Origin of the sequence: Novosphingobium barchaimii LL02 (assembly GCF_001046635.1) — a bacterium.
Classification (GTDB): domain Bacteria; phylum Pseudomonadota; class Alphaproteobacteria; order Sphingomonadales; family Sphingomonadaceae; genus Novosphingobium; species Novosphingobium barchaimii.
This window is the reverse complement of sequence record NZ_KQ130458.1, coordinates 56,160-112,910: the sequence shown is the minus strand read 5'-3', so window position 1 is coordinate 112,910 and position 56,751 is coordinate 56,160. Positions and strand designations below refer to the sequence as shown.

Sequence of the window (56,751 nt, the reverse complement as noted above, 5' to 3'; positions counted from 1 at the left end):
GCGCTTGCCGGACTATCTGCGGCGATCGGCTTTTCCATCACCGTTTTCGCGAAGGTGGCGCTGGCCATCATCATCGCGCTCGGACCGATCTTCATCGCCCTTTCGCTCTTCGAGACCACTCAAAGGCTATTCCACGGCTGGCTCGGGCAGGCCTTCAACTTCATTGTGCTGATGGCAGTGATCATCGCGATCACGGCCTTGATCACTGACCTTGGTGCTACCGCGATTACCGCATCCGAAGGTGTTGGAGACGCCGCCTTGGGTGCGGTGCTGTTCGCCGTTTATATTTTCTTGGGAACGATTTTCTTCTTTCAGGCCCCCTCTATCGCGACCGGCATTGCCGGGGGCGCGTCCGCCGGCATCGGCGCTTTCGCCGGCTCTGCGTGGGGGTCCATGGCGGCACCGTTCCAGCAACGCCGCATCGCTCGCAACAGTCGCAATCTCGAACGGGCCGCTCAGCGCGGCGGTGCGGTGAGCCGCGCATGAGGAAGGAACACCCAATGACGAGGCCATCCACGACAATCCGTGCGCTCCGACGATCGGCCGTCGTCATCGCCCTTCTCCCAGCGCTCGCCCAAGGTGCCTCCGGGCCGAAGAAGCTGCCCGTCTGCAATGGCAAGCACCTGCGCGACGTGAACATCTACGGGAGCGTTCTGCCGGGCTCGCCGATCCCCGCCGTGGTGGCGCCCCCTGCCCCACCACCCGTGCCGCAGATCAAGCAACCCGCTGATCGCGGCACACCGCCCCCGCCCGTTCCCCTGTCCGAGAAGACATCGGCGCGAGCGGCTCCCAGCACCTATGGAAGTTGCTGATCATGCGGAAGCAGACCAAAGGCGTGCCGACCAAGGACGCCGAACTCTATTTCGGCCATGCCCGATCCTGGGATCAGGACCGTCAGCGCAAATCGTTACGGTCCGAACGCATCGCTTGGGTCGTGGCCGGCCTGGGCCTGCTTGCCGCGACCGCGGAGGGCTTCGCACTCGCGGGCCTTGCCCCGTTGAAAACGGTCATGCCGTACATCATTCGGGTCAACCAAACGACGGGCGCGGTCGACGTGCAAACCACCGTCACCCAGAAGCCGATGCGCTACGACGAGGCAGTCACGAAATTTTTCCTCGCGCAATATGTTCGAACCCGGGAGAGCTGGTTGCCGGCGGCGGCCGAAGAGAATTTCCGGGCTGTCACTATCCTGTCCGAACCAGGCGAGCAGCAACGCTGGGGCCGGTTTTTCAGCTCGAACAACGCCGCGAGTCCACAGGTCGTGTGGGGCAAGGGTGCGGTCGTCCAGGCCCGCGTGCGGAATATTGCGTTCATCAACGATCGTGTCGCCAACGTCCGCTTCACGCGAACAGTGCAGACCGACACCGATACGCAAAGCAGCGACTGGATCGCGACGGTCACCTTCCGGTACACGAACGCGCCGATGGCGGAGGGCGACCGCTATCGCAACCCATTGGGGTTCCAGGTCGAGAATTACCGCGCGGACCCCGAGGTGGTTCGATGAACCGCCTCCTTCCGCTAGCGAGCCTTCTCGCCATTATCGCGACACCAGCGATCGCGGAGGACACTCCGCGCGGTGGGCCGGCGGATCCACGCGTGAAGTTCGTCGAATATCAGGAGACCCAGGTCTACCGGATCGTCGGCACATTCCGGACGGCGACCCAGGTGGTGCTCGGCGCCGACGAGACGATCGAACATGTCGCGCTCGGCGACACCGTCTCCTGGGAAGTGGCGGTTGCCGGTCACATTCTGTTCCTGAAGCCCCGTGAGCGGGCGGGACCGACCAACCTCATCGTCACGACCAATCGCGGGGGTGAGCTGCGCAACTATGCCTTCGAACTGACAGCACGCCGGGGACCGATCGGCAGCGGTAGCCGCGATACATTCTTCCAGGTTCGGTTTCGCTACCCGCGCGATGATGCTGATCGTGCCGCCCGCATGCGCGCGACGCAAGAAGCACAGCGCGTCGCCGCATTGCAGGCGAGCGCCGTTCGGGGAGCCCTTGACCACGGCGTCATCGATGGACCACGCAATCTGAACTACAAGGTCCAGGGTGCGAGCGATCTTCAGCCGTCGGAGATCTCCGACAACGGCCAGTTCACGGTCCTGCGCTTTCCCGGCAACCACGAAATCCCGGCGATTTATCTCGTTCGCCCGGACGGTTCGGAGACTTTGGTCCCATTCGATGTCCGGGACGAGTTCGTCGTCGTCCACGCCGTGGCGGCTCAACTGCGCCTGCGCCGGAACCGGGAGGTGCTGTGCATCTATAATCTCGCGCCGACACCCTACGGCGTCGATCACGGCACCAACACAGCGTCGCCGCATGTCGAACGCACCATACAAGACCCGAAGGAGTGAGCGCGATGGACGAGACTGCGGCCGAGGCCCCTCGTCGCCCGCAGGGCGATCCAACACCTGAACGAGACGAAATCATCCGCGAGCGCGGCATCGATCCGATCGGTGGGATGACACCGGCAAAGCGGAATACCGCACTGATTTTCGCGGGAACGGCGATGGTCCTCGGCATCTTGTGGGTCAACTCGGGGCCAAGCGCTAATAATGCCGGCAGCCTGATGGGCAAACCGGAGTCGATGGCCAAACGTCCCGATCTGGCAGCGCGCGAGACCATCGCGTATGATGCCGTCGCGGCGAAACCCAAGCCGCTCGGCGCGATCACCGCCGATCCCAACGCGCCGGTCATCAATCCTCCACCTGGCGCGCAGGGCGTTGGCCCTGACGGACAGATCGTTCCTGCCATGCAACCGGGTGCAGCGCCGGCGGGCGCACCGCAGAATACGCGCCAGAACCTGGCCGATCAGGCACGGCGATCGACATTGATCGCCTATGGAGGGCGCGATGCGCTACAGCCGTCGCCGGGTGGAAGTGGCCCAGGTGGCACTTCCACCAGTCCGGACGGCGCCGCCGACGGTACAAGCGATACGACCGCTCGAGGCGCACCCAACGCGCTCGACGCGCTTCGACAGAGTTCGGCTGTCGGCGAGGCACGGGCCTCGATGCTGCCCAACCGCAACTATCTCGTCACTGCCGGCACGCTGATACCTTGCATCCTCCAGACAGCGATGAATTCGGCGCAGCCAGGCTACACCTCGTGCCTGATACCGCGCGATGTCTATTCGGAGAATGGCCGCGTCGTGCTGATGGAGAAGGGCACCAAAGTCCTCGGCGAATATCATGGCGGCATCCAGCAAGGGCAGAACCGCCTGTTCGTGTTGTGGACGCGCGCCGTCACGCCGCAGGGCGTGCGCATCGACCTGGCTTCGCCGGGGTCGGACGCCCTTGGCCGCGCCGGCATCGCCGGGTCCGTGGACACCTTCTTCTGGGCGCGCTTCGGCAGCGCGTTGCTGCTCTCGCTTGTCGATGACGCCGCCTATATCGCGGGGCAATCCGTCTCCGGTGGCAGCAATAACTTCAATAACACGACCCGGACCCCAAGCGAGGGGGCGAGCATCGCGCTCCAGAACAGCATCAACATCCGACCGGTGCTGAAGAAGAACCAGGGTGAGGAGGTCGGGATCTTCGTGGCCAAGGACTTCAACTTCGCCGACGTCTACAATCTCGAGTTGCGGCGCTGAGGATGAGCGATACCGCCGTCCTGCGCCATTATCTCGCGCCGATCCTGCCGCTGCTGGAACCGGTCGAGGTCACCGAACTGGTGATCAACAAGCCCGGCGAAGTCGGTATCGAGGATCATCGCGGTTGGCATTGGCATAGCGTCGCCGAACTCGACAGCGACTGGCTGGCGACGCTGGCCGTCGCGGCCGCAAGTTTTACGCGACAGGACGTCAATGCCGAGACCCCGATTTGCTCGACTATTTTGCCGGGCGGGGAGCGCTGCCAGATCGTCATTCCGTCGGTGACGCCGACTGGCGCACCATCCTTCACGGTGCGTAAGCCCTCGCGCGTCAATCTCGCGATCGATCAACTCGCCCAGACAGGTTTGTTCACCGCGACACGCTCGGCCGCCCGCGGCCTCGGCGAGGTCGATGCCCAATTGGTCGCGCAGCGCGACGCCGGCGACTGGCCGGCTTTCTTCAGGACCGCCGTCGCGGCCCGCAAGAACATCCTGGTGAGCGGCGCGACCGGCTCCGGCAAAACCACCTTCGCCAAGGCGCTGATCCAGCTGATCCCGCCCGACGAGCGGCTGCTCACGATCGAGGATACGCGCGAGCTCGTCGTCGAGCATCGCAATGTCGTGCATATGGTCTATTCGAGCGAGCGACAGGGCCTGGCGAAGGTCGGCCCCAAGCAGCTGCTCGAAAGTGCGCTGCGCATGCGGCCCGATCGCATCCTCCTGCAGGAGCTGCGCGACGGGACGGCCTTTTTCTATCTGCGCAATGTGAACTCGGGCCATCCTGGTTCGATTACGACCGTCCATGCCGGCTCGGCCATGGGTGCGTTCGAGCAGCTTACCCTGCTGGTGAAGGAGTCCGAGGGCGGACGCGATCTGGCCCGCGACGATATCCGTGGGCTGTTGCACATGCTCGTCGACGTCGTCGTCCAGACCCGCAAGCGCGCCGGAAAATTCGAAGTCGAGGAGGTGTATTTTGACCCGCCTGTCGGACGCGCGACCGCTCACTAAGGTCGCGATCGTCGCGGGGATGCTCGCGGCAACCTTTTTGGCATGTGCCTTGTGCGCGGTGCTGGTCGCACTGGTCGGCCTCAACCAGATCGGCCCGCACATGCAGATCTCGGCGATACCCGCATGGCTCTGGTATTACCGCGGCGATCCGCTTCTGCATCTGTGGCTGGAGCGCGGTGCGTTGGTTGCCGGCGCCATCGCTTTCGTCATCCTGCTTATCATCCTGAAGCGGGGGCGCACGCTCCATGGCGAGGCGCGGTTCGCGCGTGAAAGCGAGATCCGGCGCGAACATCTGCGCAGCAACAGTGGGATCATCGTCGGGCAGAAAGGCGGCCGTTATCTCGTTTTCGGCGGCACCGAACATGTCTTGCTCGAGGCACCGACGCGCGCCGGCAAGGGCGTCGGCGTGGTGATCCCCAATCTCCTGAGTTGGCCAGACTCGGTGGTGGTGCTCGACGTGAAGCGCGAGAACTGGGACATCACCGCTGGTTTTCGCGCACGGCATGGCCAAGCCGTCTATCTGTTCGATCCGCTCGATCCCGAAGGGCGAAGCGCCCGCTACAATCCCTTGAGCTTCATCGACCGGCTCGACGACACCGATGTGATCAATGAACTCCAGAAGATCGGCGGCATGTTGTTTCCGGCCCCGGAAAAGGCCGATCCGTTCTGGGCGGAAGCGGCGCGCGCCGCCTTTGTCGGCGTCGGCGCCCTTGTCGCGGCCAATCCCGCCCTCCCCTTCACGATCGGCGAAATCTATCGGCGACTGACGACGGGCGATCCGAAAATCGAACTGCCGAAGGTCGTCGAAGAGGCCCAGCGCCGCGGCCAACGGCTGAGCCAGGCCTGTGTCTCGGCGCTAAGCGACTTCACCTCCGCGTCCGACAACACCTTTTCAGGCATCAAGCAGACGATCACCTCGAAGCTCAATCTCTGGCTCAATCCCTATGTGGATGCCGCGACGTCGGAGACCGATTTCGATCTGCGCCAGATCCGCCGCGAGCGGATATCGATCTATCTTGGCGTGTCGCCCGACAATATAGACCGGATCGCGCCCGTCTATAACCTCTTCCTCCAGCAGCTGATCGACCTGAATACGCGGGAACTGCCTGAAAATGGTGGCCGCGTGCCGGTGCTCATTTTGCTCGATGAGTTCGCCCGCCTCGGCAAGGCACCGGTCATCGCGTCGGCTTTTTCCTATGTTGCAGGCTACGGGCTTCGCCTGTTGCCAGTCATCCAGAGCCGATCCCAGCCGCGCGGTATCTATGGCGTGGACGTCACAGACGAGATCATCGCCAACTGCGGTCTCGAGATCGTATTCACACCCAAGGAGCTGAAGGTCGCCAACGAACTGTCCGAGCGGCTCGGCTTTTTCACGATGAACGTCAAATCGAAAAGCCGGACAATTCATGGCCTGCTCGCCAACCGCAGCATATCGGAATCAGACCAGCGCCGCGCGCTGATGATGCCTCAGGAACTGATGCAGATGCCCAAAGGCGACCTTCTGTTGATGCGCGGCGGCATTCCCCCCGTCAGGGGCCGCAAGATCGAGTGTTTCCGCTCGAAGCGCTTCACGAGCCGGATCAGTGACCCGCCCAAGGTCGCGTCCCGTCCGATCGCGATCAATGCCGTATCGTCCGCCGCCAAATTGGCCGGCGAGGCGATCAGCAGTGATCCGTTAGCGCTGGCCCTGAGCGCGAAGCGGGCTGTTCTGTTGAACGACCGTCCAGCGATTGCGGTAGCGGAGCAGGCACAACCCAGCTCGCGCGCGTTGACCGATGACGAACTGTCAGGCTTTGCCGAAATCACGGATGACATGTTGGTGCTCGGCAACATGGTGGATCTACCACCGCCCGGCGACGAACAGGCCGCTATTGCATTTGTCACGGCGATGACGGCCCGGGCCGTTCTCGAGCCGGTGGGTGCCGGCGCCCAATCTCCAGCATTTGTGACCGAGAGGCATGACCATGGCAGAGAATGATCGCAAGCAATCGGGCGCGGCGCGGACGATTACCAACAGCGTTGGCATCGATGACGCCGAACGGCGCAAGGCGCAGGCGCCTGGGCCGGCTGCGCCTGAAAAGTCCTCGCCTAGGGGACTGAAAGACGGTCCCACTGAAGCGCCTGATCATGCTAGCGCTGTTGGTACGCCGCAAAACGCGCCCAAGGTGCATTCCCTCGAGGCGGGCGATGTGCCCGACAGCGTGCGGAAGCGCTATTATGCGGACAAGGCGAAATGGTCGGGCGAACCCGCCTTTTTCACGACGGCACAAGCGAAGGATCCGGCATTTCGCGATCAGGGCCGGCGTCTGGTCACGGCGACGGAGAGCCAGGAGGTCGTCAAGGATCTGGTGGCGATTGCCCAACACCGCAATTGGGATCGGATTCACGTCACGGGATCGGAAGAATTTCGGCGATCGATCTGGATCGAGGCCAGTCAGAAGGGGCTGGAGGTACGTGGCTACAAGCCCAATGATCGCGATCTCCAGGAGCTCGACCGGCTCCGCGGAGAGACGAGCCGTAATACGATTGCGCCCATGGCAGCAGTCCGTGATCTCGATGCTGTCCGCGGGTCATCCGGAATGAGTCGGCGGAGCGATGGCAATGGTTTGGAACGGTCGGATGCCCGGCGCGGCGATCGTGGCACCACGCCGAATGATCGTGCGGCCGATAGTCAGATGCGCGTGATGGAAGCGGTGATCCGACGGACGTTGTTCGACAACCCCGAGGCGGTTGCGCGTGTGATGACCGTCGCCCGCACGCAGCTCGATGCGCATATCGCGGCGGGACGGAACATCCGCCCGGCAATGGTCAAGGACGCCTCCCCGATCGTCAGGCAGGATGTCGTCCGCGGCCGTGACCCAGCCACGCCCCCCATCCCTCGTCCAGGGCGCGAGCCCAAGCCCCAAGAACGCAGCCGGTCTCGGTGACCGAGAAGCGATCGGCTACTGCTCTAAGAACCGCCACGTTTGTTCGCGTGGGCCGAGAATTTATCATGATTGATAAACCGCGAGCGGCCTAACCCCAAGCCTGCCGGATGTATACTGTTTGCGCGCAGCGTCCTGCAAGGCACAACAATCTTGCCAGAGAATATAATTGTCGTTATATCGAATGCGCCATACATCGCACTTAGAGGCTCAAATTGCGCGAAGGATATAATCTCAAGACGCTTGGACCTCGTGCCGCCCAGCTGATCGTCGAATTGAACGAGCGCCGTCGGCCGATCTTTTCGCTCGCGGACGTCACCGAGATCACAGGTCTGAGCCCGTCATCGGCACGCAGCCTCGTCGCAAACACGGAAGCGCGCGGCATCGTCACGCGTCTCAAGCCTGGCCTCTACAATCTGGTGCCATTCGAGCGGGGCCGTGACACCGAGCATGTGAGCGATCCTTACCTCATTGCAAGAACACTGGTTGGCGATGCGGACTACTTCATCTCCCACGGCAGCGCCCTCGAGCTGCACCGCATGGTCACCCAACCGCAGTTGGCCATCATCGTCTCCTGCACCAAACGGCTGCGCCCGCAGCACATCCACGGATATGAGTTCCGCTTCGTCGACGTCAAACCGCAGAATTTCTTCGGTCTGACCGAGATCTGGATCACATCCGAGGAGCAGGTCAGGGTCAGCGATCCCGAGCGTACCATCATCGATGGTCTCTACCATCCGCAATATGTCGGTGGTGTCACGGAGGTCGCCAAGGGCCTCTGGATGAGGCGCGATACACTGCGGGTCGAACTGATGATCGAATACGCGCTTCGCCTCGGCGTTGGCGCGGTGATCCGCCGCCTGGGCTATCTTCTGGAATTTTACGGACTGGCCGACGCAGCCGCATTGGAGCGGCTGCGCGCGCGGCTGACGCCGACCTATCAGCGTCTTGATGCCCTGTTTCCCAATGAGGGCAGGATGCTGGCCCGATGGCGCATCCGACTCAACGTCGAGCCCGATGAACTCGATATAATCCGGAGCCGTTGATGATTCCCCAGCGCGATCTCTCCCGTATGCGCGTTTTGCGCGAAGCCGACCTGCCGGAGTTGAGTGCGCCGTTCATCGCCCGACGATGGGCGTAAATTAATAGATTTGCTTGCCGATTCTGCCAAAGGTTATGGTGGTCAAGTTCGGGGGATGAGTTGGACGACACGCAACGCTTTGCCTATGGGCTCAAGTTCGAGAACGCCTTTCTGCGCGAGCGCGGCAAGGCGTTCGAGACCCTGTTCGCCCGTATCATGGCGCATGCCTTTCCAGGCGATTTCCAACCCGTCCGTCCTTACGGTCCGAAAGGCGACCTGAAATGCGATGGCTTCCGGGCCAGCGATGGCACCGTGTTCCAATGCTATGCGCCCGATGCAATGAAACTCGAACCCATCCTTGCCAAGGTCGATGAAGATTTCGCAGGCGCGCTCGTCCATTGGACGACAAAAATGCTGCGGTGGGAGTTTGTCCATAACGACAGTCGCGGCCTCCCGGCCGAGGCCGTCAAGAAACTTGCCGCGCTCAACGCCGCGAATCCGAACGTCGCCTTAGCCGTTTGCGGCGAAGCGGAATTGCGGCTGATCGCCATGTCGCTCGCGCTCCACCAGCTCGAAGATCTCTTTGGCGCCGTTCCATCGGGCCGTGTGCTGGAGAAGCTCGATTTCGAGGCGTTGCGGCCGGTGCTGCTGGCAATTCAACGGCAGGAACCGGACGCGGAACCATCGCTGGTGGCGCCATCGGCCGCAAAGCTCGAACGCAATGCCCTCTCCCAGGACGCAGCCGGGCTGCTGCGGCAGGGCCGCCGCCGGGAGCAGTTGGTCGAAGCCTTTTTTGCCGGCTGGCCTGATCCCGACCTCGGCGAAGAGATCGCACAAGCGTTCCGGGTGCGCTATCAGGCCCTGAAGGCGGTCGGGCTATCACCGGACGATATCTTCGGCGAGCTTCAGGCTTTCGCGGGGGGTATGACGGGAGAACCAGCGCGCCAGGGCGCGGTGCTGGCTGTGCTTTCCTACTTTTTTGAACGTTGTGACATCTTTGAGGACGCGATTCGAATCGACGCGATATGATTCTACCGACCAAACATATCCGGCCCGATCGGGCGCTCCTGGCGGTTGGTGCCGACGTGCTCGGCTGCCTGCGCGAGCCGATGACCGTCTCCCGTCTCTGGGATGAGATACGCATTTCTCGCAGCGATCGGGCGGTGTCGGCACCGATCAATTATGACTGGTTCGTGCTGGCGCTCGACCTGCTGTTTATCGTGAAGGCCGTGCAGTTCGATCGTGGTCTGGTCCAGAAGACCGTTTCATGATCCACGGCCTTTCCAGCGACCTTCCGAGCTTCAAGAGCTTGGCCTTCCGGCCCGGTCTGAACATCCTGCTCGCTGACAAGAGCGATGGGGCGACCGATCGGCAGTCCCGCAACGGCGCCGGCAAAACCAGCCTTGTCGAGCTGATCCACTTCCTGTTCGGCGCCAATGCCGACAAGGACAGCATTTTCCGCTCCGATGAACTGGCAGGCTTCAGTTTCGAGGCCCGTGTCGATATCGGACCGACGCTCGTCGATGTCACGCGATCCGGCACCAAGCCATCCCGCATCCGATTGCAGGGCGACACATCCGATTGGCCGATCGCCCCGTCTCTCGAAGCCAAGACCGGCGATCTGATCATCAGCAACGAAAATTGGCGCGCTGCATTGGGCGCGCTGCTTTTCCGCCTGAACCCGGATGTGGACGACGAAGCAAACGGCCGCTTTCGGCCGAGCTTTCGATCTCTATTCTCCTATTTCGTGCGGCGGCAGAATAGCGGCGGGTTCGTGTCGCCCACACAGCAATCCTCGATGCAGCAGGCTTGGGATCAGCAGGTAGCGATCAGTTATCTCCTGGGCCTCGACGCGAGCGTGCCGCAACAGTTTCAGGAGGTCCGCACACGAGAGCGCGCGATGGCGGAGTTGCGCAAGGCGGCGAAGGACGGCAGTCTCGGCCGTTATTTCGGCACGGCGGCTGATCTCCGGACCCGCATGACGATCGCCGAAGCCCGTGCCAGAAGGATGCGCGAGCAACTCGACACCTTCAATGTCGTTCCAGAATATTCGGGGATGGAGCAGGAGGCTTCGCAGATCACGCGCGAGATTTCGACACTCAGCGACGACAATACCGCTGATCGGGAACTGATCCTGCAGTTGCGCGCGGCGATCGACAGCGAGCTTCCGCCGGCGACGACCAGCCTGGACCGCCTCTATCGCGAAGCCGGTGTCGTACTGCCGGGCTCGGTCGGTCGCCGCTTCGAGGAAGTGGAAGAGTTTCACCAGGCTATCGTGCAAAATCGGCGATCGCATCTGACGTCCGAGGTCCAGGCCGCGGAAGATCGTATCCGCACGCGCGATCGTGCACGCGAAACCCTCGATGGCCGGCGTCGGCAGCTGATGGGCATCCTCCAATCCGGCGGCGCGTTGGAACATTACGCAGCGCTCCAGCAGGAAGCCGGCCGCGCGGAGGCGGACGCCGAGGGACTGAGACAACGCCTCACGACGGCGGAGCAGATCGAAAGCACGAAAGCCGAACTCGACATTGAGCGCGCCCGGCTCCTGAAGACGCTTCAGGACGATCATCACGAACGTCAGAGTATCATCGAGGAAGCGATCCTCGTGTTCGAGGATCTGTCCAACGCGCTTTACGAAAAAGCCGGGAGCCTGACGGTCAGCGCCACGCCCAACGGTCCCCAGGTCGATATTCGTATCGATGCCCAGCGCAGCAAGGGCATCACCAACATGCAGATATTCTGCTTCGATCTCATGCTGGCCGAACTGACCGCCCGCCGGGGCATGGGGCCGGGTTTCCTGGTTCACGACAGTCATCTGTTTGACGGGGTCGACGAACGGCAGGTGGCCAAAGCGTTGCAGCTCGGCGCCGATCATGCTGCCGCGGTCGGATTCCAATACATCGTCACGATGAATTCGGATGCTTTGCCGAAAGACGGCTTTCGTGACGGCTTTGATGTTAGTGCCTATGTGCTCGACACCAAGCTGACCGACGCAACCGAAACCGGCGGGCTATTCGGACTGCGCTTTAACTGAAATACGCCCCTACCCCAACTTATCCACATCTTTAGCGCTCGCGATCAGGGGGCTCGCGTTTAACTTTGTCCGACTCAGCCGACGGCAAAGCATCCGATTTACGGCTGCGGCTGTCCGCTGCCGCCGAACTCCGATCGGCGATCATGATCTCCCGCGCCCGCTGCAACCGCCGAGACACCGCCGCTGGCATATCGGCCACGAACCCTGCGATATCCTCGGCCAACGCGCGGTCCTCGTCCTTTCCGGTTGCCGCCAGCGCTGCCGCGGCCTCTGCATAAGCCCCCCGGATCTGCTTCTGGCGGCCGAGCGCAAGCACATCCTCCACCCGCCGCTCTGGGTTCTGTGACCGTGCGAACGCCTGCGCGCGCTCTTCGATCAGCCGGTTGAGATCCAAATCCCTCCCCTGCCCCGCTGCCCGTGCCTCCAGATGGTGGGCCGGCGAGCGCACCCGCTTCTGGACATGGCCGCGCGCGCGGCGCGGCGTCGCTTCGGCGGTGATACCGCGCTGGCGCAATTCATGGGCGAAGCTTTCGCGCCAATGATGAAGGTCGGCCTTGCGCGGATTGAACCGCGCCCCGTCCGCACCCTGGGTCGCGACGGTCAGATGGACATGGGGGTTAGCGGTGTCGGTGTGGAGCGCCACCATATAGCTGAACTGCCCTTCGAACTCGACGCGCGCGAACGCCTGGACGGCATCATGGATGGTCGCGGCATCGGTCGTACCGCCGGGCATAGACAACACCATCGACATCGAGGTCGGTCGCTCCTTGCCATATGGGTTCATCGCCTGATCGAGCATGTCCCAATCGGCCGCGATCGCCTTCAGGCGCTTTTCGTCGGTGATGATCTCGCCTTCGCTGCTGCGAACCTCGAGCTTCCCGTGGCGCGATATATAGCCAAAATGTTCGGCGAGGTGCCTGGCCCCACGCTGCTTGCCCGAGATCTTGACCATGACCTCGGGCGCCTTGCGCACGATGCGCTCAAGCTTGGCGCGCGCCTCGGCCGGCGACAACATCGGCGCAGCGGCGCTCCCGCCTATCCCCTTGCCACCACCCGAACGGATCCGCAGCGTCCCTCCGCGCAGGCTACGCTTGCCCCCGGCCGGCGGTCGCCAGGCTTCCATCAGACTGGGGAGCGGCAGGACGCCGTCATCGTCCTCAGTCATCGGGCGTATCCCAATAGCTCAGATCACCTTTCAGCGCGCGGCCAAGCGCGCGCAGCTGGTCGGCCACCTCGTCACGGAAGGAGGCGACCCGCGCGGCCTCGCGCGCCAGGTCGAGCCGCGAATCCACCATGGTTGCGGCATGAAGGGCATGGACCGCCTGGTTGAGATTGATGCCGATCCGGTTGAGCTCGCGCCAGGACTGCGCGATCTCTACCCGGTCGGCGCGCGGCGGAAGCGGATGTGCATGAAGCCGCCGACGCAACAGCATCACGAGCCATTCGGTCCGTTTTAGCCCGCGCGCATCGGCGGCCGCATCGAGCCTCTCAATATCCTCGCGCATGAGCCGAAGTTGGAGCCGGTCAGTCGTGCGGGTCCGAGGCGAAGCCGTCTCGCTCGACCTGTCCCCGGCGTTCTCAAGCGCATCGTCGATCAGCTTGCGCAGGAGCGCTGAGCGACCGCCGGCGGCAGTCGCCCTGGCATCGAAGCGCGCCGCGAGATCATCGGGCAGACGGAGGCCAAAAAACGCCACACCCCATTGCTATTGTTTAACAATGACGGCGCCAAGCCTATCCGGCCCTCACCTAAAACCACTCGTCTTATAGTCTGCTCAAGCAGACTCCGCCCGCCCTCTAGCCAGGGATCTCACCCGACCTGACATCTGCAAAAGAGCACAATATTTCCGAGTGATTCAATAAGCACGATCCGAGAAAATGAAGACAGCCGCGCCCCTGAAGAAGGGGGCGCGGCTGTCAAAATTGTCTGAAAAGCCCGATAGTTTCTACGCGGAGTGAGGGTTGAATGTGTGAGCGCCCCGCCCGGACGATGGCTTACCCCATAACGATGCCGGCAACGGGCGCTTCGATCTCCTCGCCGTCGTCGAACACCACCCGGACCAGCTCGGGCAGGATCAAACGTCCGGTCCGCCCGTCCAGGGTCACACGAACCGCATCAAGAGGCTGGGGCTCCAAAGACTTCTCCGTGCCGAACATCGATCGCAGGCCAGCACCAGCACGAACCGGCCTGCTTGGCGCAGCGCGCTCGGAGCCCTGCCCATTCGACAGGGCAGGCACGTCAAGCAACCCGGTATCAGGCAGAGCCTCGGATGCCTTGAGCCCCGCGATAAACCGGCCGCCCTCGGCCAGGGTCACGCTCTCATCGCCGAGCCGCTCGACATAGGCGCGCACCGCGTCGCCATGCGTGCGGGCAGCCCGGTGGAGGTCGTAGAGCAAGCGGATCGGCATCTGATCGATCGCTGCCCGCAGCCAGGGCGCCATGTCGGCACAAGCGGCATAGAGCGATACGAACTGCTTCGACCGGCCAAGCGCGCGGGCGATCTCCGCCTGGGTTACGCCGGCGGCCAGCATCCGTTCGATCCCGGTTGCCAGATCATGCGGGGTGAGGCCCGCGCGCTGATCATTCTCGACGATCTGATCGGCGAGCGTGTCGGCCCGGTTCACCACCGCCATCACGATGGCAGGAATAGTCTCGCGCCCGGCAAGGCGCGATGCCCGAAAGCGCCGCTCGCCGACGCGGATGACATGAAGTCCTTCGCCATTTTTCGGGGCGACGATGATCGGCTGCAGGACGCCGCGCGCGGCGATCGACGCGGCAAGATCCTTGAGCTCCGTCTCGTCGAACACGCGCCGAGGGTTTTCGGGGTCGGCGATGATCCAGTCGAGCGGCAGATCCTCGACGCGCCGCGCGCTGTCGTGGAGACCGACAAGCAGTCCGAACTCTTCGGCGCGCTGATCGAACTTGCCCATCACGCCGCACTCAGGCGACGGTCATCCATCCGGCGGACGATTTCGGCCAGGATCGGTCGGATTTCGTCAGCGGCCGCTTTCGCGCCGCTGCCGGTTTCGCGCCAGACCGGATGATGCTGTTCGGCCGAATGCTTGTAAGTCGGTCGCGCCTTGATGAAGGCGGGAAACATCAGTTTCTGGCCCACGGCGCGGGCGAGCTTGACCGCATTGTCCATTTCGCGCCGGTCGAACGGATTGACCATCGAGGGCAACAGCCCGAGAAAATCGACCTTGCGCCCGCCTCTCGCCCCTTCCGCTTTTTTGAGCGCGGTGAGCAGCATCTTGGCGCACTCGATCGAATCCTCGGCGACCTGGACCGGGGCGATCACCGCGTCGGCCACCGCCATCGCGCTCAAGGTCAGCTCATCCCATTTGGGACCGGTGTCGATGACGATATGATCGAAATGGGCGCCAAGCGCGGGAAACCGGCCCAGGAAGTCGCGGACATCCGCGGCCGCCTTGACCATCTGCAGGCGCGGATCGGCGGCGAAAACAGTGATGCCTGGCGCATCGGTCAGGTCGAGCCGCGCCTCGGGATCGAACAGATCCGCTGCAAACCACCCGGCCCGCTCGCCGGCGAGCCGACGGGTGGAACTACCCTGCGGATCGAGGTCGAGAAACGCGACCCGGTTGCCATCTCGCTCGGCAAGATACCAAGCGAGATGCGTCGCAAGAAATGTCTTGCCGACCCCGCCCTTGAGCAGGCTGACGACGATCGTTCGCATCGGCGCCGCGCCGTCAGGATTCATAGTCGTGCGGACCATCGCGCAGGTTGCGCTCATAATGCTCGCGCGACGACCAGTCGCCACCGCCGCCGATGCCGGGTCCGACATAACGGAACAGGTAAACGGTGATGACGAAGCAGACGAATGCGAACAGCAACGCATGGTCTGGATGACGCGAAAAATAGTCGGCCACGGCGGGTCTCCTTGGCATGTTCCAGGGAAACCGGTCGGTCCCCTCACCGCGCAGCGAAACGCGGCCGCTCTCGCCGCGCAGCCTCTCCTCTCGTGCCGGGGAGCAAGACCCGGTGGGCGTCAGACGGCACCGGCGATAGTCTGCTCAAGCAGACTTTTCGGCCATCCCCCCGGTCAGGGGGATAGCCGGCGTCACCATCGCTCGGTGAGACATTGTGCGCAGCCCGGCGGCAACGTCAGCGGGCTCGGTTGGCGCGACGCGATCAGCGCTCGCGGCTGACGCCTTGGTCAGTCGGCAGGCTCACGCAACCGCCACTGGTGGACCAGGGCGACGATCTTGTCCTCATAGCCGAGCTGGTCGGGATAGATCGCGCCGTGATGACCGCCCAGATAGACGAACACTACTGCCATGTCGGCCGCAACGGCGTGGTCGACGCCGAACAGGTCGGCGAGATCGAACCCGCCATTGTCTTGCGCATTCCACCAGGCGAGCAGGAAGTTTGCGGCGCGACGCGCTTGCCCCGTGTCCGAGGCGGCCAGATCGAAAAGCCGGTCGAGGGCTTGTATGACAGGCTCGCTCATCTGCGAATCCCTTTCGGTAAAAGGTGGCCCCGACAGGGTCGGGGCCATGATAGCTCAATATTCGTGGGTGAGAAGCAGCGTCAGCACGCGGGTGGTGACTTCGGGATCGGTCGGATCGGGCGATCCATAGGTCAGCGCCCGATCATAATAGTCGATCTTCCAATACAGGGCTTCGCCGGCAAGTTCGAAGCGCCCGAAATCACGCTCGCCATGGGGATCGACGTCGGGACCAAAGGCGTCATAGTCGCGCACGGTGCGCAACAGTTCGGCGCGGCGCTGGAACCCGCGGAACAAGCTAGTATCGCCGATCAGCTCGGCGACCCCGGCGGTCATGACCACCTGGTTGACGCCCGGGCTATGGATGGACTGGCGCAGGGCATCATTGAGCCGCGCGATAGTCGCGATGCGCTGGTCTGCGGATAGGACTTTGTCATTCTGGGGGTCGGCCATGACGTTCGACTTCCTGATCTGTGTCAGACCCCGCCGATCGGGGCCTTTCGACAGGCGACCGGACCGCCGGGGCATAGCGCGCCCGCGCACCCGCAGGGTCGCAACGGATGTGGAGAAGCCCGGCACGGGCTTGCGCTGGCAAGTGCCGCGGCGAGGACGCCAAGCCAGGAAGGGACGATCGGTGCAGCGGTGAGAGGGAAAATGGAACGGCATGGCCGACTTTTCGGACGTGCTGCTGGACGCGCAACCGAGGGCTTCGCTATCTATCGCCTCGATCATGACAGACACCGCCCGGATCATTGCCCTCTGGCCACGCTGGACATTGAGCGTGGGCGTGATGCAGCGGCTGCTGATCCAGGTTCGCACGCAGTGCCGCCGCTGCGGCGCCCTGATGCGCGCCGATCTGGACGATCTGGTCGCCCGCTATGGCGCAAGTGCGTCGCTGATCGATCGCCAGGAACGATGCCGCATGGTCGCGTGCGATGGCGCGACCTTCTACGTTGCCGCCCGGCGGCATGGCGAACCGTGGCGGATCCTGCTCGACGACGGGGCGCTGCGCGACGGCCTGAGCCTGTGCCCGCCAGCGCATCTCGCCCATGGGCGACCAGCCCCTTTCGCGAATGCCGCAGACCTGCTCGTTCCAGGGCGCCGTTGACGGCCTGCCCCACGGCAGGGATCGTGACCCGCATGGGCGTGCGCCGTTGTGGCGCGAAGAAGAAAGGAGTGTTCGAATGAACTGAGCTTATTGGCATAGCTCATGCCTGACCGACTTACCGGGGCCGGTGATGAATCGGCTGAGACCCCGAAAGGGGGACGGGACCATAGCATGTCGGGGTAGGGATCGAAGTTGGGCGCCGCAGCCTGACAGCTGACCAGCAGGCAAGATGCGCATGGTGAAGACTGGATTGTCTGAATCCCAGTTTCCAACGACCACTAGGTAGGTGACGGTGAACGCGGCTGACACATCGTCTCGAGCGGAGCGAGGAGCACGTCCCAGTGAATCGCTGCCAATCCGTTCGGCGTGGCCCCTGTCAGGGGACTAAGGAAACGAACGGGGCACCTAACCGCATCGCGACTCCTCACTCGCGCAACTGCGGGATCGCCTAAACAGGACGGCTCGCCGGACCTGCATGGCGACGGAGCCGTCATAGTAGTCAAACGCCCGGTGTAATGGCCGGGACAGCCGCCGCGAGGCGGACGGGGTAGCGGTATAAGCGGGAGCGATCCTTGTCGAAATCCGCTGCGTCCGGGCGAAGGACGGCAGTTCTGTAACTCGATGGATCAATGGAAAGGGACTGCTGATGCAGACCGCTACTATCCTGAGACGGATCGAGAAGCTTCCGGCCCTGTCGCGGGCGGGCAAGCGGATCAATGGTCTCAACCGCCTCATGCGGTCCCGCTGCTTATATGAGCGGGCCTATGACAGAGTATCCCGGAATCGGGGTGCGATGACGCCGGGAGTGGACGGACAGACCTTCGACGGCATGACGCTGGCGAGGCTCGACCGTCTGGTTCAAAGCGTGGCGGAAGGCCGTTACCGCCCTCGTCCAGTGCGACGGGTCTATATCCCCAAGGGCAATGGTAAGATGCGCCCATTGGGTATCCCAACGGCGGATGATCGCATCGTTCAGGAGGCGGCGAGGATGGTCCTCGCGGCGATCTATGAACCTGTGTTCTCGAAACACAGCCATGGGTTCCGCGCGGGTCACTCCTGTCACACGGCTCTCGAAGAGATCCGTAAAACCTGGACGGGCGTAAAATGGCTGATCGAGGTGGATGTCCGCGGGTTCTTCGACAACATCGACCATGACATCCTGCTCGGCCTCTTGGCCCGGCGGATCGATGATCCAGTGTTCATCGATCTGATCGGGACAATGCTTAAAGCCGGGTGCATGGACGACTGGAAGTTCGAACGGACTTATAGCGGCACCCCACAGGGCGGGGTTATCTCGCCCCTGCTCGCCAATATCTATCTCCATGAACTTGATGAGTTCATGGAGTCGATGCGGCGGGGCTTCGACAAAGGCGACAGACGGCGGGCGAACCCCGCGTATGTTGCCTGCTCTCAGCAAATCGCCGCTCTCCGCAAGGAGATCGATGCAGTCCGTGCCGATGGTGCGGGCGATGGCGAGGTTCGCGTCCGATTGGCGCTAATCGAAGCTGTCAAACAGGATCGGCGGAAACTCTCTTCCGTCGATGACATGGACCCCAACTTCCGCCGCCTGCGGTATTGTCGCTATGCTGACGACTTCCTCGTTGGCGTGATCGGCAGCAAGGCGGACGCTGTCCGGATCATGGCCGATATACAGCGCTTTCTCGCTGATCGGCTCAATCTGGCGGTGTCACCGGAGAAAACCGGGGTTCGCGATGCATCGAAGGGATCGCCGTTCCTTGGCTTCCATGTATGCGCCTTCACGTTGCGCTCCGCCGGAACAATGGCGGGGCGGCAAAAGACCGGCGGTGGAACGCGTAGCGTTCTTCGTCGGCCGACGCGAGGGAATATCAAGCTGTGGGTGCCACGGGATCGGGTCTATGCGTTCTGCAGGCGCAAAAAGCTCGGCAACCTCGACATGAGGAATGGTCGGGTGCGCCCGCAGCTCATGGAATCCAGTGTGCCGGAGATCATCGTAGCCTACAACTCGGAGTTCCGAGGCTTCGCGAACTACTACGCGATCGCCGATGGCGTGAAAGCGTCACTCGACAAGTTGGAACTGGTCATGCTCAGGAGCCTCTTCGCGACTGTGGCATGCCGGCGACGCTCGACGAGGCGGCAGGCCGAGGAATATCTGAAGATGGGGTCGGACCACGGGATTACGACCGTGGTCCGGGGCGAGCCGCGCGTTCATAAGGTGTGGAAACTGAAGCATCTGATCGTGAAGACGTGGGATAACCCCATCGTCGACACCATCACGGTAGGCTCTCGCCTTGCGCAGAGTCCGAACGATCTGGTCACGCGTCTTAGTGCCGAGCAATGCGAGGCATGTGGCGATACCGATGGTCCGTTCGAGATGCATCATCCCAATCGCTTGAAGGACAAGCGGCGCGACCAACTGACGCCTTGGGTGCAATCGGCACGACGGCGCAGGACAATCGTCCTGTGCCGAAAGTGTCACGTTGCCCATCATGGCGGCCGGATGCCCAGCGGAATGGAGAGCCGTGTGCATTGAAAGGTGCAAGCACGGTTCGGGGGGAGGCGCTGGGGCGTCCTCGAAAGAGGCGTCTCGCGTCTACCCTACCGAGACCCGGCACGGGGCTCGGGGCGTTTCGCCTAGAGCCCGGTCCGGCGCAGCCGGAGCCGCCCTCCCCGCTCAAGCCCCCTTTGCATCACCCAGATCACCGAACAAGCGAAGCAATATCTCGTCCAAACTGGCGACCTTCTCGAATCTGGTTATCCGGACCTTGCGATGGTTCGGCCGCGCATTCTTCTGGCCGTCCGCAGTCCCCTTGCTATGTTTGGCGACGGCAAACGAAGTGATGTCCGGCAAAGGCTCGCCTGGCCCCGCGCCGAACCACAGATAATGGTCGAAAAAGAGGTCTGGCGTCACCACGATCCAGATGACGCACCCGCTCGGCTTCTCCATCAGCTTGAGGCTGATCTTGACCTCATCGGTCTTGCCGCCGACGATTTTGGTCTTGAACTGGATATGGCGGGTCACGCGGCCGCGGGCCATGACCAGATCATAGCCACCCGCGTCGAATTCGGAGCGCAGCACCTCGACATCGGTCACGCCCCGTTGCCACAGGCAGCGCAGCGCGTCCCCGACAAAGACATGCTCCACGATGCGCTCACGCAGGGTCGAGTGGATGAAATGCGGGCTCGCTTCCTCGGTAAGATCGTCCAATCAGCGCTCGCACAATAACGGCGGGGGCGAATGCCCCCGCCTGAAGGTTTCAACTGAACGGATCATATTCATTGATGACCGCGACGTCGCCATCGAACTCATCGGCGGTGATGACCGCGAACTGCGTGCCGATGCCGATAACCATGGTTGCGATCATGAGGGTTCTGGAGAGGCCGAGCGCGTGGAGGCGGGCGATCTTGATGTCGGTGAACATATCGAGGCTCCTTGCAAGCCGGCGGGTTCATCCCCGCTCGACTGGCGCCCGATGTGTTCGGCCGGTGGCCGCGATCACTTTTTGCCGCAGGCCAAAAAGCCGTAGCGCAAGCGACCGGACCCTTTACGGGTTGATCGCATGAGGCTGCCGGCCGGACCAAGGATTGCGCCTCAAAGAGCGGGGTGGACCCGCCTGACGCCAGGATTTGGGCTTCGCGCCGACCCTTCTAGTATGTCTCCAAGGTCGGCCCTTGCGCAGATCGCGCGGTCTTGCGCAGGATGCTGGAGAGTTCATCCATCAAATAGGGTTTGTTGAGCAGCGCGAACCCGCAGGCGCCTTCGTCGGCCCGGACATGGCTACAGGCGCTTGAAGATGATCCGCAGGCCGGGATAGAGGGCGACCTCTTGCTGTTTGTTCTTTTTTTGTTCTATGCTTCGCTTATGCTCCGAGTCGATGAAGATAGCCTGACCCTCCATCTTGAGGTGTCGCTCGCAACCGCCGAACCGGCACTGGTAACGGATATTCGCTGCGGTGACGCAGCCGTACGGCGGCGTGCGGTGGCGCAGCTTGCCCGGCATCTGGCAGTGCGTTTGCGCTGCTATGATATTCTCGCCGACGAGCCCGCCGCAAGGACGGGTACATTGCCGCTGTTCCCCGACGCATGACGAACGCCCCGTCCCGATCCCATCGCTGATGCTCACGGCCCTGCTTCTCGCTGTCGCGACCGTACCCGCCGGGCAGACTTTCATCTGTACGCCCACCAGGGTGTGGGACGGCGATGGACCGGTGTGGTGCCGGGAGGGACCACGGATTCGACTTGGCGGAATAGCGGCACGCGAGATCGGCGGCTCCTGCCGACGCGGTCAACCCTGCCCGCGCGCCAGCGGCGTCGCCGCGCGGGACGCGCTGGTCCGATTGCTTGGCGGCGCCAAAGGCAGAACCGGCACCGGCCATATCCTTGTCGCCGGCCCTAGGCTCCAATGTCGGTCAACCGGCAACGCGAAAGGAGATCGCACCGGTGCCTGGTGCTCTGCGCCGGGGATCGGCGACCTGAGTTGCGCCATGATCGCGACTGGCACGGTGCTGCGGTGGCGACGCTATGCGGCGGGCCATTGCCGCTGAGCGGACGCGGAGGGCGATAGCGGAATAAAGCTGTCCGAAATCTGTCTACAAGCTTCGGACAGGTCTAATTTACATTTGTCCGAAATTTGTATAGGGATTTCGGACATGGCCGATGATACTCCCGACCTCAAAGCCGCCATTCTTCAGCGGATCGACGCGCGTGCACCCAAAGCGGTGTGGACGCCGGGGGACTTTCTCGACCTTGGCAGCCGCGATGCCGTCGACAAGACGCTCCAACGCCTGGTCGCCGCTGACATGCTCCGCCGTATCGACCGCGGCCTTTACGACAAGCCCGGGCGCAATAGCCTGACCCAGCAAAGTAGCCCACCAGATCCCCGCGAGGTCATCGACGCGATCGCCCGACGCGATCAGATCCGGGTGCTGGTCGACGGCATGACCGCCGCCAATGATCTGGGCCTCACCAACGCGGTCCCGGCCAGGATCGTCGTCCATACCGATGCGCGGCTGAAGACGATCCATCTCGGCCATCTCACGATCAGCTTCCGCCTGACCGCCGCCAGCAAGCTCTTCTGGGCGGGGCGGCCCGCGATGCGGATCGTCCAGGCCCTTCACTGGCTGCGCGATACGATGGGAAGCGACCCACAAGACGATGCCACGGTCCACCGACGGATCATGGCGCTGCTGCATGACGCCCGACAGAGCAAATCCGTGCGCGACGATCTGGCCGATGGCCTGTCGACACTGCCGGCATGGATGCAGGCATATTTGAAGCCGATGCTGGCCAGTCGGGCGTCGGCCGCATGATGAACCCTGACTATGACCGCATCATCAGCGCTGACGACGACACCCGTCTCGGCCTGTTCACGACGACCGCGCAGCGCATCGGCACCACGCCCCAGAATGTCGAAAAGGATTTCTGGGTTTGCTGGACGCTCGACGCCCTGTTCAACGGATTGCCGCATGGTCCCCGCCTGCTGTTCAAGGGTGGCACCTCGCTGTCGAAGGGCTTCGGGCTCATCCGGCGCTTCTCCGAGGATATCGACGTCACCGTCTTTCGCGACGATCTGGGGCAGACCGCCTCGATCACCGAACTGGAGGCGATGAGCGGAAAGAAGCGGCAAGCCGCGCTCGACGCGATCCGCGAGGCCTCCGAGGCGCATATCCAGGGACCGCTGCACGACCAGCTCGCCACGCTCGTTGGCGAAGCCGCAGACCGCCTGGGCATAGCCGCCGAGCAATGGCGCGTCGAACCGGACCCCGAGGATGCGCAGGCGCTCTATCTACGCTATCCCTCGGTCACGCCTGTCGACGCCTACGTCGGCAAGGCCGTGAAGATCGAGTCCGGCGCGAAGTCTGCGCTCGACCCCCACGCAGTACATACGGTCCGGCCCTATCTCGAAAGCGACGTGCCGGGGATCGATCTTGCCATCACCAATATCACGATCGTCGATGCGGAGCGGACCTTCTGGGACAAGGTGGTCATCCTCCACGGCCTGCGGCGCTGGTTCGAGATCCGCGGCGTCCTGCGCGGCAACGGGCAGCGTGTGTCGCGCCATTATTATGACCTCCATGAGCTGCTGCAATCCGATGCGGGCAAACGCGCGCTGGCTGATCCGGCGCTTGGACGCGATTGCGTGGCGCATGCCAGGCTGTTCTTCAACCGGCCCGCCTTCGACCTCGCGACTGCCGTGCCAGGAAGTTTCGCGCTGTGCCCCGAGGGCGACATGGTCGATGATTTGCGCGGTGACTATCGCGCGATGACGGGCATGATCTTCGGCGCGGCGCCCGCATTCGACGATGTTGTCGAAAGCATTGCTGCGCTGCAGAACGCCCTGAACGCATCGGCATCCTGACCGAATTCCATACGAGCGCCAAGCCGCCGACAGCTATGACCAGGCCAACGCCCGTGATCAGCGCCGCACGCCAATAGACAGCTTCGATATGAGCGCAGAAGCCAAAGAAAGTGCCGCCCACAATCGCTGCAGCGGCGACAAGCCGTGCAGCGAGATCGGCCCCAGTCAGAAAAGCACTGCCAGGTGTGGCCCACAGCAATAGGACCGCCCCCATTCCCACAAATAGAATGCCGATGATGCCCAAAAGCACTTGGCTGACCAGTCGTAGGACAGGGGCTGAAGGTCTGCCGCATGCCAACGGCTCATCCCCGTACGGTTTGGGGCGCGATTGCGATCGACGAGAGATCGTTCGATGGGTCTACAGGAATGCCCGCTTCGCTCCGTTCGGAATAGCGATCGACGAGTTGATCGGCATGCGGCCGCAGCAGGACGGTAAAGCGTACAAGCTCCTCGACCACATCGACGATGCGATCATAATAGCTCGACGGCTTCATGCGGCCGTCATCGTCAAATTCGGCGAACGCCTTAGCCACGCTCGACTGGTTGGGGATCGTGAACATCCTCATCCACCGGCCAAGGATGCGCAGTGTGTTGACGCTGTTGAAGGATTGCGAACCCGCGCTGACCTGCATCACAGCCAGGGTCCGCCCCTGCGTCGGGCGCATGCCCTTATACGCCAGAGGCAGATGGTCGATCTGGGCCTTCATGATACCGGTGATCTGCCCGTGCCGTTCCGGGCTGCACCAGATCTGCCCTTCCGACCACAAGGAATGCGCCCGTAGTTCGGCAACGGCCGGGTGGTCGTCCCCTTCGACCTGGTCGGGAAGCGGCAGATCAGAAGGATCGAATATCCGCGTTTCACATCCGAAAAACTGGAGAAGCCGCGCAGATTCCTCCACCACAAGCCGAGAGTAGGATCGCTTCCGCAAGCTGCCATAGAGGAGAAGAATGCGTGGCGGCGGATCGTTCGGGCCGAGACCAAGCGCGGGCCTCCGGCGGGCAAAGGCCATCTTCAGAGCCGGCAGATAATCCGGCTCGGATAGCTGGCGCAGGCGCTCAAAGGCCATGATGTCCTCGCTCATCGGCCTTGCTCGGGCACGGTATCGGGAAACCAGCGGCGACCGAACCAGAAGGCGACATTCACCAGCAGGATCAGCACTGGCACCTCCACCAGTGGGCCGATGACGGCTGCGAAAGCGACCGGGGACGCCAGCCCGAAAGCGGCGATCGCGACGGCAATGGCCAGTTCGAAATTATTGCCCGCAGCCGTGAAGGCCACAGCCGTCGTGCGCGGATAGTCGCTGGCGATGAGCTTGCCCATGAAGAAGCTGATCGAAAACTGGACGACGAAATAGATCGTCAGCGGGATGGCGATGCGGACAGCATCACCGGGCAGCGTAACGATCTCGCTGCCCTTCAGGCTGAACATGGCAACGATCGTGAACAGCAGGGCGATGAGCGTAACCGGACCGATCTTCGGGAGGAATACGCTCTCGTACCAGTCGCGCCCCTTGGCCGCGACGAGACCCTTGCGGGTCAGATATCCCGCAAGGAAGGGAATACCGAGGTAGACCGCCACCGCTTGCGCGATGATCCAGAAGCTGACGTTGATGACGCTGCCCTCCAGCCCGAACAAGGGCGGCAGGAAGGCGAGGAAGAACCAGGCATAGAGGCTGAAGAACAGGATCTGGAAGATCGAATTGAACGCCACCAGCGCCGCGACATATTGATTGTCGCCCTTGGCAAGCTGGTTCCAGACGATGACCATCGCGATGCATCGGGCCAGCCCGATCAAGATGAGACCCGTCATATAGGCTGGCTCGGCGCGCAGGAAGATGACGGCCAGAACGAACATCAGCACCGGGCCGATGATCCAGTTCTGGACAAGCGATATCGCCAGCACCCGCTTGTCCTCGAAAACGCGCGGCAGCTCCTCGTAACGAACCTTAGCCAGCGGTGGATACATCATCAGGATGAGGCCGATCGCGATCGGTATATTCGTGGTGCCCCAGGACAGGCCGTTGATCGCGGCGGGCAGCCCCTCGATGCGCGTGCCAAGGCCTACGCCCAAGGCCATCGCCAGAAAAATCCACAAGGTGAGATAGCGATCGAGAAAGGATAGCCGTGGTCGACGGGTCTGGGTCATTGCGGTTCCTTGAGCGGTGGGGCGGCGTCACCGACACCCAGCGCGATCTGCATATAGACGGTGTCGAGCCAGCGTCCGAACTTGCGTCCCACCGAGCGCATCGTGCCGGCATGTTCGAAGCCGAGCTTGGCATGGAGGGCGACGGATGCCGCTTCACCCCCACCGATGACGGCAATCATCTGGCGAAATCCTGCCGCCTCGGTCTGTGCCAGCAGAGCAGCAAGCAGCGCCTTTCCGACACCTCGGCGCTGATGCCCGGGATCGACATAAATCGAGTTCTCGCAGCTCGACGCATAGGCAGGCCGATCGCGAAACTGCGTGGCATAGGCATAGCCGACAACATCGCCGCCCTGCTGGGCGGCGAGAAACGGCCAGCCTTTCGCCAAGCATGCGCCAATCTTGGCTTCGGTCTCCATCACCGAGCGCGGGCTGGTATCGAAGCTGGCGGTGCCCTCCCGGACATGATGGGCGTAGATGGCGGCGATCGCCGGCGCGTCGGCGAGGACCGCCGGCCGGACCGTAACCGCTGCCATCGTTCAGCCTGCCGTGACGCGGTTGCCGGCAGCGTCGACGACCTGCTCGCCGTCTTCCTTGGCGAAGGCACCGCGTTGGGCCGCGGGAATGAGGTCCAGCACCGCTTCGGAAGGGCGGCACAGCTTGACGCCGAGCGGCGAGACCACGAGCGGACGGTTGATGAGGATGGGATGGGCCATCATTGCGTCGATCAGCGCCGTGTCGGAAAGACCTTCATCGCCCAGGCCGAGGTCCGCAAATGGCGTGCCCTTCTCGCGCAACAAGGCGCGCGCGCCGATCCCGGCGCGTGCGATCAGGCTTTCCAGCTGACTGCGGGAAGGCGGCGTCTTCAGATATTCGATCACATGTGGTTCGATCCCGGCATTGCGGATCATCGCGAGCGCATTGCGCGACGTCCCGCATTCGGGATTGTGGTAGATGATGATATCCACGGTCATTCACCCGCCTCCGCCTTGGCGCTGGCGCCTTCGCTCTGTCCGATGTCCTTGAGCTTGCGCCGCATCGCCATGTCATCGAGGCTCGAGATCGGGAGCGCCAGAAACAGCGCAATGCGATTCTGCAAATAGCGCAGCGCCTGCAGGAAGGCCTCGCGTTGCCCCTCGCCCTCGATCGCAGCAGGGTCTTCAATGCCCCAATGCGCTGTCATGGGATGGCCGATCCACACTGGACAGGTCTCACCGGCTGCATTGTCGCAGACCGTGAAGATGAAATCGAACTGCGGCGCACCGGCACCGGCAAACTCATCCCAGCTCTTGGACCGCATATCGGTGGTATCGAAGCCGAGCCCCTGAAGCACCGACAATGCCATTGGGTGGACCTGCCCTTTTGGCTGGCTCCCGGCGCTATAGGCTCTGAAACGCCCCTCGCCGAGCTTGTTCATGACCGCTTCGCCAAGGATGGAACGCGCCGAGTTCCCGGTACACAGGAACAGGACATTATAAATACGGTCGGGCATACAGGGCTCCGTCAGCAGCAGGGAACAAGCTCGGCGATCAGCGGCTCGCACAGTTCCGCCCTGCCCCCGCAGCAATCCTTGACCAGGAACAGGGTCAGCGCCTTGAGCTGATCGAGGTCGGCGCGGTAGATGATCTGGCGACTGTGGCGCTCGGCACGGATCAGGCCCGCACGCGCAAGCCCGGCCAGATGCGATGACATCGTATTCTGGGGGATATTGAGCTGGCGGGCGACTTCGCCCGCGGCCAGGCCATCGGGCTCATGACGCACCAGCAAGCGAAACGCATCAAGGCGAGTGCCTTGGGCAAGCGCCGCCAGCGCGCTGATAGCAGAATCATTGTCCATATATCGATAATATTGGATATATGGATTTCTGACAAGCCCAAGCAGAGGAATGCCGACACAGCAAAAGGCCCGGTGGTTGTGGCCACCGGGCCTTCGCGGGTTTCAGAACGGAATTTCGTCGTCATCGACCGAGCTGTCATTGCCGCCCTGGTCGCCACTGGCGGACTTGGCGCGGGTGAGGAAGGTCACCTCGTCGGCGATGATCTCGACGCCATACCGCTCGATATTCTCGTTGTCGGTCCAGCGGGTGTAGTGGATGCGACCGCGCACCATCACCTTCATCCCCTTGTCGACATATTGTTCGACCGTCTTGCCGACGCCGTTGAAGCAGGTGATCCGGTGCCATTCGGTATCTTCGATCCGCCGGCCATTGTCGTCCTTGACGATCTTGCCGTTGCTGTCGCGCTTGGGCCGCGAGGTCGCGAGGCTGAAGTGGGTGATCTTGGTGCCGCCCTGGGTGGTGCGGGCTTCCGGCGTGGCGCCGACATTGCCGGCGAGGATGACGAGGTTTTGCATGTCGAGGTTCCTTTTTTGGGTGCCGAAGGGACCGTCCCTTCGACTGACCCCCGAAAAAGGCGGGCATGGGCGGTGCTTCCACCGAAGCGCGTCAGCCGCGCAGGGAAACCCCGACACAAGGGGTGGTGCGGGCAGCCGTGGCACACGGCAACTCGGCCCGAAGGGGAGCGGGTTGGAAGGACCGAACGACCGACTTAGGGATCAGGTCAAAAAGAAGAGATGGTGGCTTTGGTTCTATGAACCCAGGAACCGATGCAGAAACCTTCCCCTATCGCCGCGGCATGTCCCCGCCAGGCAGAGACCCCACAACCGGTCGTCAGCGCTTTTTCGCACCTAAGACGGTCGTCCGCAGCGAAACGACGGCAACTCTCATGGCAACAGACATAATGGCCGTCTGACGCACGGTACGCCGCAGGCCCGCCCATCCCCGGCTTCATGGGATGGCTAGCGCCTTTTCGAACCGCGCAAAGGATGATGCGGCAAAGGATGATGCGGTGGTGCGCCGTCACACGATCTGCGCCCTGATCACGGCAAGGAGACGGTCGATGCAGTGAGAGACGTCGGCCACATCGAAGGGTGACGCTCCAGCCCGGAACAAGGCGTCGATCTGGTGGCGGCGATAGGCCGGCGAAAGGATCGCGGCAAGTTCCGGCAATTCCGGAGGCAGGCCGGACAGGCCCGCCTCCATCGCAAGCGCCAGGGCCTTTTCGAGGTCATGCCGAATATGGACGCGGTTCCAGTCGTCGGCATAGCCGGCCTTCATCAAAAAGGCTTTGAGGCCGAGTTCGATCGCGATCGCCAGCGAATGTGCGGCACTCGCGGGCGCGATCTCCACCCCACCCGCCGCACCGCGCGCAAATCCCACAGCATTCTCCATGAAAATGCCGACAAGCGCTAGATCGACGGTCCCGGCAAAACGCCGCGCAGCGTCATCGAGCATGGAGGCCGATAGCCCGATCAACCAGCGCGGCCCGGCAATATTGCGCAAATGGCGCAGATACGCCGAACCCGGTTCATCGGTGTCGGTGCCGGCCGACCAGCGTAGCAGCAGCGCGGCCTTCCAGCAGCGCCCGTGACGCTGCCGGAAGGCTAGCAGAGCGCGCAGTTCCTCATCATGCAAATCGCGCATCATCATCTCTCTCTAGTTCGTGGTAAAGCGACCGTCGGTGCAGCGTCGGCAACGCGGATGGCTGGTGGACTCTGAGCCGCGTCCCGGCCGCCAACACGGCCGACGGGTTCCAGTGCTATTCAGCGACACCAAAAAGGGCCTCGGCGCCCTCCCCTCCTCTCGCCTGCGGGAATTTCCAGGGGAGGACGTTAAGCGCAGCGAAAAGGGGGCCGCCGGAAAACCGGCGGCCCGCGGCTTCAGCCCGCAGCGCGACGGGCAGCGGAAGGAGGGCTTCCCAACGGGCCGCGACGATCAACGACACGGAGTCCCCGAGCCTTGGCTTCGATGACAAGCCGCTCCGTCACGCCGTTGCCCTGGAAGGCGATAACGAACCGCGGCTTGAGCGAGAGCATCTGCTCGTTGCGACGGAAGCCGGCGCGGTCTCCGAGTTTGCGATCGAGACCGAACCGCACCTGCTGGATGCCATTCTGCTCGGCCCAAGACGCTGCAAGCCGCTCGATACCCTTCATATCGCCGCCGTGTACGAGATACATGTCGCCGACATGGGCGCGAACCTTGTTGAGGGTGGCCAGCAGATTATCGGCGAACGTCTTCATATCTTCGTCGTTGGCGAAGGTGAGGCGGCCACCGGCGAACACAACGGGCGTACCCTGCGCGGTGTTTGCGTTCAGAGCCCGCTCGCGGCGCGCTCGCAGGAAGGCATGGCCATCGACGATCCCGGCGGTGACGCCGAGCGAAATGCGGTTGCCGGACGATGGCACCCACGATCTCCCGGTCTCGCGGATATAGTGCGCGGCGGCGACATCGCGCATGATCTCGAAGGCACCAGCGGATTCCTCGACCTTCTTGGCAAGATCGATCTTCTCCTCCAGATTGGCCGTGCTGATTTCGGAGCCGTCCTGTTCGGCGAGGAGAAGGCGGATGTCGTCGGTCAATCGATCGACCAGTCCGTGTTTCTTGGCGGCGGCGCGGTGGAAGAGGTTCACCAGGCCCCAGCCCAGGTCTTCGATGTCGCGCTCCAGCGCGGTGTTTCCCATCGTCGTGAAGAGATCGCTCCAGATTGCGGTGGCGGTCTGCTCCAGCGCCTCGGTTGGTGGCGGCGCCATGCCACTCAGGTCTTCAGCGCGGGGTTCGAGGTGCCCTAGCTCCAGTGCCGCGAGTGCGGCTGCAAGCGATGTGGACATGATAGCGAGCCTTTCTGTCTGTGCCGGCGGCCTCTCCGCCGGATGCGCATCCTCCGGGCGCTCGCAAAAGAGGGGCTGGCACCGAGGCACAGCCGAGGGGAACTCGCGAACAAGGGGTGGTGCGGGCAGCCGTGGCACACGGCAACTCGGCCCGCCGTTCGCGGGTTGCCAGCGCCTCGCGGGCGCCCATATGCGGCATCCTCTGGCGGGGAAGGTGTCGACACAGACCGGTTTCGCTTTGCCCTCAGACCCTGCCGTCGATCCGGAATGGGGGTATCTCCAATTCCGCCGCTGCGAGATGCGACAGCACCGCCGCGAAGCTGCCGAGACCGCGCACCGTTTCCGCCGAGATCAGGATCTGGTCATCGTCCGACGCGCTGAAACTGCGAACGGTCATGCCGTCAAAGACCACCCGCTCCGGGCCAAACGCCCCAGGAGCGCCGCCAGCCCAGCGCGCGAAGACAAGGGCATGATCGACACAGAAAGTCTCGATCGCCTCGAACCGGCCCCAGGCAACCTCATGGTCGGCCAGGTACAGGGGAACGCTCGTATCGAGAGCGTCCGGATCGAACGCGGTGCCCTCCCAGTCCGTATAGGCGCCGTCGCTCGCGACGGCAGCGCAGAAGCCGGGAAGGAGGTCAGGGGACAGCGATCCGCCGATGCGGATCGCGACAGAAGCGCGATCGGCCATGAGAGTCTCCATAGCTAGGGAGGGGGTCAGCCTGCGGACTGACCCCGGTGGAATGCGTCGAGCCAACGCGCCATCGACATGCGCTGCTCGACGGGTTTGCGCGCTTGCGCCGCCTGGAAAGCGACCAGCGCGAGCGGTGCATCCGCAACGATCCGATCAACCTCGCTCGGTGGCAGAAGGCCGAGCGCACGGACATAGGCGGTGATATTGCCCGGTCTCGGTATCGCCCCGCCGCGCCCGACAACGGGCTTGCGCCAGAGGCCCTCGATCGTGCGCAAGCGCGGTTTTGCGCGGGCCTCCATCAGAACGATGGTGCGAAGTTCATCCTTGGAGAGCGCATCCACCTCGTGTGGCCGCATGGCGGGACAGAAAAAACATGAGGATTTAGGCGGTACAGGGAGGCCCGCACGCTCAATACGTGCAACGCAATCCGCCCGGGTCCAGCCCAGTTCGCGAAGGGGATACCGATAGTCATAGCGAGGGTCAGCATATCCCTCGGCATGCGCGTAGCGTCGCTGATCGGCACCGGAACAGTCATAGCCGATCAGTTTGACGACACGTCCGCCTTCTCCCCAGCACCGTATCGCGGGCGCCCATTGGGCCGTCCATTTGTCCTGCGGCGCCACCTTCCATTTGAGCGAGCACGACCCCCGCCCAAATGCCTTGGACGGCAGGGTGGCGTTGGTCAGCATGTTGGTGCCCAAGCTATCATAGGGCGGCCAATGCTTGAAGTTTCGCGGTTCGTAGCGGACTATCTCGGACGCAACATCGTGACGGTCCATCCAATGACGAAAGACCGGAATGAACGCATAGGTATCGGTCTTCTCGGATCCGGTATCGGCGAACAACACCATATCGATCGGCTCGCCTCGTTCGACGAGCTCGATGATCATGGCGGTGGAATCGACGCCCGCGCCCCAGGCCGCGATCACTGGCGCGCGCTCAACCATCGGTCGCGTCCTTCGGGACGATGGTCGGGTTGATAAGCCGGTATGCGCGCGTCTTGAGCTTTGTGATCCGGCACACAGTGCCGGTTGTGGGATCGCGAAAGAGCGGTGCCTTGCCCTTCGGATTGGCAATGACCGTGAAGCGGTCGCGATCTTCGCCGTCATTGAAACGAATGGGCTCGTCGAAGACGATGGTCTGTCCCGGCTTCGGGGCCGGCTTCGCGCGTTCGAGCTTGCGGCGAACCAGGTTGGCACGACAGCGTGCGCGCCATTCGGAGGCGTAGGTGCTGTCGGTTTCGGTCAATTCATCGAGAATTGCAGCGGGGCAGTCGCTTTCGCACGGTCCCATCGCTTCCGTCAGTCGGGTAGGATTGGTGCTGCTCATGGAGTCAGCCCTGATCCCCCCGCCGAACCGCACGTGCAGCTTTCACTGCATGCGGCTCTCCACTGTGACCTACCATTCCTTCGCGCTGATCGGGCAATCGGCCAGCATGAGTGTCCCGGTGGCACTGCTCGCACAGGACTACCGTCCTGCGCGCGCGGGCCGCCTTCATTCTCACGACAAAGCCGCGGTGCGAAACATCGGCCATCCCCCGGATATGGTGCACCTGACACGGAATATCGGATCGACCGCAAGCCTCGCATTGCTTGGCATTTTGACGTTCAACCCAGTCCGTACGTGAGTGTGTGAACACCTGCGTCCAAGGCTGGATATCAATCCTGGACGAGGTGGCCGGATCACGTTTCAGATGAGCCAGTTTCCAGACTTTGACCGATCGGGGCTGGCCATCGACGTCGTAGCCGATGGTAAATTCCTGCCCCGTCCTCATGCGGGCCACGACCGCTCGCACATTGGTCTTGTGCTTGCTGGCCAAGGTCTTGAACAAGCTCCACCGCTGGAGGAACTCAAGCCTGTTCAGCTTGAAGCTCACATCCTTGGCGAGAGCGTAATAGTTCGCAAAACCCCGCAATTCGGCGTTGTAAGCAAGGACAATCTCAACGTCGCTGCAGCTGAGCAGCAGGCTACGATGACGCGGCTTCAAGACCGACAGATCACCATAGCCCTTCGCCGAGGCAAACGCGTGGACCTTCTCCCAAGGGACATGCAGCTGCATCACTTCCGACGGCGGCCTGCGGAGGAAGCTGACGGAGCCCTTTCGGCTCCGAACCACCCGCTGACGTGTCGTATATGTGCGGACTTCATATCCAAGGAAGGCGGCCCCATCGCTCGCCTTGCGGATACCGCTTTTCTCCTCGGACACCGTTAGCGCCAATGCTTCTGTCAGGAATGCCCTGACTTCGGCGAACACGCTTCGTGCATCCTCCTTGCTACCGATAACCCCAATCATGAAGTCGTCCGCGTAGCGACAGTAACGAAGTCGGCGATAACCGGGGTCCATCGCATCTCCCGACGGGATGGACCGCTTTTGCGGCAGTAAGGTTTGGATTTTGGCCAAGGCGGCCGCAACCTTCACCTCGTCGACGTTCTCTTTAGCCCGCAGCATAGTGACGCGCTTCCGTTGTTTCTGGATGCGCCCAGCCAGTCGCCCATATTCCGGGTTCGTGGCACGGACCTTCCCCCTCTCGAAAGCCGCCATCCGTTCCGCCATGAACATATCGAGTTCATGGAGATAGATGTTGGCCAGGATTGGAGAGACGATACCGCCCTGCGGAGTGCCGCTGTAGGTCCGGGTGTGAACCCGGTCTTCCATAACGCCCGCCTTAAGCATGCTGCCGATCAGGCCGATGAATTTCTCGTCATCGATCCGTTTCCGCAGCAGCCGCAGGAGAATGTCATGGTCGATGTTCTCGAAGAACCCTGCGACATCCACATCTACGAGCCATTTCACCCCCGTCCATACGGCTTTGACATGTTCAAGCGCCGTATGACACGACCGGCCCGGCCGGAATCCATGGGAGGCGTTCGAGAACACCGGCTCATAGATCCGTTCGAGCAGTTGCCGCGCCACTTCCTGAACGAGGCGGTCATCACGCGTGGGAATCCCCAGCGGACGCCGTTTGCCCTTGCCTTTCGGGATAAACACCCGACGCACTGGTTTGGGATCGTAGGTCCCTGCCATCACGCTGGCGATAATCGGGTCGAGGTCTTCCGGTCCAAAGTCCACGAAAGTCTCGCCGTCGATACCCGGCGTCATCGCACCCTTGTTGGATGCGATCTTTTGGAGGCCGTCCTCCCAAAGGAGGCGAGACCCCATCAGACGATAGAGCCCATTCACCCGTTTGCCCGACGCAACGAGCGTCGGAATGGCCTCCAACCGGCCTTTCACAGTTTCTGGCAGCATCAGCACACCCCATGATCGGTGGTTGAAGAATCACAGCTGCCGCCCTTCCCCCGGTCTTCCCCGCTTTCGGCCTGATCGCTCAAGACCTTATACGGTTGCACCGCCGCCTCCGAAGAGGTCGATGTCCCGGGCATTACCCCGGGCGTTTGAGTAATATGGCGGCTCCGTACCCATGCAGGCCGGCAGAAGCCGCCTGTTTAGGGCATCCCGTAGTTACGCTGAATGGAGATGCGGCGCGGTTAGGTGTCCCGTTCGTCCACTAAACCCCTCGACGAGAGGCGCACCGGATGGGCTGAGAAACAGGCGGCCAAGACATGAGACCGCTGTCAACATCCGGACCTGGCGTGACAGTCGCTTTCGCCAGTATCGCTATATAGATTGCTGCAGACTGGGATTTAAGCAGTATAGCCTTCACCATACGCACCTTGCCCTGACCGTCATCGTCTCGATTTGCGACTGAGACGCATCCGGCCTTTTCCGAACATGCTATTGTTCCCCGTCCCTTTCGGGATTTCAGACCTTGTGAGGTCCGAGGTTAGTCCGGCGAGCAGAGGCATTCTCAACTTACCTCATCATCACTGATACTCCATTTCAGCGCCGCAACGGCGCACTATCTTTGTAGCCGAACGTGCAGCCATCGCGCGCGCCGGTGCTTTGCCTGGTCAGGCACACGACGGCGAAGACGGCCCGAGCGCCGGACGCCTCGATCCGTTCGCACGCGGCATAATAGGTCGAACCGACCATCGAAGACGCGAGAACCGTGAGACGATGATCCGCGTGCGCATAGGTGAACTGGTTGTCGAGATAGGAGCGCGGCGTGGCGTAGCCATCCTTATCGCGCATGAAGAGCCAACCCATGAAAGGTCTCCTGCATTACGGGGTTCAGGCCGCAGCGGCGAGGCACACAGCGCCGATCTCGTCGGGCGTGCCGGCAAGCCGGCGGCGGAACGCGGCCACGTCGAGCAACTCGGCAATCGGCGCGCAGTAAGGCCTGCCAACCGCCTGCCCATCGCGACAGCGGCTGATCGACACTTCGCTGTCGGGGAGGAAGCCCCGTGGAACCACGCGAACGGCGAGATCCGCGTGGCGCAGCTCCGTCGTGCCGTCTTCGTGATCGGCACCCATGACGGTGTTGATACGGACGTCGTCCGCATCGAGACCGATCGCCGTCGCGAGACGTGCAAGCGCGCGGCGCGCCTGATAGTGGAAGGTACGTTTGGCGTGGTAGTTTCCGCCGACGCTCTTCCCGGCGATGTCGAGCAGCGCCGGCGCGGCGGCAACCGCCAGGCGATCCGCTTCGCAACGGAGGCGAAGGGCGTTGACGCTGGGCGTGTCGCGTTCGGCAATGTCCGCCAGATGGCGGATGAGAAGAAGGATTGCCGCGTCGCCGGCGACAGGCTTGCCGGCACGCTGACAATCGTCGACGGCGGCGTTGAGGGCGTGGAGCGCCGCCGGCAGATGGTCCAGACCGGCGAGGGAAAGGGCCTGATTGTGGCGGTAGAGCGTATCGTAGAGCATGGGAGCCTCCTTCTGAGCGCTCTGGCGCGCTCAAAAGGCCGAAGGCGTCCTCCCCTCCCCTGTCCTTGCCGCGGCTGAACGGTACGGCGAACCGGCGGTAGCCGCCGGGGTCTGGGCGGCCGATCGCCGCGATCATGCTGCTTCACGGATCGGATCCTGGGCGTCGTCCGATGTGGCGAGGCCCGTTGCGCGGAGCAGGAAAGCGGCGGCCGCTTCGGCTTTTGCTGCAGCCGTCATGATGGCGCGGGAATCCTTGCGCAGCACCGCGAGCCACGAGCCGATATACGCTGCATGATCGTCGATATGGGCGGTCGGGAGGCCAAGATCCGCGCCGAGCAGGGCGGATGTCATCTCGGCGCAAAGCTCTTCGAAAGCATAAGCGTTGTCGCCGAATTTCCTGCCGAACTCTCGGTTGAGCCGGTCAGGATGACCGGTCCAATGCCCTGCCTCATGCGCTAACGTCGACGCGAAATAGGCACGGGTGGAAAACAACGCGACGGGCGGCATCGTGATGCTGTCGGCAACACGGTCATAGAAGGCCCGATCGCCGCACTGGAAAACCCTCGCCGGAAGGGCATCGAGGAAGCGCTCTGCGCGATCCGGCAGTTCGTCGTCGGGGGCGACCACGCTGAGGGGGCTTGGATAAAATTTCTCCGGCAGCCCTTCGATCTGATCGGCATTGAAGACGGCGTAGGATCGCAGCACGCGTCGCATTTCGTCCGTGGGGTCGCCGGTGACGGGCGACTCCACCGTCTTGCTGTAGGATTTGTAGAAAATGGCGATTTGCGACCGCTCGCCTTCGCGGACCTGGCCGCCCAGCGCCTGCGCCTGCTTATAGGTCATCCAGGTGCGAGAATGGTAGCCGGCGCCTTCGGCGCAGAGCCACAGCCAGAAGCAATTGATGCCCTTATACGGGTCGCCGGTCGCGCGAAGAGGACGGCCGCCAAGGCCCGGCCGCCATGGTTTCACCCAAGGGCGTACGCCCGCTTCGAGTTTGTTGATGATCGCGTTGGTGATAGTGTCGGCAGGCGACGGTTTATCGGTGGTCTTTACCACGGTCATTCTCCTGATCTCGTAGAGGCGATCCCGGACCAGCACCCTCCCCTCAGAGAGCCTGCCGCCGGGGCACAAAAGGAGGGGCGACACTCCGCGAAGAGTGCCGCCCCCAGTCGCCTCGAACCGTGCAAACGGGCGTCAGGCCGCCTCGCTCAAATCCTCCTGATCGTCGTGCGGCGCGTCCTCCAGATCCGACTCATCATCGACATCATCACCATCATCGCCGGGATCGACATCATCGGCCTCGTCGATGAACGTCGAGCGCAGCGCGATGGTCTCGGGCTGCTCGACGGCGTCGAAGCGCATCGCATCAGGCAGCCAGGCCGTCGCCTTTTCACGGATTTCGGCCTCGACGATCCCCTGCCCGTTGCAGAGCGAAGCGCAGGTTGCGGCAAGGTCGCCCTTCTTGGCGTCCTTGTAGCGCCCGCGCAGGATCGGCCCGCCAATGTCCTCGAGCGCGGCGAGCATGACCTCCTTTTTGACGCGGCCGAAGAAGTTCTCGGCCGTGGGGCGCCACCAATGCTCGACCTGAATGTCGAGCGCGCGACCAAGATGGTCATGGAACCCGTTGGACCGTCCGCCCTCGGCGATGTTCAGGCTCGGTTCCAGCGTGCGTGCGATCGAGAAGGCCACCCAACTGCCGCGGGCCTCGTCGTCGAGCGCACGAAAGGCTTCGAAACGCTCGGTCATGGTCTTGTAACCGGCCCAACTCGTATCGAGACGCTGGCGCTGATCCTCGATGGTCTGCGACGCCATCGACCCTTCGTCGCGGAAGCCGAAGATCGGGAATTGCGCGCCGCCGGACTTGAGCGTCGAGTGATTGCGGACGTAATTCTGCTCGAAGACGACATTCTGCGCCATCAGGAAGATGGTGAGGTCCAGCGCCATCGCCGGATCGCTGGCGATATGGGCGACGAGGATCTGCCGGCGCTGGGTCGCCAGCTCGTCGATCAGCGTAGCGCTGAGCTTGGGTCCATGATCGATGTCGCCGGCGCCGTCTTCACCATTGGCACCGCCCGTCGCCTTGGGCGGAGCATTCGGATCGACAACGGGCTTCTCACTGAACATGCGGGTGTGAACGCGGGCTTCGCCATCGCCACCGATATAGACGAACGTCCCGATCTGCGCCCGGACCGCCGGATCGATCTCGCGACGGGAATCCTCGATGCTCTCAAGCTCCCGTTCGATCTCGTCGAGGCGATCGTTCGCGACCTCGGCTTCCGGCGTCCCGTCGGTCAGTTCACGCTCAAGCTGCTCGACGAGTTGGTCATTTTCGGCCGAGAGCGCTTCGACACGCGCGCGCTCCTCCTCGCTGAGCGGCCGCGCGGGTGCGTGAAACTCATGAAGTTGACGCTCGAGATCATAGGGTACGTGCGTGGCCGCGATCGGCGTCACGAACGCGAGGCCCTCGGCCTGTGCGAGTTCGGCAGCGGCCGCCTCCAGCTTTTTGCCGGCAAGATCTTCGAGAAGATCGACGTCGATCCAGTTCTCGTCCCCCTCGGCTGCAAAGAGATCCCCCTCGATGCGGCCGCCTGCCGCGACATAGGCATCGCGACCGATGAACCGCGCCTTGGCATCGTTCGCCTTGATCGTGCCGTTGAGGATCGCGCGCCGGATGTTGTCGGGCTGATCGCCGTAATAGGAGGTGCTCATCTGCGCGAAGACGCGCGCCTGACGATCGATGTCGCTCGTCACGGCATAGGCCTGGGCGACACCCAGCGTGATTTCGCCGGCGGCGAGAGCCTGGAACACGCACGGCGCGAGCTCGGCAAGCCGCACCCGCTGCTCGACGAAGCGGGTGGTAACGCCCTGGCGCTTGGCAACGTCCTCGGCGGTCATCCCCTTCTGGATGAGGAAGTTGAACGCGGTGCTTTCATCCGCCGGGTTCATCGGAACGCGCTGGAAGTTCTCGGTGAGGCTCGCCTCGACCGAGTTGTCATCGTCGGTAAGGACGAGGACCGGCACGACATGGTCGGCGGGCAGCGTGCCCTGTTCGATCAGGCTCTGGAGTGCGCGCAGCCGGCGCCCGCCCGCCTTGACGGTGAAATGGCCCGCCTTCTTGAGCGGGGTAACGATGAGGTTCTGCAACAAGCCTTGCGTTGCGATGCTGGCGGCGAGAGCGTCGATACCGGCCTCACGACCGGATTTGCGGACATTGTCCTTCGACAGCGAGAGGTTCTTGACCTTTACGGACTGGATCATCGGTTGTCTCCATCTGGTACTGGCGCACCGCCTCGACGGTCACGCGAGCCTGCTCATCAGGCCCACAAAGCCGAAGGCCCCCTCCCCTCTCCTGTACTGAGCGTGGAGAGAGGCCCTGGATGGTCAGGCGGTGATGCGCTCGATGACGGCAGCGGCATGCGCGACCGGAACGAACATCCGCGTCCTGTGCTGGATGATGTCGGTGAAACAGCCGGCCGCCTTGAGTTCAGCAAGCCGCGTGTGCGGCCAATCGAGCAGTTCGAGGCGCTGCTGGCCCGCGACCAGGCTGCGCTTGAGCCGATAGGCTCCGACAGACGATATCTCGCCGGTCGTCATCACATGCTTTGCGGTATCGTCGCCTGACACGGTGATGGCGGCATTGATCCCGAAGGCGTCCGCGAGCTTCGACACCAGCGGTGCAGGGACAATCCGGCCGAGGAAGGACTGGCCGTCATCGGTGTTCAGCCGCCAGACTTGAACATGATCGTCGGGCAAGCGATCCCAGACCGGCAGGAGCAGGCCCGCGACCAAATAGAGCGTGCTGGTGCGGGTCTTGTCCCGCATCTCCTCTACCTCGGCCTGCCACAGCGCCGAAAATTCCTCCTCGCTGGTCTCTTCCCACATCGTTTCGAGCAGCAAGTCTTGCCGCATCCGCTCGGAACGGGTCGGCCGAACCAGCTCGTAGCGGCGAACGATCTCGCCATCGTCGTCGGTGAGCGAATAGGTGCTGCACCGGATCGCGGCCCTGCCGGACTTCCGATTGACGATTGGGCGCGCGTCATCGCCCAGGATCCGCAACGCGCGATCGAGCGGGAGCGGCTTATAGCGCTCCTCCGTTTCGAGGCGCAGGATCTCGGTTTCTGCGCCGCTTGTCTGATCGCGCCGGATCACGGTGCGATCAAGGATCGTGATGCGTTCGGCATTGATGCTCTCGACACCAAGATCGAGCGTGCCCGCTTCGCGCGCCGCCTCGATCCGGGCCTCGATCAGACCGAGATATTCATCGAAGATCGCATTCTGCAGCGCGATGCGCAGTGCGAGAATACGATTGAGCCAGCGCTGAATGGGCGGCAGCTCCTCCTTCAGCCCACCGCCTTCGCCCTCCAGCTCAAGTCCGGTGAGGGTCTGGAATTCATCGAGCGTCGTCGAGCGCAGCTTGCCGTCGGCCAAAAGGCGGAACCATGTCTCGAGGGATTCCTTGGCATAATCGCTTTCAAGATTGTCCCGCGGGTCGAACAGACCCTGGCCACCCGTCTGGCGCTGGCCCCGCGTCAGGGCGCCGAGGCTGTCGAGGCGGCGGGCGATCGTCGAGATGAAGCGCCGCTCGCCGCGGCAGTCGGTCGATACCGGGCGGAACAGAGGCGCGGTGGCCTGATGAGTGCGGTGGGTGCGGCCGAGACCCTGGATGGCCGCGTCAGCGCGCCAACCGGGCTCGAGCAGATAATGGTTGCGGCGTGACTGGTTCTCGGCGGTGAGGCTCGCGTGATAGCTGCGCCCCGTGCCGCCTGCATCGGAGAAGATCAGGATCTTCTTCTCGTTCCGCATGAAGGCGTCGGTCTCGGCGAGGTTTGTTCGCGGCGAACGGCTCTCGATACGCTGGCGACCATGCGCGTCGACGACGATGCGCCGGCTGCGTCCCGTAACCTCGGCGACCGCATCGCTCCCGAAATGCCCGATGATATGATCAAGGGCGGACCCCACGATCGGCAGGGAGCAGAACCGCTCGACGAGATTGTCGCGCATCTCGATCGCTTCCTGGCTGAAGATGGGACGGCCTTCCTCGTCGGACATCGGCTCGGAGCGGGTCTTGCCAGTGTCATCGACGAAGGTCTTCATCTGTCGGACGGGAAAGGCCGCCGTGAGATAGGACATGACGAACTCTTTGGGTGAGAGCTCGATGTCGAGACTCGCCCGGTCCTCGGCATTCAGCGCGGCAAGTGCCCGGTTGAGCATCGCCTCGGACGTCGAGACGAGCTGGATCACGACGCTCTCGCCCCGGGCCAGATCGGCACGGATCGCCGGGATCAGCGACGGCAGCTTCATGCCGATGAGAATCTGGCCGAAGAAACGCTGCTTGGTGGATTCAAAGATCGACAGTGCAGCGGCCTTCGCGCCGCTGTTGTAGGTGTCGTTGGAGAAGCTGTCCGTCACCCGGGTGGCATCGAGCGCTGTGCGCAAATTGGCATGGATAATCGCCCACGCATCGGCATAGGCATCATAGACCTCGATCTGGTCGGGCGTAAGACGATGTTCGAGGATGTCATATTCGACACCGGCGAAACTGAGCGCCCTGGCAACATAGAGGCCCTGCATCTTCAGGTCGCGGGCGATCAATTCCATTGCCGCGATCCCGCCACGACGCAAACTGTCGACGAAGGCACGGCGATCGGCGAAGGCGGTGGTCGGACCCCACAGGCCAAGCCGGGTGGCATAAGCGAGATTGTTGACGTCCGACGCGCCGGTTGCGGACACGTAGAGGACGCGGGCGCGAGGCAGCAGGTTTTGCAGGCGCACGCCGGCGATGCCTTGATCCGAGCCGTCCTTGGTGCCGAAACGGCCTTCGCCGCCGGCGACACCCGCCATTTCGTGCGCCTCGTCGAACACCATCATGCCGTCGAAATCGTCCCCGACCCAGTCGAGAATCTGCTGAAGACGGGTGCCCTTGTCGCCGCGGTTGGAGCGGAGCGTCGCATAGGTGAGGAATAGCACGCCCTCGGCCGCGCCGATCGGCGTGCCGAGCTTCCACTGATTCAGATGCTGGATGTCGAGCGCGAGACCGCCGACCGCGGTCCAGTCACGACGTGCATCCTCAAGCAGCGTCTCGGTCTTGGATATCCAGATATGCTTGCGGCGCCCACGCAGCCACTGGTCGAGGATGATGGCTGCAACCTGACGGCCCTTGCCGGCACCCGTGCCGTCGCCAAGGAAAAACCCGGTCCGATAAGGTCGGCCGTCCTGGTCGGGCGCGAGCGACAATCCTTCCTCGGCCGCCTTGAACAGGCCAGAAATGTCTCGCTCGAAGGCGTCACCAGCATAGATCAGCGTTTCGAGCTGAGCGTCGGACAGCACCCGGTCTGCGACAACGCGGGTGGGCAGCTTGGGAATGTAAGAGGGCCGCGGTGCCGTAATCGAGCCCATGGCGATCGATTCCACCAGAGCGGTCGGATGCGCGGATGCACAGGGAATGGCGATGCGGCTCGGCCGGTACGGCAAATAGACACCGACCGCCTCGCCGGTCGGTACGGGTTCGGCAAAGACATCGTAGCCGATATCAAGCGCGCCGAGAGACGGGGCGGCCTTGGCGATCGGGGCCGAAAGCCGGGGCCTGCTCGAAAGACCGCCGAGCAGGGATCCGTGCGCACGGGTTGGTGCAAGGCGCACTGGCGAGCATCGCGGGGTTGCCGTAAGGCTGGTGGCCGATGTGCTGATCGTCGCGAGCACCTCGGCGAGCGAGCTGCACCGGATGAGGGCGACGTCGTCCTGGGAGCCCTTTTCCAGAACGATCAGTTTCACGATCTGGCTGGTGCCATGTTTGGCATAGGCATTCGCGGGGAGCTCGACGTGGAGCGTGACCGCGAAACCGTCGGTCGCCTTCGCCCAGGCGCGGCTTGATGTGTCCACGCGATCGGGAAGGATCGCGGTACAGCGCCCCCCGGCACCAAGTCGCTTCAAAGCGGCGCGCAGATGACGGAACGCGGCAAGCGGGTCGGCATGCCTGCCCATGCTGCGGGAAAAGGGCGGGTTGATGAGCACGGCGGTCGGGCGGATCGACAGCGGCAGCAGATCGTGGATGAGTTCGCCATCGTGGCGACTGACCGGTGCGGTGGGAAATGCTGCCTCGAGCATAACGGCACGCGCGGGATCGATCTCGTTGAGGACAAGCTTGGCGCCAACGCGGGCGGCGAATACGGCGAGGAGCCCGGTGCCGGCGGAGGGCTCGAGGACGGTATCCGCGGCGGTGATGCGAGCGGCGAGCGCGGCAAGATAGCCAATCGCGGCCGGTGTCGAAAATTGCTGGAGCGCGATCTGTTCTTCGCTGCGCACACTATGCGTCGGCAGGGATGCGGTGAGCGCGGTCAGGGCCGCAAGGCACTCGGCCGGCTCTTGCGACAGGTCGAGCGTGGCGAGGTGCAGAACCTGGGCCAGCTCAAGCACATCATAGGCGTCGCGGAGTGACCAATGCCCATCGGCCGCGGTTGAACCATAGGCGGTTTCCATCGTCCGGAGCAGGCCAGGCCGGTCGATGCCGTTGCCCTTGCGCAACACGGCGTGGACCGCCTTCGCCGCGTTAATGGATGGTTCGGTGAAATCGAGTTCGAGAGCAGCGGCTGAAGTGCGCATTGTAAGCCTCCATTGCATCGCCCGGTGCCCATCACCGGAGCAACAAGCCGGAGGCTTCCTCTCCTCTCTTCAGTGGGAGTGGAGCTGGATCATGGGGCGAGGAACGGCGTTGCGGGCAAGCCGATCGCGCAGAGCATCGTTCCAATCATCATGTTCGGATGGGAGCCATTCCTCGACCCTTCGCCCGTTGGCCCTGAGGTGATCCCCTGCCCTCTTCAGGCAGATTTTCGCCGCCTTGTTTCGCTGGCCGAACACGATGACGCGCTTCACCTGCGACGGTATGCCGACATGGGCGTAGCGCTCGGCACCAAGCACAGCCCAAACCGGCAATTGGAACCAGTCGATGGCGGACAAGGCATCTTCGATCCCCTCGGCAATGCCCAGAACGTCATCCGGCTCACCAAAGCGTACGCTGCCCGAGCCGAGCAGACCCAGAGCTAGCTTGGGTTTGCGGAAGGGGCGCCGCAAAATGTTTGTGGGATCGAGAAAGGTCCGATGGACCGCGACCAGGCCCAGCTCATTTCTCACTGCGGCGATCATTGCGGGAAGGCTGCGCCGATCCTTGCCCTTCCCTATGATCGTCTGTGGGTTGAAGCGAAGATCGGACGTTGGCGCGTAAAGGCCCCGAGCATGAAGATAGGCTTCAGCCGGTGTTCCGGCGATGGGGATGCTGTGCTGCCACAATGACCTGGCCAAGCCGCTCAGATCGCGCGCCGGCGCGCGTGGTTCGACATAGACCGGCAGCCTGTCGTGCAAGCCCTGACGATCCAGAGCCTTGAGGATATCGGTCGATGTGCATCCCGCAAAGCATTTGAACAGGATCGCCTTGGTGCCTAGGCGGACCGAAAGGCTAGGCGAGTGATCGTTATGGGCGGGGCAGCGGCACTCTCCGCGCGATCCTGACCAGCGTCCACCCAAGCTCTCGACGATTTGTCTGGCGCGGACTGCTGCATCGATGGTGGCGGGCATGGGCGAAACTCCTGTCGAAATCCAAGGTCGCTCCGCGCATGCCCCCTCTCCTCTTGCCGATCGACGCTGCCTCCTGAGATTTATGCCGCCTTTGCCGCGAGCACACCGAACTCTTCGACGATCCGGTCGGTCGTGTAGTGGGTGGTCCCGTCGCGCTCATAGGAGGTGTCACGGAGCCGTCCGGCAATCCGCACGAGATCGCCAACCTGAGCCTTCTCATCGATATATTTACGCTGACCATCGCTGAAAATGACGACTCGGTTCCAGTAGCTATCCTCGATCCACTGATCGCCTTCTCCGCGGCGGCGGTAGTTCGCGCATACCGAGATGTTGGTGACCTTGGGCTTGGCATCGATCTCACCGATCCGTCCGATGATCTCGAATTTGGCAAAATTGATCATGCGACCTCCTCACTGCGTCTGCTCAGCGGCGACGAGCGGTGATGCAGCTACGATCGGTTCGCTGAGGATCTCGTCGCAGGGCGGAGCTGCCAAGGATCGAGACCGTGATGTTATCGTGGAACACCGGTCTGCAGATATCCCCCCAGCTAGGGGGGCGGGTATGTCGTCCGACCGTAAAGGCTAAACGAATCGCCTGCTTGGTCTCTTAGAATCATTCTAAAACAACGCCGCTGCTTGCAGCGGAAGGATTCATGATTCTAAGTGATTCAGATTCGCTGCTAAAAAGGTCCGCAATTTCAATGATCTGTCGCGTTTATCCTGACCGCGCGGGGGATTTTGCCTGACCCGGCGGGGGCACCATCCTGACTGGTCGGGGGGAGATAGCTGACCTATTGGGGCTATCCTGACCGATTGGGGGCGATGGCATCTGGCGATCCCGCGCTTTGGAACGGTGGCATTCTGGCGCGATTTTCGCGCGTGAGCGAGCCGAAAACGGACAGAACCCAAATTGCATCGCGACTCGGCAGAATCTCAGGAATTTTGCAAAGGCGTCATACGATTCCAACCTGACCGGATGGGGGCGGAAAAACCGCTTCAGCCTGCCCTGACTTGACGAGCGAGGACAGGTCAGGCAGCAATTAGGCGAATCTGCCCAATATGCGCTCGGCCTATATGACATGGAACATGCGGAAAATCTAAGCGGCGATACAGCGCAAGAGGCGCAAGCCGATTCGGCGCCTGGCCGTGCCATGCGTGTTGCAGCGGCCTTGCAGGCGAAGGGTGGCGAGGAATTCGCCAAACCCGGCAGCATCGTCGAAATCAAGTTCGTGAAAGGCCAATCGCTCAGCCTGACGGCGTCCCGGTTGCTCGCGTTGATGATCCTGACCGCAGGCGGCGATGCTTGGCAGGACCGGCCGCATCGTATGCGCAAGGCCGATATTCGCCGCGGGCACAAGGGTAACGAACGTATCTCCGACATGCTGGAGGAACTTCACCGCACCCTCTTCGCGATCGACGACCGATCCTGGCGCGGCAAGAAAGCTACGCTGCGCTTTTCCCTGATCTCGTCATCCCGCGAAGAGGCTGAAGATACTGACGGTGCGGATGCGGGGTGGATTGAATGGGAGTTTACGCCTGATGCGCGTAAGCTCATTCAGGAATCTGAGAGCTATGCCGTTCTCAATCGACAGGCGGTGCTCGGCTTTCGATCGAGTTATGCCCTCAAGCTTTATGAAATCGGATCGCTGCGGCTCCATCGTCGCCAGTCCACCTGGAAGGGTGATATGGCGGCGCTGCGCGCAGCGTTGGGCATATCGCCCGATGTTTATAAGGATTTCGCGCAGCTCCGTCGCAAGGTTCTTGAAAAGGCAAAGGCTGAGATCGACCAGCTCGCGCACTTCCGGGTCGAATGGAAAGAGATACGGCAGGGCCGGACAGTGACCGAGATCGAGTTTCGATTCGAGCCGAAGGACGCCCCGGCGCAGATAGCCACCGTGGACGAGATTGAGCGTCATTCAACAGGACGCAAGGCGCGGCGCGAAGAAACAGTCGAGACGATCGCGGACACGCTGGCGGTAGGATCGATGGTCAAGGCAGCGGTCAGTTCATTGACCTCGTCCGAAAAGGGCACCGAGATCATGTTCCCGCAAGGAACGATCCGTTTCAACGCAGAGGCGCTCGCCGCAATCGCGAGATCGCACGGCGGAGGATGGGACATCGACCTCATCGCCGACGCCTATCGTCAGCAAATGGGAGATCGCTTGGCAAAGCTCAAGGGGGCGAAGCTGATCAGTTCATGGACCGGATTTTGTGAGAGTTTCGTAGCCCGTCGAGGGCGGCCATAACGGAAATTGCACCGGTGCAATTTGGCATTCACCCCCACCGAGTCAGGATAGGTCCGTCAGGTCGGTCGGAATAGGGCCTTCAGCCAGTTATAAGCCTCGGCACAGATGATACACTTTCGAAATCGAGCTTGCATTTGACGAAAAAGCGCAAGTGAGGTTATTGTGCTCCCAGTTTCAAAAGGGGCGCTTGTGGCAGCATCACTCGACATAGACGGTACGCAAGATCTCCTATCGGTAGCGACGCTCGCCCAGCGCACCTCGTCGGTGCTGGAGCGGTTACGCGATTCCGCGAGGAGCGCGCGCGCGGATGATCGTCGCGAACCGACTTTCCCTATTGGCAAGGCAGCTGACCTTGTTGGACGCACGCCGGCGGCAATTCGGGACGCGGAGAAGGATGGTCGTCTACCACCCCCGCCCCGAACCGAAAACAATCGGCGCGTCGGATATACGCTGGCGCAGCTCAATGACATGCGCGGGCTGTTCGGTACGAGGCCGTGGCGTGCCGCGGATGACCCGTGCTGCGTAGTCGCAGTCCAGAATTTCAAGGGCGGCGTCGGCAAGTCCACGCTTTCGGTCCATCTTGCGCAGTATCTCGCAATCCAGGGCTATCGTGTGGCGCTGATCGACTGCGACAGTCAGGCGTCGGCCACGACCCTGTTCGGCTATGTGCCAGACCTTGACCTGACCGAGGACGACACACTCTATCCGTTTCTGCGGCAGGAGGAGATGACCTCCCTCGACTACGCTTTGCGGAAGACCCACTTCGATGGACTAGAACTGATCCCGGCCAATCTGCGATTGTTTCAGTCCGAGTATGAGATCGCCGCGCGCATGGCACGAGGGCAGGGGGGGCTGATCGATCGCCTTGCACAAGGCATCGCCAGTATCTCCGATCGGTTCGATGTCGTCGTTCTCGACCCGCCTCCTGCGCTCGGTGCGATTTCGCTGTCTGTCCTGCGTGCGGCAAATGCGCTGGTTGTGCCAGTTCCTCCGACCGTGATGGATTTTTCCTCGACTGCCGCATTCTTGGCGATGCTCGACGAAACCATCGAAACGCTCGCAGAAAGGGGGTTCGCACCGACGCTTCAGTTCCTGCGATTCGTAGCGTCCAAGGTCGATGAAAACAAATCGATGCAAAAGGAATTGCTCAATCTGATGCGCACGTTGTTCGGGCATGCTTTGGTCAGGACGCCGCTGAAGGACTCGGCCGAGATCGACAATGCGACCGCGCGTCTGATGACCGTCTATGAGCTCGATGGGCCGGTGACGAGCAGCGCTGTACGCAACCGGTGCCTAACCTATCTCGATGGCGTCAATGCGGAAATCGAACTGGATATTCGGGCGATGTGGCCCAGCCATTTGAGCCGTTTGCGCAAGGAAGGCTTAGCGTGAACAGGCAAAATTGCACCGGTGCAATTTTCGGTGAGAAAGCGGAATTATGAGCAGGAAAAATGCGAGTTTTGCTGCCGGCCTTGCGGCCGGAATCGATCCTCCCGAAGATGCCGCGGCCGCACCTCGACGACCCGGACTTGGCGCGAATGTGCTGACGGGACGCGAGAACCGCTTGGCGGAGTTGGCGGCTGGCACTGTGGTCAGCCGGACGCACGAATTGGTGGACCCAGCGCGCTGCCGGATGTGGGTCGGCCATAACCGTGAATATGCCCTGCTCACCGAGGAGCGGTGCGCTGATCTGATCGAAAGCATGAAGGCTCAAGGTCGGCAGGAAATGCCCGCGATCGTGCGCCGGGTGCGTGGCGAGGCCGATTATGATTTCGAGGTCATCTGCGGCGCACGACGCCATTGGTCGATAAGCTGGCTGCGAAGCCATAACTATCCCGATTTCCGCTTCCTGGTCGACATACGGGAACTATCTGACGAGGAAGCGTTCCGGCTTGCGGATATCGAGAATCGGGCCCGGGAAGACCTGACCGATCTGGAGCGCGCCCGCGACTATCTGCGCGCGCTCGACGCCTACTATGAGGGGCGTCAGAAGGTCATGGCCGAAAGGATAAAGGTTACCGAGAGTTGGCTCAGCCGATACCTTGATCTTGCGCGTCTACCGAACGAGCTGATGGCGGCCTTCCCGAATCCGCAAGATTTGCGCATCAAGCATGTGACGGCCATCAAGCCTCTTCTCAAGCCCGACGATCGGCGCCAGCGCGTATTCGCCGAAGCGGCAGTTCTCGGTAGTCGATCTGGAGAGGAGGGTGTCCCTACGGCAGTGCCGGACATCATCCGCGCACTCGCGCTGGCAGCAGACCCCCCCAAGAAGTCAGGCACCCCCAAGAGGTCAGGATCAACTGAAACGCTCACCTCGCAATCGGGTAGGCCGCTTGTGAGGATCGATGGCAAGGATCGTAAGGGGGTTAGGGTGACGTTGCTGACGCAGGCGGGGGGGACGCGTGCTGAAGCTGAAGATGCGCTCAAGCTATTGCTCGATAAGCACTGGCAGTAGGACGCGGTCTAATAGAGCTTCGCCATCAGCTTGCGGGCGCCTTGCGGGGTAATGCCGAGCAACCGCGTCACTGCAGGTTGGCGCAGACCTGGATAGGCGAGTTCGAGGCGAGCCAGGAGAGGCGCGCGGCTCCGACGGGTCGCTGCTGCATTCAAGGACGATGGTCCCCGACGCTCGAGCCAGTCGAGATCTTTCAGACCTGCCTTGCAGGCCGTGCGTAGCGAACGGGTGATGACAGCCACCATGTCGTCAATCTGTGCAGGTGGAAATTTCGGCAGCAAGATGAGTGAGGGCAGGGGGGCAAGCGTGAGACCGGCGGCGTGGAGTATGGTCGGCACATGACTGGCCACCAGCCAGGACCGATCACGCGCGCGGGGTTCGAGCATGACCGTTCGCCCATCGATGGTTGTTATGTCCACTGCCGCTTGATCGGACGATCCTACCACCGCCAGCATGTCGATGATCCGTGTCGCGACCGCGCGAAGCGTTGGGGCAGAGTAGGGGGCCTGCGCCGCGACGCGAGCCTGGCGCCATGCGGACCCGAAATAGGCGAGGTCGCTCGCGGCCCAGGTCTCGGCCTCAGCGCGGTCATCAAGGACGGTGCGCAAGATGTTGAGCGTAGCCCGTGCAATCGGGTCGCGTTCGTTTGCCGTAGCTTCGATGGCGAGATGAAACACGGCCGCGACCGAAACTGGATCATTGAGGCCCTCGGACGCGCGAGGAGGGGGCGTGCGTCCGCAGATCCAGTCCTGAAGATGGTCGACATCGACCGGCACGCCTGCAAGACCAGCCAAATCCGCCGCGCCGGATAGCCGCGCCCGGGCAAGCCATATATCGGCCCAGGGGCTGTTGCGAAGTCGACCATCAAGGCGGCCGAGCATGAGCAGGGCGTTTTCTGTGAGCGATGGATCTATGATCGGTCGTGCCATACCGCTAGCGTTAACGCGATTCAGAAGGAAACCAAATTGATAAGTTGGTTTCCCTTATCCTTAGCGTTGAAATAGGAACATATGATAATTGCAGTTATCACATGTCCATAATTGACCTTACTTTATAGGGTGGGCTATCAAGCATCCTCGGTGGGCAGGGGCGATCAAGCGTGGAAAAGACGGTATTCTGGTCATGGCAGAGCGATCTCGACGGGCGTGTCACGCGCGAGGTCGTCCGTTTCGCGCTCGACGCCGCGATCACGATGCTCTCGGCCGACGTCGAGGAAGCCGACCGGCCGAGCCTGACCTCGGACACGCAAGGCGTGGCCGGCACGCCCGACATCGTCGCGACCATTCTTCGCAAGATCGACGAGGCGGCGGTCTTCGTCGGGGACGTCACGCCGATCGCCGTGTCCGAGAGCGGCAAAGCCTGCGCGAACCCGAACGTCCTCCTCGAGATGGGCTATGCGAACCGAGCGCTGAGCGAGCACCGCGTCATCCAGGTCTGGAACACCGCGTTCGAGGGCGCCACGCTCGACAAGCTGCCGTTCGACATGCGGGGTAGGCGCGGACCGATCGCGTTTCACCTGCCGGTTGGCGCCGATACGACCGAGCTACGCCGCGTGCGCGGAGAATTGGCAAAGCAGCTCGCGGGCGCGTTGAAGGCCTCATTGGACGAACTTCCCCCGCTGCCGCCAGAAGCCATTCCCTGGCAGTCGCATTTCCCGGGTGATGCCGACGTCTGGTTTGATCGGTCCGAAGTGCAGACGGTGACCAATCCGATGCACGGCACGACGAAGCTGCGGTGGAAGCCGCACTTCGCGGGCTATGCGCGGATCATTCCGTCGAAATGGGCGGCGAAGCCGGGAGCAAAGCAAGCTCTGGCTGGCAGTGAGGGGCATCCGGCGCTGCTGGCACAGCCCAACGCGCTCAATTTCGGAATCAGCAAGGGCGGAGCGATGGTCTACTGGCCAGGCACAGCGGAGGAGGGCGTCGATCCCACGGTCGCCTTGACCCAGTGGTTCGAGAAGACCGGCGAAATCTGGGGCGTGGGCGGGGGGTTCCTGTTTCAGCGAGATGAAGAGCGGCTCACCCTGTCGACCGGCTATTTCTACCAGCGCTGGCTCCATTTTCTGGAGCGGAACTGCGCGCTGGTGCTCGCCCATGGTGGTTCGCTGCCGATCCATGTCCGGCTCGGCGTCACCGACATCAGGGACAGCTGGTGGCCGCGCGGCCCGTTCCAGTTCAATGACGAAGGCCACGCGGCGGTTGAGGACTCCTACGAGTACGATGCAACGCTAACGTCGATCGGGGTAGAGGAACTCCAGCGCGTCGCCGTCGCGGCCTTCAACGGCCTGGCCGCGGCTTACGGCATGGAGCCGTTCACCCACGACCAGATCATCGAACAGTCGAGGCCCTGAGCGTGGAACAACTGCCCGCCATAAGCCCAGTGACGGACCCGCCATCGGGATCGGGGGTCGATCTGGCATGGGAAGTGACGAAGCTTGGGGCCGGCCAGACGATCACCGTCAACAAGGCGCTCATCGATGCCTATCAGGCCGCCTCCTCGCCCCACAGCATCCGCGCCCTCAAATCCGATCTGGAGGCGTTCGATCTTTGGTGTCGGTGCTCGCACAGGGCGTCGCTGCCAGCGACCCCCGAACTCGTGGCTGACTATCTCGACGCAAGGGCGGGGAAGGGGGCCAAACCGGCTTCGCTCGGCCGCTACAAGGCGTCGATCGCGAAGATCCACCAGCTTCTCGATCTGAAGGATCCGACGCAGACCGAGCTGGTCAAGCTGCGGCTCCGGGCGATCCGGCGCGAGAAGGGGACCGCGCAGGTCCAGGCACGGCCGCTGCGCTTCAAGGGGCCGGTCCGTGATGTGGAGCGCGAGGCACCGCGAGGGCTGAACGTGCGGGCGTTGCTCGAGGCCTGCCCCGACGATCTGCCGGGACTGCGCGATCGCGCGCTGCTGTCGGTTGCCTATGATACGGGGCTGCGCGCCTCCGAGTTGGTGGCGATCGCGGTTGAGCACATTGTCGAGGCGCTCGATCCCGAGGCGCGGCTTCTCACGATACAGCGCAGCAAGGGCGACCAGGAAGGGGAGGGGGCGACCGCGTACCTGTCGCCGCGCTCGGTGCGCGCGATTGCGGCCTGGACGCAATCCGCAGGGATATCCTCTGGTCCGCTGTTTCGCCGCGTCCAGGTGCGGCGCTACAAGGCGCGAGCAGCGGTGAAGGGGCGTCGAATCGATAGTATCTCAAGCCGCGAAACCTGGGATCTACGCAAGACGCTCTCTAAGCCGGCGGTGCCGGCCCGGTTGGAGTTTGATGTCGGCAGTGTTGCCCTGCATCCCGGGTCGATCGGACCGATCTACCGGTCGATCATCCAGCGGGCGTTCGATCGCGGGGCTCTGAGCGATCTCACCGCCGACGATCTCGCGCGACTGCTCAAGGGGGTCAGCGCGCATTCGACACGCGTGGGGCTCAACCAGGACCTGTTCGCAAGCGGCGAGGATCTCGCCGGAATCATGGATGCGCTGCGCTGGAAGAGCCCGCGCATGCCGCTTGCCTACAATCGCAATCTTGCTGCCGAGGCGGGCGCAGCCGGGCGTTTGCTCAATAAATTGGCCTGACTGGTAAGCCGACTATCTGTCCAATCGCGAACTCGCCTAGGCGGCTCGGGGGCCTGAGACTGCTCTGGCTATCACCAACGAGATAGGGTAGGGGGGTATGCTATGGGACATTTGACCGAAGGCAGTGATGAGCTCCTGAAGCGCGTGCGACGTATCGCCGGGCAGGTCACGGCGATCGAGAAAGCGCTGACCGCCAACGCCGATTGCACGACGACTCTGCATCTCGTTGCAGCGGCGCGCGGCGCCATGAACGGGCTGATGGACGAGATTATTGAAGAGCATGTCCGAGCCCATGTGGCGGACCCCGACCTCACGGCCGAAGATCGTGCCGCGGGAGCAGACGAATTGATCGCGGTCATACGCCGCTACGCGAAATAAGGCTGAGATCATGACGACGTCCCGCGATATTGACGCCTTTGTGCACGACCATGTGTATCTGGGGGCCTCTCACGACGACAACGCTCGTCGGACGCTGTGGGTGGTGGTGCTGACGGCTGTGATGATGATCGGCGAGATTTTCGCCGGCTATGTCACCGGATCGATGGCGCTGCTGGCCGATGGCTTCCATATGGCAACGCATGCTGGCGCGTTGAGTGTCGCAGCGATTGCTTATGCCTATGCCAAGCAGCATGCATCGAACCGGCGGTTCAGCTTCGGAACAGGCAAGGTCGGCGACTTGGCGGGCTTCGCCTCGGCGCTGGTGCTGGGCCTGATCGCCCTGGGGATCGGGATTGAATCGATCCTTCGGCTGTTCGAGCCCATAAAGGTTGCCTTCGGCGAGGCGACCCTGATTGCCGTCGTTGGGCTTGGCGTGAATATCCTCAGCGCCTTCCTGCTGTCGGGCAGCCACCACCACCATCATGGGCATGACGATCATGCCCACGACCATCATGCCCATGGCGGCGACAACAATCTCCGCTCGGCGTATGTGCATGTCCTCGCCGACGCTCTCACATCGGTATTGGCAATCGCGGCCCTTCTGGCAGGCCGCTACCTTGGCTGGGTGTGGATGGACCCCGTCATGGGGATCGTGGGAGCCGTCGTAATCGCCCGCTGGTCCTGGAGCCTGATGCGAGATACCGCCTCAGTCCTCCTCGACTCGACCGACAGCCATGTTGCCGAGGAAATACAGGATCTCGTTGAAGGGCCAGGCGATGTGCGTATTGCCGATCTGCATGTCTGGCGTGTCGGTCCCGAGGCCCATGCCGCCATCGTCGGAGTGGTCGGCAGTGCGGGGATCAATGCAGGCGTGATCCGCGACCGGCTCGTGCCGGTCCATGAGTTGAAGCACCTAACAGTCGAATGCCACTGACGAGGTTGCTGTTAAGTCGCCGTGCATAGACCTGTGCCGTTTCGATGGCACGACCGGGTGGTGTCGAGGGTGCGGTAGGTCCAAACCCGAATGCCGGGCATGGAAGAAGGCGCAGCCTCAACAGCAACGCAAGATTGCTGCCGATCTTCCGCGCCGGCTCGCGAAACTGGCGGGTCGCGAGTTGCAGAAATGAGCGCGAAGGCCCCGCGCGAAGACTAGATTCAAGATTCCAGATGCGTCAGGATCGGACATTCCGGCCGATTGTTACCGTGACAGCTCCTCGCCAGATCCATCAGCGCTGCTCGCATCGCATTAAGCGCGTCCGCCTTGCGGCCAAGGTCGGCTGCGCGGGACTCTGCCAGTGCCTTGACCTCGGCACTGGCGCGGGCCCGATCGGACCATAGATCAAGCAGCTTTCGGATTTCTTCGATTGGAAAGCCGAGGTCGCGGGCATTGGCTATGAACCGAAGTCGATGCACATCGGCATCCGAGTAGTCGCGATACCCACTATCCCGCCGCGCCGCCGACGGGATCAGGCCGATTTTCTCGTAATGGCGGATCATCCGCTGAGAGACCCCGCTCGCGTCCGATGCCGCGCCGATGTTCACAATTCCACCCGGTTGAGCCGCAATGCGTTCGTCACGACGCTGACGGAGGACAGTGCCATCGCGGCCGCCGCGATGATCGGCGAGAGCAGGATGCCGAAGATCGGGTAGAGCAGCCCCGCAGCGATCGGGACCCCGGCAGCGTTGTAGATGAAAGCGAAGAACAGGTTCTGGCGGATGTTGGACATCGTTGCTTCGCTCAAACGGCGCGCACGAACGATGCCGTTCAAGTCGCCCTTCAGCAGGGTGACGCCGGCGCTTTCGATTGCGACATCGGTGCCCGAGCCCATCGCAATGCCGACATCGGCGACGGCGAGCGCGGGCGCGTCATTAACTCCGTCGCCTGCCATGGCCACGATGCGCCCCTCAGCTTTCAATCGCGAGACCACATCGCTTTTCTGATCCGGCAACACTTCGGCTTCGACATCATCGATTCCAAGTTTCCGCCCGACCGCTTGTGCTGTTGTGCGATTGTCGCCCGTCAGCATGACAACCCGGATGCCCTCCTTGCGAAGCGCCGCGATAGCCTCAGCCGTCGTTTCTTTGATTGCATCGGCAATGGCAAGGATGCCGGCGGCCTGTCCGTCGATCCCGATGAAGATGGCGGTCGCGCCGTCTTGGCGCAGCTCATCCGCCTGCGGCTCAAGGGCGCGAACCTCGATCCCGTTTTCTGACAGGAAGCCGGCATTGCCCAGCGTGATGCGCTTGCCATCGACCGTGCCGATCGCTCCCTTGCCGGTTGGGGAATCAAAGTCGGTGACCTCGGGGAGCGCAATCCCCCTATCCTTGGCGGCGGCGACCACGGCCAGCGCCAGCGGATGTTCCGATGCCCGCTCCACGCCGGCGGCAAGCCGCAGCAGCTCGGTCTCCTCATAGCTTGTCGCGGGAACGATGCGGGTAACCGACGGCCGGCCCTCGGTCAGCGTGCCGGTCTTGTCGACGACCAGTGTGTCGATCTTCTCCATCCGCTCCAGCGCTTCGGCATTCTTGATCAGCACGCCGAGCCCTGCACCCCGGCCGATGCCGACCATGATCGACATCGGCGTCGCCAGCCCCAAGGCGCAGGGGCAGGCGATGATGAGGACAGCGACAGCGGCGATCAGGCCATGGGCCAGACGCGGCTCTGGTCCCCAGATTCCCCACACGCCAAAGGCAATGAGCGCGATCAGCAGGACCGCGGGCACGAACCATCCCGCGACCTGATCGGCCAGGCGCTGGATGGGTGCCCGCGAACGCTGGGCGTCAGCGACCATCTGGACAATACGCGCCAACATCGTGTCGCGTCCGACCTTCTCCGCGCGAATGACGAGGGCGCCGCTTTGGTTGATCGTTCCGCCGATGACCGCATCGCCCAGCGCCTTTGTGACCGGCATCGACTCGCCCGTCACCATCGACTCGTCGAGCGAGGATCGGCCGTCTTCGACCTTGCCATCGACGGGTACTTTTTCGCCGGGCCGCACACGGAGACGATCACCGACGGCCACCTGCTCGAGCGAGACCTCCTCATCATCCCCGTCGGCGCCAATGCGGCGCGCGGTCTTGGGCGCGAGGTTGAGTAGCGCCTTAATTGCGCCCGAAGTCCGCTCGCGGGCGCGCAGCTCGAGCACCTGCCCCAGCAGCACGAGCACGGTAATGACGGCGGCGGCTTCGAAATAGATCGCGACCGTCCCGTCCATCATCCGAAACGCTGCCGGGAATACCGACGGGGCGATGGTTGCCACCACGCTGTAGGCCCAGGCCACGCCCGTGCCCATCGCGATCAGGGTGAACATATTGAGGTTCCGTGTCCGCACGGACGCCCACCCACGTTCAAAGAATGGCCAACCCGCCCAGAGCACGACCGGGGTAGCCAGCGCAAACTGAAGCCAACCAGATAGTTGGGGCGGTACAAGATTGTGCAGCGCCGGGAAGAGGTGGCTGCCCATCTCCAGGACAAACACCGGGATGGTGAGCAGCAAGGCGATCCAGAAACGCCGGGACATATCCAGAAGTTCACCGCTCGGCCCAGTGTCTGCCGTCACAAGTTCCGGCTCAAGGGCCATGCCGCAGATCGGGCATGGCCCGGGATGATCCTGGCGGACCTCCGGGTGCATGGGGCAGGTCCAGATTGCGCCCGGTTGAGCGGTTGCCGCCTCCTTCTCACCCTCGGACAGGTAGCGCTCCGGGTCAGCGACAAACTTCGTGCGGC

At 62.8% G+C, this 56,751-nt stretch carries 57 protein-coding genes (2 of these 57 running past the window's edge); 25 read left to right on the top strand and 32 right to left on the bottom strand.

What is annotated here, in order from left to right:
• The 11 genes from V474_RS21100 to V474_RS21050 form a co-directional block, all read left to right on the top strand.
• On the top strand, window positions 1-486 hold the 3' portion of the coding sequence (locus V474_RS21100) for a type IV secretion system protein (protein ID WP_021243512.1). It extends 459 nt beyond the left edge of the window; 486 of the gene's 945 nt are visible here — the last part of the coding sequence; its start codon lies off the left edge, out of view; it ends in the stop codon at window positions 484-486.
• A 328-nt stretch (window positions 487-814) separates the two neighbouring features.
• Window positions 815-1,504, top strand: a complete 690-nt coding sequence (locus tag V474_RS21095) for a virB8 family protein (protein WP_031290488.1) — start codon at window positions 815-817, stop codon at window positions 1,502-1,504.
• Window positions 1,501-2,358, top strand: coding sequence for a P-type conjugative transfer protein VirB9 (virB9, locus tag V474_RS21090; RefSeq protein ID WP_021243510.1), 858 nt, complete (start codon window positions 1,501-1,503; stop codon window positions 2,356-2,358). Before V474_RS21095 ends, virB9 begins: the two co-directional genes overlap by 4 nt.
• A gap of 5 nt (window positions 2,359-2,363) precedes the next feature.
• Window positions 2,364-3,593, top strand: a complete 1,230-nt coding sequence (gene virB10, locus V474_RS21085; protein WP_021243509.1) for a type IV secretion system protein VirB10 — start codon at window positions 2,364-2,366, stop codon at window positions 3,591-3,593.
• Window positions 3,594-3,595: 2 nt separating this feature from the next.
• Complete coding sequence (gene virB11 / locus V474_RS21080; RefSeq protein WP_021243508.1) at window positions 3,596-4,600, top strand: P-type DNA transfer ATPase VirB11; 1,005 nt, start codon at window positions 3,596-3,598, stop codon at window positions 4,598-4,600.
• Window positions 4,601-4,619: 19 nt separating this feature from the next.
• Window positions 4,620-6,578, top strand: a complete 1,959-nt coding sequence (locus V474_RS21075) for a type IV secretory system conjugative DNA transfer family protein (RefSeq protein WP_059153323.1) — start codon at window positions 4,620-4,622, stop codon at window positions 6,576-6,578.
• Entirely contained in the window at window positions 6,559-7,527 is a 969-nt protein-coding gene (locus tag V474_RS21070; RefSeq protein WP_031290486.1) for an LPD7 domain-containing protein, read from the top strand. The genes V474_RS21075 and V474_RS21070 overlap by 20 nt, the downstream gene beginning before the upstream one ends.
• Window positions 7,528-7,739: 212 nt before the next feature.
• On the top strand, window positions 7,740-8,570 hold the full coding sequence (locus V474_RS21065) for a type IV toxin-antitoxin system AbiEi family antitoxin domain-containing protein (RefSeq protein ID WP_021243505.1): 831 nt from the start codon (window positions 7,740-7,742) through the stop codon (window positions 8,568-8,570).
• 155 nt (window positions 8,571-8,725) lie between these two features.
• Entirely contained in the window at window positions 8,726-9,634 is a 909-nt protein-coding gene (locus tag V474_RS21060; protein ID WP_021243504.1) for an ABC-three component system protein, read from the top strand.
• Entirely contained in the window at window positions 9,631-9,876 is a 246-nt protein-coding gene (locus V474_RS21055; RefSeq protein ID WP_021243503.1) for an ABC-three component system middle component 6, read from the top strand. Before V474_RS21060 ends, V474_RS21055 begins: the two co-directional genes overlap by 4 nt.
• Window positions 9,873-11,639 carry an ABC-three component system protein gene (locus tag V474_RS21050; RefSeq protein WP_021243502.1) on the top strand — a complete coding sequence of 589 codons (1,767 nt, stop codon included), beginning with the start codon at window positions 9,873-9,875 and terminating at the stop codon, window positions 11,637-11,639. Before V474_RS21055 ends, V474_RS21050 begins: the two co-directional genes overlap by 4 nt.
• Before the next feature lie 31 nt (window positions 11,640-11,670).
• Here the strand turns inward: V474_RS21050 and V474_RS21045 are convergent, their stop codons facing one another.
• From V474_RS21045 to V474_RS21015, 7 genes are all read right to left on the bottom strand, one after another.
• Complete coding sequence (locus V474_RS21045) at window positions 11,671-12,804, bottom strand: relaxase/mobilization nuclease domain-containing protein (protein WP_021243501.1); 1,134 nt, start codon at window positions 12,802-12,804, stop codon at window positions 11,671-11,673.
• Window positions 12,797-13,144, bottom strand: a complete 348-nt coding sequence (locus V474_RS26915) for a hypothetical protein (protein WP_328514153.1) — start codon at window positions 13,142-13,144, stop codon at window positions 12,797-12,799. The genes V474_RS21045 and V474_RS26915 overlap by 8 nt, the downstream gene beginning before the upstream one ends.
• Window positions 13,145-13,631: 487 nt before the next feature.
• On the bottom strand, window positions 13,632-14,567 hold the full coding sequence (locus V474_RS21035; RefSeq protein WP_021243499.1) for a ParB/RepB/Spo0J family partition protein: 936 nt from the start codon (window positions 14,565-14,567) through the stop codon (window positions 13,632-13,634).
• The gene (locus tag V474_RS21030) at window positions 14,567-15,331 is read right to left on the bottom strand and encodes a ParA family protein (protein ID WP_031290484.1); all 765 of its coding nucleotides are present in this window, start codon (window positions 15,329-15,331) and stop codon (window positions 14,567-14,569) included. The genes V474_RS21035 and V474_RS21030 overlap by 1 nt, the downstream gene beginning before the upstream one ends.
• Window positions 15,332-15,344: 13 nt before the next feature.
• Window positions 15,345-15,524, bottom strand: coding sequence for a hypothetical protein (locus tag V474_RS21025; RefSeq protein WP_021243497.1), 180 nt, complete (start codon window positions 15,522-15,524; stop codon window positions 15,345-15,347).
• Window positions 15,525-15,811: 287 nt separating this feature from the next.
• Complete coding sequence (locus V474_RS21020; RefSeq protein ID WP_021243496.1) at window positions 15,812-16,105, bottom strand: DUF7673 family protein; 294 nt, start codon at window positions 16,103-16,105, stop codon at window positions 15,812-15,814.
• Window positions 16,106-16,159: 54 nt separating this feature from the next.
• The gene (locus tag V474_RS21015; protein WP_021243495.1) at window positions 16,160-16,555 is read right to left on the bottom strand and encodes a DUF3768 domain-containing protein; all 396 of its coding nucleotides are present in this window, start codon (window positions 16,553-16,555) and stop codon (window positions 16,160-16,162) included.
• Window positions 16,556-16,766: 211 nt separating this feature from the next.
• Here V474_RS21015 and V474_RS26325 point away from each other — a divergent pair, with 211 nt between their 5' ends.
• Entirely contained in the window at window positions 16,767-17,210 is a 444-nt protein-coding gene (locus V474_RS26325; RefSeq protein WP_021243494.1) for a hypothetical protein, read from the top strand.
• A gap of 646 nt (window positions 17,211-17,856) precedes the next feature.
• A complete protein-coding gene (locus V474_RS21005; RefSeq protein WP_059153288.1) occupies window positions 17,857-19,722 on the top strand; it encodes a reverse transcriptase/maturase family protein in 1,866 nt (621 codons plus the stop codon).
• Window positions 19,723-19,863: 141 nt separating this feature from the next.
• Here the strand turns inward: V474_RS21005 and V474_RS21000 are convergent, their stop codons facing one another.
• A complete protein-coding gene (locus V474_RS21000) occupies window positions 19,864-20,397 on the bottom strand; it encodes a hypothetical protein (protein WP_021243492.1) in 534 nt (177 codons plus the stop codon).
• Between the two features lie 49 nt (window positions 20,398-20,446).
• Window positions 20,447-20,611: a hypothetical protein gene (locus V474_RS26320; RefSeq protein WP_021243491.1), complete on the bottom strand. Its 165-nt coding sequence runs from the start codon at window positions 20,609-20,611 to the stop codon at window positions 20,447-20,449.
• A 311-nt stretch (window positions 20,612-20,922) separates the two neighbouring features.
• On the opposite strand from V474_RS26320, the gene V474_RS25775 reads away from it, so the two are divergent.
• From V474_RS25775 to V474_RS20985, 4 genes are all read left to right on the top strand, one after another.
• A complete protein-coding gene (locus tag V474_RS25775; RefSeq protein ID WP_021243490.1) occupies window positions 20,923-21,276 on the top strand; it encodes a hypothetical protein in 354 nt (117 codons plus the stop codon).
• Between the two features lie 28 nt (window positions 21,277-21,304).
• Entirely contained in the window at window positions 21,305-21,733 is a 429-nt protein-coding gene (locus V474_RS26690) for a thermonuclease family protein (RefSeq protein WP_081659626.1), read from the top strand.
• A 105-nt stretch (window positions 21,734-21,838) separates the two neighbouring features.
• Entirely contained in the window at window positions 21,839-22,498 is a 660-nt protein-coding gene (locus V474_RS20990) for a DUF6088 family protein (RefSeq protein WP_021243489.1), read from the top strand.
• Entirely contained in the window at window positions 22,495-23,547 is a 1,053-nt protein-coding gene (locus V474_RS20985; RefSeq protein WP_231377889.1) for a nucleotidyl transferase AbiEii/AbiGii toxin family protein, read from the top strand. The genes V474_RS20990 and V474_RS20985 overlap by 4 nt, the downstream gene beginning before the upstream one ends.
• A gap of 302 nt (window positions 23,548-23,849) precedes the next feature.
• Here the strand turns inward: V474_RS20985 and arsH are convergent, their stop codons facing one another.
• The 20 genes from arsH to V474_RS20885 all read right to left on the bottom strand — a co-directional run bounded on the left by arsH (window position 23,850) and on the right by V474_RS20885 (window position 44,783).
• Window positions 23,850-24,629 carry an arsenical resistance protein ArsH gene (gene arsH / locus V474_RS20980; protein WP_021243487.1) on the bottom strand — a complete coding sequence of 260 codons (780 nt, stop codon included), beginning with the start codon at window positions 24,627-24,629 and terminating at the stop codon, window positions 23,850-23,852.
• Window positions 24,626-25,693, bottom strand: a complete 1,068-nt coding sequence (gene arsB, locus V474_RS20975) for an ACR3 family arsenite efflux transporter (protein WP_021243486.1) — start codon at window positions 25,691-25,693, stop codon at window positions 24,626-24,628. Before arsB ends, arsH begins: the two co-directional genes overlap by 4 nt.
• The gene (locus tag V474_RS20970) at window positions 25,690-26,226 is read right to left on the bottom strand and encodes a GNAT family N-acetyltransferase (RefSeq protein ID WP_021243485.1); all 537 of its coding nucleotides are present in this window, start codon (window positions 26,224-26,226) and stop codon (window positions 25,690-25,692) included. The genes arsB and V474_RS20970 overlap by 4 nt, the downstream gene beginning before the upstream one ends.
• 3 nt (window positions 26,227-26,229) lie before the next feature.
• Window positions 26,230-26,664: an arsenate reductase (glutaredoxin) gene (arsC, locus tag V474_RS20965; protein WP_021243484.1), complete on the bottom strand. Its 435-nt coding sequence runs from the start codon at window positions 26,662-26,664 to the stop codon at window positions 26,230-26,232.
• Window positions 26,661-27,182, bottom strand: coding sequence for an arsenate reductase ArsC (locus tag V474_RS20960; protein ID WP_021243483.1), 522 nt, complete (start codon window positions 27,180-27,182; stop codon window positions 26,661-26,663). The genes arsC and V474_RS20960 overlap by 4 nt, the downstream gene beginning before the upstream one ends.
• 11 nt (window positions 27,183-27,193) lie before the next feature.
• Window positions 27,194-27,526: an ArsR/SmtB family transcription factor gene (locus V474_RS20955; RefSeq protein ID WP_021243482.1), complete on the bottom strand. Its 333-nt coding sequence runs from the start codon at window positions 27,524-27,526 to the stop codon at window positions 27,194-27,196.
• 102 nt (window positions 27,527-27,628) lie between these two features.
• Window positions 27,629-28,042, bottom strand: a complete 414-nt coding sequence (locus V474_RS20950) for a single-stranded DNA-binding protein (protein WP_021243481.1) — start codon at window positions 28,040-28,042, stop codon at window positions 27,629-27,631.
• 505 nt (window positions 28,043-28,547) lie between these two features.
• The gene (locus V474_RS20945; protein WP_021243480.1) at window positions 28,548-29,177 is read right to left on the bottom strand and encodes a hypothetical protein; all 630 of its coding nucleotides are present in this window, start codon (window positions 29,175-29,177) and stop codon (window positions 28,548-28,550) included.
• Window positions 29,178-29,407: 230 nt separating this feature from the next.
• The gene (locus V474_RS20940) at window positions 29,408-30,355 is read right to left on the bottom strand and encodes a DUF2493 domain-containing protein (protein WP_031290476.1); all 948 of its coding nucleotides are present in this window, start codon (window positions 30,353-30,355) and stop codon (window positions 29,408-29,410) included.
• Between the two features lie 244 nt (window positions 30,356-30,599).
• On the bottom strand, window positions 30,600-31,046 hold the full coding sequence (locus tag V474_RS20935) for a hypothetical protein (RefSeq protein ID WP_021243478.1): 447 nt from the start codon (window positions 31,044-31,046) through the stop codon (window positions 30,600-30,602).
• 26 nt (window positions 31,047-31,072) lie between these two features.
• Entirely contained in the window at window positions 31,073-31,996 is a 924-nt protein-coding gene (locus V474_RS20930) for a hypothetical protein (RefSeq protein ID WP_021243477.1), read from the bottom strand.
• Window positions 31,989-32,378: a DUF6927 domain-containing protein gene (locus V474_RS20925; protein WP_021243476.1), complete on the bottom strand. Its 390-nt coding sequence runs from the start codon at window positions 32,376-32,378 to the stop codon at window positions 31,989-31,991. Before V474_RS20925 ends, V474_RS20930 begins: the two co-directional genes overlap by 8 nt.
• A gap of 4 nt (window positions 32,379-32,382) precedes the next feature.
• On the bottom strand, window positions 32,383-34,296 hold the full coding sequence (locus tag V474_RS20920; protein ID WP_021243475.1) for a reverse transcriptase domain-containing protein: 1,914 nt from the start codon (window positions 34,294-34,296) through the stop codon (window positions 32,383-32,385).
• Between the two features lie 591 nt (window positions 34,297-34,887).
• On the bottom strand, window positions 34,888-35,154 hold the full coding sequence (locus V474_RS20915; protein WP_021243474.1) for a hypothetical protein: 267 nt from the start codon (window positions 35,152-35,154) through the stop codon (window positions 34,888-34,890).
• A 24-nt stretch (window positions 35,155-35,178) separates the two neighbouring features.
• Complete coding sequence (locus V474_RS20910; protein ID WP_021243473.1) at window positions 35,179-35,814, bottom strand: hypothetical protein; 636 nt, start codon at window positions 35,812-35,814, stop codon at window positions 35,179-35,181.
• Between the two features lie 132 nt (window positions 35,815-35,946).
• Complete coding sequence (locus tag V474_RS20905) at window positions 35,947-36,876, bottom strand: ArdC family protein (RefSeq protein ID WP_021243472.1); 930 nt, start codon at window positions 36,874-36,876, stop codon at window positions 35,947-35,949.
• A gap of 132 nt (window positions 36,877-37,008) precedes the next feature.
• Window positions 37,009-39,072, bottom strand: coding sequence for a ParB/RepB/Spo0J family partition protein (locus tag V474_RS20900; RefSeq protein WP_021243471.1), 2,064 nt, complete (start codon window positions 39,070-39,072; stop codon window positions 37,009-37,011).
• 123 nt (window positions 39,073-39,195) lie between these two features.
• Window positions 39,196-43,413 carry a strawberry notch-like NTP hydrolase domain-containing protein gene (locus tag V474_RS20895; protein WP_021243470.1) on the bottom strand — a complete coding sequence of 1,406 codons (4,218 nt, stop codon included), beginning with the start codon at window positions 43,411-43,413 and terminating at the stop codon, window positions 39,196-39,198.
• 69 nt (window positions 43,414-43,482) lie between these two features.
• A complete protein-coding gene (locus V474_RS20890) occupies window positions 43,483-44,382 on the bottom strand; it encodes a DUF7146 domain-containing protein (protein ID WP_021243469.1) in 900 nt (299 codons plus the stop codon).
• 80 nt (window positions 44,383-44,462) lie between these two features.
• Entirely contained in the window at window positions 44,463-44,783 is a 321-nt protein-coding gene (locus V474_RS20885) for a single-stranded DNA-binding protein (RefSeq protein WP_021243468.1), read from the bottom strand.
• A 749-nt stretch (window positions 44,784-45,532) separates the two neighbouring features.
• Between V474_RS20885 and V474_RS20880 the strand changes: the two genes are divergently transcribed.
• The 3 genes from V474_RS20880 (at window position 45,533) to V474_RS20870 (ending at window position 49,082) form a co-directional block, all read left to right on the top strand.
• Window positions 45,533-46,627 (top strand): replication initiation protein, encoded by a 1,095-nt coding sequence (locus V474_RS20880; RefSeq protein ID WP_040602497.1) that lies wholly within the window; start codon window positions 45,533-45,535, stop codon window positions 46,625-46,627.
• A 189-nt stretch (window positions 46,628-46,816) separates the two neighbouring features.
• Window positions 46,817-48,019 carry an AAA family ATPase gene (locus V474_RS20875; RefSeq protein WP_021243466.1) on the top strand — a complete coding sequence of 401 codons (1,203 nt, stop codon included), beginning with the start codon at window positions 46,817-46,819 and terminating at the stop codon, window positions 48,017-48,019.
• Between the two features lie 46 nt (window positions 48,020-48,065).
• Window positions 48,066-49,082, top strand: a complete 1,017-nt coding sequence (locus tag V474_RS20870; protein ID WP_021243465.1) for a ParB/RepB/Spo0J family partition protein — start codon at window positions 48,066-48,068, stop codon at window positions 49,080-49,082.
• A gap of 8 nt (window positions 49,083-49,090) precedes the next feature.
• On the opposite strand, the gene V474_RS20865 is transcribed toward V474_RS20870, so the two are convergent.
• Entirely contained in the window at window positions 49,091-50,011 is a 921-nt protein-coding gene (locus V474_RS20865; protein WP_021243464.1) for a hypothetical protein, read from the bottom strand.
• Between the two features lie 170 nt (window positions 50,012-50,181).
• Here V474_RS20865 and V474_RS20860 point away from each other — a divergent pair, with 170 nt between their 5' ends.
• The 5 genes from V474_RS20860 to V474_RS25135 all read left to right on the top strand — a co-directional run bounded on the left by V474_RS20860 (window position 50,182) and on the right by V474_RS25135 (window position 54,151).
• Complete coding sequence (locus V474_RS20860) at window positions 50,182-51,432, top strand: hypothetical protein (RefSeq protein ID WP_021243463.1); 1,251 nt, start codon at window positions 50,182-50,184, stop codon at window positions 51,430-51,432.
• A 2-nt stretch (window positions 51,433-51,434) separates the two neighbouring features.
• Complete coding sequence (locus tag V474_RS20855; RefSeq protein WP_051187043.1) at window positions 51,435-52,646, top strand: tyrosine-type recombinase/integrase; 1,212 nt, start codon at window positions 51,435-51,437, stop codon at window positions 52,644-52,646.
• A 102-nt stretch (window positions 52,647-52,748) separates the two neighbouring features.
• Window positions 52,749-53,024: a metal/formaldehyde-sensitive transcriptional repressor gene (locus V474_RS20850; RefSeq protein ID WP_021243461.1), complete on the top strand. Its 276-nt coding sequence runs from the start codon at window positions 52,749-52,751 to the stop codon at window positions 53,022-53,024.
• 10 nt (window positions 53,025-53,034) lie between these two features.
• A complete protein-coding gene (gene dmeF / locus V474_RS20845; protein ID WP_021243460.1) occupies window positions 53,035-53,958 on the top strand; it encodes a CDF family Co(II)/Ni(II) efflux transporter DmeF in 924 nt (307 codons plus the stop codon).
• A 25-nt stretch (window positions 53,959-53,983) separates the two neighbouring features.
• Window positions 53,984-54,151 (top strand): DUF1289 domain-containing protein, encoded by a 168-nt coding sequence (locus tag V474_RS25135; protein ID WP_081659631.1) that lies wholly within the window; start codon window positions 53,984-53,986, stop codon window positions 54,149-54,151.
• 28 nt (window positions 54,152-54,179) lie between these two features.
• Here the strand turns inward: V474_RS25135 and cueR are convergent, their stop codons facing one another.
• Together cueR and V474_RS20835 are read right to left on the bottom strand one after the other, a co-directional pair.
• Complete coding sequence (gene cueR, locus V474_RS20840; protein ID WP_021243459.1) at window positions 54,180-54,566, bottom strand: Cu(I)-responsive transcriptional regulator; 387 nt, start codon at window positions 54,564-54,566, stop codon at window positions 54,180-54,182.
• Window positions 54,563-56,751, bottom strand: the 3' portion of a protein-coding gene (locus tag V474_RS20835) for a heavy metal translocating P-type ATPase (RefSeq protein WP_051187041.1). The gene runs 106 nt beyond the window's last position; 2,189 of the gene's 2,295 nt are visible here — the last part of the coding sequence; its start codon lies beyond the right edge, outside the window — the gene reads right to left on this strand; its stop codon occupies window positions 54,563-54,565. Before V474_RS20835 ends, cueR begins: the two co-directional genes overlap by 4 nt.

Coding starts and splice junctions, on each gene's coding strand:
- V474_RS20930 (WP_021243477.1), bottom strand. CDS start 31,996: ATGGTTGAGCGCGCGCCAGTGATCGCGGCCTGGGGCGCGGGCGTCGAT.
- V474_RS20850 (WP_021243461.1), top strand. CDS start 52,749: ATGGGACATTTGACCGAAGGCAGTGATGAGCTCCTGAAGCGCGTGCGA.
- V474_RS20985 (WP_231377889.1), top strand. CDS start 22,495: ATGATGAACCCTGACTATGACCGCATCATCAGCGCTGACGACGACACC.
- V474_RS26325 (WP_021243494.1), top strand. CDS start 16,767: ATGGCCGACTTTTCGGACGTGCTGCTGGACGCGCAACCGAGGGCTTCG.
- V474_RS20955 (WP_021243482.1), bottom strand. CDS start 27,526: ATGGACAATGATTCTGCTATCAGCGCGCTGGCGGCGCTTGCCCAAGGC.
- V474_RS20920 (WP_021243475.1), bottom strand. CDS start 34,296: ATGCTGCCAGAAACTGTGAAAGGCCGGTTGGAGGCCATTCCGACGCTC.
- arsH (WP_021243487.1), bottom strand. CDS start 24,629: ATGAGCGAGGACATCATGGCCTTTGAGCGCCTGCGCCAGCTATCCGAG.
- V474_RS21095 (WP_031290488.1), top strand. CDS start 815: ATGCGGAAGCAGACCAAAGGCGTGCCGACCAAGGACGCCGAACTCTAT.
- V474_RS20950 (WP_021243481.1), bottom strand. CDS start 28,042: ATGCAAAACCTCGTCATCCTCGCCGGCAATGTCGGCGCCACGCCGGAA.
- virB10 (WP_021243509.1), top strand. CDS start 2,364: ATGGACGAGACTGCGGCCGAGGCCCCTCGTCGCCCGCAGGGCGATCCA.
- arsB (WP_021243486.1), bottom strand. CDS start 25,693: ATGACCCAGACCCGTCGACCACGGCTATCCTTTCTCGATCGCTATCTC.
- V474_RS20915 (WP_021243474.1), bottom strand. CDS start 35,154: ATGGGTTGGCTCTTCATGCGCGATAAGGATGGCTACGCCACGCCGCGC.
- V474_RS21030 (WP_031290484.1), bottom strand. CDS start 15,331: ATGCGAACGATCGTCGTCAGCCTGCTCAAGGGCGGGGTCGGCAAGACA.
- V474_RS20905 (WP_021243472.1), bottom strand. CDS start 36,876: ATGACCGTGGTAAAGACCACCGATAAACCGTCGCCTGCCGACACTATC.
- V474_RS20935 (WP_021243478.1), bottom strand. CDS start 31,046: ATGGCCGATCGCGCTTCTGTCGCGATCCGCATCGGCGGATCGCTGTCC.
- V474_RS26915 (WP_328514153.1), bottom strand. CDS start 13,144: ATGCGCGAGGATATTGAGAGGCTCGATGCGGCCGCCGATGCGCGCGGG.
- arsC (WP_021243484.1), bottom strand. CDS start 26,664: ATGACCGTGGATATCATCATCTACCACAATCCCGAATGCGGGACGTCG.
- V474_RS20945 (WP_021243480.1), bottom strand. CDS start 29,177: ATGATGATGCGCGATTTGCATGATGAGGAACTGCGCGCTCTGCTAGCC.
- dmeF (WP_021243460.1), top strand. CDS start 53,035: ATGACGACGTCCCGCGATATTGACGCCTTTGTGCACGACCATGTGTAT.
- V474_RS20880 (WP_040602497.1), top strand. CDS start 45,533: ATGCGTGTTGCAGCGGCCTTGCAGGCGAAGGGTGGCGAGGAATTCGCC.
- V474_RS21005 (WP_059153288.1), top strand. CDS start 17,857: ATGCAGACCGCTACTATCCTGAGACGGATCGAGAAGCTTCCGGCCCTG.
- V474_RS21020 (WP_021243496.1), bottom strand. CDS start 16,105: ATGAGCGAGCCTGTCATACAAGCCCTCGACCGGCTTTTCGATCTGGCC.
- V474_RS21050 (WP_021243502.1), top strand. CDS start 9,873: ATGATCCACGGCCTTTCCAGCGACCTTCCGAGCTTCAAGAGCTTGGCC.
- V474_RS21055 (WP_021243503.1), top strand. CDS start 9,631: ATGATTCTACCGACCAAACATATCCGGCCCGATCGGGCGCTCCTGGCG.
- V474_RS26320 (WP_021243491.1), bottom strand. CDS start 20,611: ATGTTCACCGACATCAAGATCGCCCGCCTCCACGCGCTCGGCCTCTCC.
- V474_RS21070 (WP_031290486.1), top strand. CDS start 6,559: ATGACCATGGCAGAGAATGATCGCAAGCAATCGGGCGCGGCGCGGACG.
- virB9 (WP_021243510.1), top strand. CDS start 1,501: ATGAACCGCCTCCTTCCGCTAGCGAGCCTTCTCGCCATTATCGCGACA.
- V474_RS21015 (WP_021243495.1), bottom strand. CDS start 16,555: ATGGCCGACCCCCAGAATGACAAAGTCCTATCCGCAGACCAGCGCATC.
- V474_RS20865 (WP_021243464.1), bottom strand. CDS start 50,011: ATGGCACGACCGATCATAGATCCATCGCTCACAGAAAACGCCCTGCTC.
- V474_RS20940 (WP_031290476.1), bottom strand. CDS start 30,355: ATGTCCACATCGCTTGCAGCCGCACTCGCGGCACTGGAGCTAGGGCAC.
- V474_RS21045 (WP_021243501.1), bottom strand. CDS start 12,804: ATGACTGAGGACGATGACGGCGTCCTGCCGCTCCCCAGTCTGATGGAA.
- V474_RS20870 (WP_021243465.1), top strand. CDS start 48,066: ATGAGCAGGAAAAATGCGAGTTTTGCTGCCGGCCTTGCGGCCGGAATC.
- V474_RS20895 (WP_021243470.1), bottom strand. CDS start 43,413: ATGCGCACTTCAGCCGCTGCTCTCGAACTCGATTTCACCGAACCATCC.
- V474_RS20910 (WP_021243473.1), bottom strand. CDS start 35,814: ATGCTCTACGATACGCTCTACCGCCACAATCAGGCCCTTTCCCTCGCC.
- V474_RS20960 (WP_021243483.1), bottom strand. CDS start 27,182: ATGCCCGACCGTATTTATAATGTCCTGTTCCTGTGTACCGGGAACTCG.
- V474_RS20890 (WP_021243469.1), bottom strand. CDS start 44,382: ATGCCCGCCACCATCGATGCAGCAGTCCGCGCCAGACAAATCGTCGAG.
- V474_RS20970 (WP_021243485.1), bottom strand. CDS start 26,226: ATGGCAGCGGTTACGGTCCGGCCGGCGGTCCTCGCCGACGCGCCGGCG.
- V474_RS21035 (WP_021243499.1), bottom strand. CDS start 14,567: ATGGGCAAGTTCGATCAGCGCGCCGAAGAGTTCGGACTGCTTGTCGGT.
- virB11 (WP_021243508.1), top strand. CDS start 3,596: ATGAGCGATACCGCCGTCCTGCGCCATTATCTCGCGCCGATCCTGCCG.
- V474_RS20990 (WP_021243489.1), top strand. CDS start 21,839: ATGGCCGATGATACTCCCGACCTCAAAGCCGCCATTCTTCAGCGGATC.
- V474_RS20885 (WP_021243468.1), bottom strand. CDS start 44,783: ATGATCAATTTTGCCAAATTCGAGATCATCGGACGGATCGGTGAGATC.
- V474_RS21075 (WP_059153323.1), top strand. CDS start 4,620: ATGCTCGCGGCAACCTTTTTGGCATGTGCCTTGTGCGCGGTGCTGGTC.
- V474_RS20900 (WP_021243471.1), bottom strand. CDS start 39,072: ATGATCCAGTCCGTAAAGGTCAAGAACCTCTCGCTGTCGAAGGACAAT.
- V474_RS20925 (WP_021243476.1), bottom strand. CDS start 32,378: ATGAGCAGCACCAATCCTACCCGACTGACGGAAGCGATGGGACCGTGC.
- V474_RS26690 (WP_081659626.1), top strand. CDS start 21,305: ATGCTCACGGCCCTGCTTCTCGCTGTCGCGACCGTACCCGCCGGGCAG.